The organism is Reyranella soli, assembly GCF_007992495.1.
GTDB classification, from domain to species: domain Bacteria; phylum Pseudomonadota; class Alphaproteobacteria; order Reyranellales; family Reyranellaceae; genus Reyranella; species Reyranella soli.
The window spans coordinates 57,014-111,339 of sequence record NZ_BKAJ01000030.1 but is presented as its reverse complement, the minus strand read 5'-3'; the positions used below and the strand labels follow the sequence as shown (position 1 = coordinate 111,339).

Below are 54,326 nucleotides of genomic sequence, written 5' to 3'. Positions count from 1 at the left end.
GCTCTGCATCGACAACTCGGTGCCGTTCGGCAGCTCGCAGCATCAGAAGATCGTGGTGGTTGACGATGCGTTAGCGTTCTCCGGCGGCCTCGACCTCACCATCCGGCGATGGGACACGACGTCCCATTCGGCCGACAACAGCCATCGCGTCGATCCCTCGGGCCATCCCTACCGGCCGTTCCACGACGTGCAGATGATGGTCGATGGCGCGGCGGCGCAGGCGCTGGCGCAGCTGGCCCGCGAGCGCTGGTGTCGCGCCAATGGCGGCAAGCCGCAGGTCGAGCCGCGTGGCGATCCATGGCCCGAGGCGGTGCGCGCGGACTTCACCGACGTCGAAGTCGGCATCGCCCGCACCCAGCCGCGCTATGACAGCGAGGGCGAGATACGCGAAGCCGAGACGCTGTTCGTCGACTCGATCGACTTGGCCGAGCGCGAGATCTACATCGAAAACCAGTTTCTCAGTTCGGCGCTCATCGCCGATCGGTTGGCCGATCGCCTGCGCGGCCAACCCGAGCTCGAAGTCGTGATCGTGGCGCCGCGCAGCCATGATTCGTGGGTCGAGCGGCATACCATGCGCAACGGCCGCATCCGCTTTTGGCGACGGGTCCGCGCCGCGGGCGGCGAACGCGTGCGCCTGCTCTATCCCGCGGTGGAGCAGGGTGGCCAGGCAACCAACACCATGATCCATTCCAAGGTCATGATGGTCGACGATCGCTTCCTGCGCGTCGGCTCGGCCAACATGAACAACCGCTCCATGGGCGCGGACACCGAATGCGACCTTGCGATCGAGGGCCGCACCGACCGGGAGCGCGCGGCTATCCGGGACATTCGAAACCGGCTGCTGGGTGAGCATTGCGGCGTCAAAGCCGACGATGTGGCAGCGTCCCTGGCGCGGCATGGTTCCCTGGTACGCGCCGCCGACGAACTCAGCGCCAATGGCCATCGTTTGCGCGCGATCGATGATGGCGAGCCCGACGAAGGCGCCCTGTCCGACGTCGTCGAACGCCTCGCCGACCCGCCGCGGCCGATCCGGCCGGCACGATTGGCGCGCCATTTGACGGCTCGCCTGCGACCGCTGCTGGTGGCGCTCGCCTGCGCCCTGGTCATTCTTGGTATCGCGTTGGCATGGCGCTATACGCCGCTCTCCGGGCTTGTGACGAGTGACAATGTGCGTGCGGTCTTGAAGAGCGTGCGCGGCGAGCCCTGGGCGATCCTCGTTGTCGTGACGGTGTTCGTGCTGGCAAGTGCGATCGTCTTTCCGCTCAACCTTCTGATCCTGACGACGGCCGCTGTCTTCGGGCCGTGGCTCGGCATCCTCTATGGCGGCGCCGGCACGGTGAGCAGTGCCCTGGTCATGTTCTTCATCGGCGGCCGGCTCGGCCGCGAGGCGCTCTACCGCATGCTGGGCAAGCGCTGGCGGCACGGCCTCGAGGGGGTGCGCAAGCGCGGCCTGCTGGCCGTGGTGACCTTCCGCCTGCTGCCGATCGCCCCGTTCACTTTTGTCAACCTCGCGGCCGGTGCGAGCGGCATCCGCTTCGTCGATTTCCTGGTCGGCACCGTGATCGGCATGCTGCCGGGCCTGGTGCTGATGTCGGTGATGGGCGATCGCATCGTCCGGATCCTGGCCGACCCCAGCGCCGGCGACATCGCCATCCTGGTCCTGTGCGTCGCCTGCCTGATCGGGCTCGCCGTTGCGGCGCAGGCGTTCCTGGTGCGACGTGGGGGCCGTGTGTGAGCGCGCCCGCTGGCCAGCTGGTCCGCGTCATGACCTGGAACATCCACGGCGCGGTCGGCCGCAATCCGCGCTTCGACCTCGAGCGCGTCGTCGCCCTGGTGCAGCGACATCACCCCGATATCGTCGCCCTGCAGGAGATCGATTCGCGCCGGGCCCGCGAGGGCCATGTCGACGACCCGTTCAAGATCCTGCAGGAGACCCTCGGCAATCACGGCGTCGGCGCCAAAAGCGTGACGACGGCCGACGGCGAGTACGGCCAGGCGCTGATCAGCCGCTGGCCGATGGCCAATACCGAGATCCACGACCTGTCATTCCCCGAGCGCGAGCCGCGGCGGGCCATCTGCAGCGACATCCAGACGCCGGCCGGTCCGTTGCGCGTGATCGCCACGCATCTCGGGCTGAGCTTCCGCGAGCGCCACAGCCAGGCCGTCGCTCTCTTGAAGATGTTGAACAACCTGCGCACGACCACGGTCGCGCTGGGCGACTTCAACGACTGGCTGTGGGCGGGCTCCGTCCGGCGCAGCCTCGGGCGAGTGCTGCCGGGCTATACGCGCCATCGCACCTTTCCGTCGCGCTGCCCGCTGTTCCATCTCGACCGCGTCTACCTCTGGCCACGCGCGGCGCTGGTGGCCAGCCACACCGATCCCGCGGCGCGCGCGATATCGGACCATCTGCCTGTCATTTCCGACATCCGCCTCGATCCATCGTGCTGCCTCAAAGGCGGGCGATAGCGGGCCATGGCTCAAAGAACCGGTAGCGCCAACCTGCCGCTGCATACGGGACGGGTTCCGCCGTGGCTCGCCGAGCGAATGACGCGGCTCGGCACGGTGATCAGCCAGGCGATCGTCCATCACTATGGCCGCGACGAGCTCTTACGCCGGCTGGCGCATCCGTTCTGGTTCCAGTCGTTCGGCGCGGTGATGGGCATGGACTGGCATTCCTCCGGCATCACGACCAGCGTGCTGGGGGCGCTCAAGCGCGGCCTGCAGCCGCTGAGTGGCGAGCTTGGGCTGCATGTCTGCGGCGGCCGCGGCCGCCATTCGCGTCTGACGCCGCAGGAGCTTGTGGCGATCGGCGACCGCGTCGGCCTCGATGGCCAGGCGCTGGCGCGGTCGAGCCGGCTGGTTGCCAAGGTCGACAGTGCTGCCGTCCAGGACGGCTACGATCTCTACTTGCACGGTTTCATCGTAGCTGACGACGGCAAATGGGTGGTTGTGCAGCAGGGCATGAACGGCGCGAACCGCCAGGCGCGGCGCTATCACTGGCTGTCGGAAGGGCTCACCAGCTTTGTCGACCAGCCGCATGCCGCGATCGAGGGCAGAGGCGAGGGCGAGATCGTCAACTTGACCGACCACCGCGCCGAGGCCTCACGCTTGGGCCAGCTCGATCTTCTTCATTCGCTGGGACCGGATGGCATCGCGGGCGAGTTAGCGAAGCTTGCCGAGAGCGAGCGTGAGCCGGTTGTCCAACAGCAGCTCGCCTTGCCCCATCTGGAAATGCCGGGGCATCACGATGTGCGGCCGGCGGACGTGAACCTGCGGCGCCTGCACGGCAACCTCGCGGCCGCCGCCGATCGCGGGCCCAGCGACTTCGCCGAGCTGCTGCTGGTACCGGGCGTCGGTGCGCGCACCGTGCAGGCGCTGGCCATGGTGTCCGAGGTGATCCACGGCGCGCCTTATTGCTTCGCCGATCCCGCACGCTTCTCGCTGGCGCATGGCGGCAAGGATCGCCATCCGTTTCCCGTGCCGATCCGCGTCTATGACGAGACCATCGGCGTCCTGAAGTCGGCGGTGCAGCAGGCCAAGCTCGGCCGCGACGAGGAACTCGGCGCCATCCGGCGGCTGGACGAGCAGGCCCGCCGCCTCGAACGCCGCGCCCGCGGCCCCGGCGTCGAGGAACTGATCGCCAGGGAACGGCGGATGTCGCCAGCGTATGGCGGACGGAGCGTGTTCGGTGAAGAGCGGCCGTCGCCTGACGAGGACCAGGAACGCTCGTAGACTAATTACGCTGTCATCCCGAGCGGAGCGAGGGATCTTTCCTGTCGCTTCAAAGATCCCTCGCTCCGCTCGGGATGACAATCAGCGCAACTCGATCCAGGCCGGGGCGTGGTCGCTGGCGCCGTCGCGGCCGCGTTCGTCGCGGTCGACGCCGCCCTTCTTCAGCCGCCCGGCGAGCGAGGGCGACAGCAGCAGATGGTCGATGCGCAGGCCGGCGTCGCGCTCCCAGCGCCGCCGTTTGTAATCCCAGAAGCTGTACATCGGCTTGTCGGGAAAGAGCGTCCGCAGCGAATCGGTCCAGCCCTGGGCGACCAGCTTGGCGTAAGCCGCCCGCGTCTCGGGCTGCACCAGCGCATCGTCCTTCCAGGAGTTCATGGAATAGATGTCGAAGTCGGTCGGTACGGCATTGTAGTCGCCGGCCAGCACGACCGGCGCGCCGCTCTTCAACAGCTTGCGGGCATGAGCCTGCAGGCGGTGGAACCAGTCGAGCTTGTACTTGAACTTCGGTCCGGGCTGCGGATTGCCGTTGGGCAGATAGAGGCAGCCGACCAGCAGGCCGTCGATCGCCGCCTCGATGTAGCGGCTCTGCGTGTCGCCAGAGTCGCCGGGCAACGCCTTGCGGGTCAGGATCGACGGCTTGCGGCTCAGGATAGCGACGCCGTTCCAGGTCTTCTGGCCGCGCCACAGGGCGTGGTAGCCGGCCTCGCGCAGGGCGGCCTGCGGGAAGGCCTCGTCGGCTGCTTTCAGTTCCTGCAGGCAGACGATGTCCGGCCGCGCGCGCTTCAGCCAGGCGAGCAGGTTCGACAGGCGACGGTTGACATTGTTGATGTTGTAGGTGGCGATCTTCATCGGCGCTAACCTAGCGGTCCGCGAGAGCATAAGGGAGGACGCCGTGCAGCGCGTTGCAACTGGCTATGGCCTGATCGAAGGCCCGGTATGGGATCCCAACCATGGCCTCTATTTCAGCGACGTCATCAACGGCGGCGTGCATCTGCTCGATCGCGCCGGCCAGATCACGCTGGCCGTCCCCAAGCGTCGCGGCATCGGCGGCATGGCATTGCACGACGCGGGCGGCCTGGTCGTCGGTGGCCGCGACATCGCTTGCGTGTCCCTGGCCAACGGCACGACGCGCTCGCTGCTGTCGCTCGACGCCATCCCCGGCGCAACCGGCTTCAACGACCTCACGACCGATGCCGCGGGCCGCATCTATGTCGGCTCGCTGGCCTTCCGCGTGTTCGGCGGCGAGACGCCCAAGCCCGGCCATCTGCATGTCATCGACCTCGATGGCGGCATGCGCACGCTGTCGGACGGCATCCTGCTCACCAACGGCCTCGGCTTCTCGCCGGACGGCAAGCGGCTCTATCACAGCGATGCGCGCGGCCCGCTGGTGCGCATCTACGACGTCGCGCCTGACGGTTCGGTCGGCCCGTGGCGCAAGTTCGCGTCCCTAGGCGAGGCGGGCGTGCCGGATGGACTGAAGGTGGCAAGAGACGGCTCGGTCTGGGTTGCCGATGCCCACGGCGGCCGCGTCGCCGTTTTCAATGCCGACGGCACCCATCGTCAGGACATCGCTGTACCCCTGCCGATGGTCACCAGCCTCTGCTTCGGCGGCGACGACCTCAAGGATCTCTACATCGTCACCGGCTCGCGCGGCGGTCCGCATGAGAACTGCGGCAGCATCTTCCGCCTGCGCGTCGAGGTCGCCGGCCTGGCCCTGCCGGTTGCGCGCGTCTCGCTCGGCGGCGGCTGACGCTAGTCCTTCGGACGTTCGGATTGCAGCTCCAGCGGCTCGTCCGCCTGGATGCGGCGCACCAGGGAGAGCAACTGATCGTTGTCGACGACGGTCGAATAGAGCGGCACGAGCCTGTCGGTAAACGCCTTCTTGTCGACATCGGTCACGATGACGCCACCGGCCGCTTCGACGGTCCGTCGCCCCGCCGCCTCGTAGTCGTCCCACAGCCGGCGCATGAAGGGAACGGACTCCTTCGCGGCGCTGCGGATGATCGCCTGCTCATCGGGTTTCAGCGTGTCCCAAACGCGCTTTGAAAACACCAGGACGGCCGGCGCCATCGAATGGCCGGTCATGCTGAAGTAGGGCGCGACCTGATAATGGCGCTGCGAGACGTAGGACGGCCAGTTGTGTTCCGCGGCGTCGATCAGACCCGACTGCAGGTGGACGTAGACGCGATCGGTCGGCACGGCGACCGGACTTGCGCCGACGGCGCGGAACATGGCGGCCCAGGCGTCGGCCTGCTGCACGCGCACGCGCAGCCCGTACATGTCGGCCGGCGTGCGGATCGGCTTCTTGTTGCTGTACATGTGGCGCGGGCCACCATCGTAGAAGCACAGGCCGATCAGTCCCTGCGCCTCGAGGCTGGCGAGGATCTCCTCACCGATCGGCCCGTCGAGGATGCGCCGCGTGTGTTCCTTCGATTTGAAGAGATAGGGAAGGGCGAGCACCGACGTCAGCGGAGCAATGTTGTTCAATACCCCGAGATTGATCCGCGCCATGTCGAGCTGGCCGTTGCGCACCTGGGCCGCGGTGTAGTTCTCCGAATCGCGGTCGTCGTAACCAAGCACAGTGATGCCGAGCTTGCCGCCGCTGCGCTCGCGCATGACTTTATCGACCTGGACGACGGCTTGGACCGTCGGATAGTCGAAGGGATGGATGTCGGAGGAACGGAATTCCCGGGCATCGGCCGGGGCGGCTGCGCAGACTGCCAGCAACAGGCCCAGTACGCGGGCTGAACGCATGGTCGGCTCCTTGAGGACAACCTGCCCCACAAGCAAAACGCCGAAATCGACCGAAAGTTGCCGTCAGGAACGCGGCGGTATCGAGTAGCGGGCGGCCGGCTTGGGAATGCGGTCCGTGCCGCCGAAACAGACGATTTCGGCCTCGTGGGCCATGTTGCCCTTGCCGTCCGAGCGATAGGTGGTCACGACGCCGTGATAGATGTCGCTTGCCAGGCGGTCGCGAACCGCCTTGGGCGTGACCGGCTGCCCCGCCTTGCGCAACTCGGCGATGATCTGGCCCAGCATGCCCACGGCATCGAACTGGGCGGCGGCGAAAGCGTCCGGCTCGCTCTTGTAGGCAGCACGATAGGCGTCGAGGAAGGCGCGCATCGGTCCCGACGTCGCCGAGATCGGGGACGCCGCCGTCTCTGCACAAACACCCTTCAACTCGGCGGGCTCGAGCAACGCCGCCGTCGCAGGTTGGTGCATGGCGGAGCCCGCCACGATCGGCACGTCGGGCAGCAGCTGGCGCGCCTGGCGCACGGCCAGCACCGTCGAGGCGGCGTGCAGGTGCAACACGATCACGTCGGCGTTGGCGTTCTTGGCGCGCAACAGCGCCGGTGAGAGATCGTTGACCGTGGGCGCGATGCTCTCTTCCAGCACCGGCGGTGCCTTGAGCTCGATCAACGTCTTGGCGAGCTGCTCGCGTCCGGACTGGCCGTAGGCGGTGCTCTGGTAGATCACCGCCGGCCGCTTGGCTGAAAGCGTCTCCACGACGTAGCGCGCATGCGCCACCTTCACCGTGGCGTCGCTGGGGAAGAAGCGGAAGAACCAGGGATTGCCGAGCTCGCCCAGTCGCGCTGTCCCCGAGATCGTGAGCAGCGGCACGCCACGGTCCTGCGCCAGCGGCAGCAGCGCCAGCATCTGCGTGCCGAGGATCGGCCCGACGACGGCGGGCGAGGGCGCGCCGCCCATGACGCGCTCCCAGGCCGTAACAGCGGCCTCGGGTGTCGCCTGCGTGTCGAGCACGTCGGGCTTCAACGTGACGTCCTTGAGCTGGCTCGCCGCCAGCAGCGCGCCGTTCCTCTGGCTGGTGCCTTCGAGCGCGACGAAGCCGGTCAGCGGCACCAGCACGGGCAAGCGCAGGTCCTGCGCCGCCGCGGGTAGTGCGACGTGCGCGGCGAGCGCTGCTACTGCGCTGCGCCGCCAGCCCATGGCGACATCACCTCATTCATGCCGGTCAGCTCTCCGCTCGCGGGGTCGCGCACGATGCACGACGGGTTGGCAAAGCCAAGGGGCGAAACCTGATTGCCAACTTCGACGATCGCCAGCTTGGCCGCAATCGCCTTCTTCACGGCGTCGGGCAGGTCGCGGTTGGCGCGGATTGGCCCCACGCCGGAGACGTCGATGCGCGGCTGGTGGAAGGCCGCTTCGACGTCCATGCCGCGATCGATCAGCATCAGCGACAGCTGCGTCACCGCCGGCACGATGCGCCGGCCGCCCGAGGCGCCGATGCAGAACCACGGCTTGCCGTCCTTGGTCACGACCACCGGGCAGATATTGCACAACGGCCGCTTGCCCGGCGCGATCGAGTTCGGCCGGTTGGGCTCGGGATCGAACCACAGCATGCCGTTGTTCATGGTGATGCCGGTCTTGGGCAGCATCACGCACGAGCCGAACAGCGACATCAAGGTCTGGGTCAGCGCCACCATGTTGCCTTCCGAATCGGCGGCACAGAAATGGGTGGTGCAGGTGTTGGTGGGCTTGTCGCCCATGGTCTTCAGCCGCTCCTCGTAGGCCTTGTGCATGCCCTCGGCGATGGCGACGAAGAAATCGGCATCGGGCGCACCCTTGCCCTTGGTCTTCGCGCCGGCGAGCTCGATGGTGCGGCGAAGCGTCGGTCCTGCGGTGAGGCCACCCGCGACGTTGATGACGGCATCGCCATGCTGGAACGACAGCGGCTCGACGATGCGCGCCTCGTAGGAGGCGAGATCGTCATAGGAGATGGCGGATCCGCCGGCCTGCAGGTCGGCCGCGATGTCACGGGCCAGGTTGCCTTCGTAGTATTCGCGCGGGCCGCCGTCGGACAGCCGTTGATAGGTCTCGCCGAGATTGCCGAGCTTGAGGTAGCGGACGTTGGCCTGCCAATCGAGCGTCGGCACGCGGCCATTGTCGGGCAGGTAATTGGCCTTCGACGCGGGGAACTTCGACAGGTGCTCCGCGCCGTTGGCCAGCATGACCTGCATGTACCAGTCGAGCTCCATGCCGCGCTTGGCGAGCGCGGTACCCGGCGCCATCACGTCCTGCCATTTCAGGCTGCCGAAGCGCTCCAGCGCCTTGGCCAACCCGGCGACCATGCCGGGCACGGCGATCGAGTGGTAGCCGACCTCGTTCCTCTGCTCGAGGATGTCGGGCCAGGCGAAGGGATTGGCGGGGCCGGGGCCGACGATCTTGTAGTTCGAGGGATCGAGCTTCTTGGCCGAGATCGGCCCGTAGTCGATCGTCCAGGCGCGCTGCTCCTTGGCGCTCCAGATCGTCATGAAGCCGACACCGCCGATGCCGCTCATCCACGGCTCCAGCGCGCCGATCGCCATGCCGGTGGCGACGGCGGCGTCGATCGCATTGCCGCCCTTGCGCAGGATCTCTGCGCCGACCTCAGCGGCCCTGCAGTTCTGCGCGACGACGACGCCCTTGCCGCGCACCGCCTGCTTGGTGACTTTCCATTGACTTGTCAGAGACTCACTCATCAACACTCCCCATACCCATTGCCGTCATCCCGACCGGAGCCTCGCGTAGCGAAGCGAAGTGGAGGGACCTTTCTTCCTGCGACGACCAAAAGGTCCCTCGACTACGCCACCCTACGGGTGGCTTCGCTCGGGATGAAGGCCTGATTTAGCCACAAACCCTGTTACACTGCAGGGCGGACGGGCCGAGAAAGAACGCGGGCGTGGCGGAACTCAACCAGATCGACCTGCGGACGCTCCTGACGGGCAACAAGCGTGCATGGGATGGCTTCGTCACCGCGGCCGCGCCTCTGATCAATACCGTTGTGCGCCGCACGCTCGCTTCATACCGGCTGAGCGAAGAGGATGTCATGGATGCCGCTCAGGATGTGTTCGTACGTCTCTGTGCCAATGACTATCGGCTGTTGAAAACCTACGATCCGGCGCGCGCCGGCCTGTCGACTTGGCTCGCCGTGGTCTCCCGGTCGGCCGCCGTGGATCACGCCCGCCGGCGGCGGCAGGCCACCACGCCGCTGGACGACGTTCCCGAGGCCAACCTGGGGGTCGAAGATCGCCATGTGGAAAAACTCAAGATTCCTCAAGGGCTTCTGACCGATCGCCAGATGCTGGTGCTGAAATGCCTTTATGACGAGGAGAAGGACGTGTCGGAAGTTGCGCAACTTCTGAAGATCGATGCCCAAACCGTTCGCAGCACACACCATAAGGCGTTGCTGCGGTTGCGGGCACATTTTCAGAAGGAATCCCAATAGAATCGCCATTTGCAGGGGATGCCGGGCGGGTTTCTGACGTAATCTGCAGCAGGAGAGCACGATGAGTACCGAACGTCCTACCCAGAGCGACAGGGAGCTGTGGCGGAGCCTTGTCACGGATCGCCCCGCAACGGGTCTCGTGTCGGACCTCGATTTCGCCGCTTGGCTGGAAGGCCGCCTGTCCGAGGCGGATGCCGCGCGCATCGAGGCTGCCGTGGCGACCGACCCGGAGATGCGCCGCGCCGCCTTGGAACTGTCGGAAGTGTTGAGCATGCCGTTGCCGGCGGCGCCGGAGCGCCTCGAGGTGCGGGCCAAGGCATTGGTCGGCTTCGAGGTCGAGCGGCGCGCGCCGCGCGTCGGCTTTTTCGACTGGCTGTTCGCCAAGGACCGGCGCTTCGCCTTGCCGCGCCTAGCGACGCTGACTGCCGCGGTGATCGTCGCCATCTCCGGCTTCATGCTGGGCGGCGGCCTCGGCGAATCGATGGCCCAGGAACGCTACACAACCACGCAGAGCGACACGTCGAACGACCTGACCGAATTCCTGGTCTCGGACGGCATCTGACATGCCGCGCCTGATCACGGTGGCACTGGCCCTTTCACTGCTGCTGAATGGGTTCTTCGTCGCGGGCTTCGTGTTCCGCGGCTGGATCGCTCCCGTGACGTTCGAACAGCGCATGCCGCCTCCACCGCCCGGTCCGCGCCCCGGCGTGCTCGAGATGGTGGCGAACGACGTCAGCCTGGACGGCAGCCAGCGCGAGGCGATGCGCGGCGTCTTCGAGCAGCACACTCAGGCCCGTCGCGACCGGTTCCGGGAAATCCAGAAGACGCGCGAGCAGATCATCAACGAATACAAGCGCACGCCAATCGATCCGGAGAAACTTGCTCCGTTGATCGATCGTCTGACCGACCTGCGCGCCGATCAGCAGAAAGAGACCGTGCGCGCCCTGGCCCAGCTCGAGGCCAAGCTGACACCCGAACAACGCCAGCGCCTGCATCAGGTCCTGGTCGACCGCCTGTCGGGCCCGCCGCCGATGCAGCGCCAGCCGGGGCAGCCGCCGCCGCGTCCCTCGCAGTAGGAGAAATCGCCATGGTCGCGCCAATTGGTCGGCGAGGATTTGTGGTCGGTACAGCGGCATTGTCCGCCGGCCTGTGGCCGCTGCGGCCGGGCCATGCCGCCGCGACGATGGATTTCGACGAGGCGCGGCATCTCCTATCGCGTACCACTTTCGGCGCGACGCCGGCGGAGATCCGAGCGCTGGAATCCCAGGACTATGTCGCCACCGTCGATCGCCTGCTCGCCGGCGTGCGCCGCGACGCCGTCACGTCGCCGCCGGGCTGGCTGCACGAAGGGCCTGCCGAGCTGCAACGGCAAGTGCAGGTCGCGCGGGCCGAGGCTGCCGAGGCAAAGGGGAAGGTCGGTGTCGACGGCAAGCCATTGCAGCCCGAGCGGCCCTTGCAGGAGCAGAGCCGCGAGCTGCGCAACTGGTGGATCGAGGAGATGCTGGCCACCGACCAGCCGCTCACCGAACGCATGGTGCTGTTCTGGCACAACCACTTCACCTCGTCGTTGATGAAGGTGCGGTTCCCGCCATCGCTGTTCCGCCAGAACGCATTGTTCCGCCGTGAGGCGCTGGGCAACTTCGCCACGCTCCTGAAGGAAGTGGCGCGCGATCCTGCCATGCTGATCTATCTTGACGGCATGCGCAGCGTGGCGCGCCAGCCCAACGAGAACTTCGCCCGCGAGCTTCTGGAGCTCTTCACTCTGGGCGAGGGCCACTACAGCGAGGCCGACATCAAGGCCGCCGCGCGCGCCTTCACCGGCTGGACGGTCGACCGCCAGACCGGCCACTTCAAGACGCGCGACAACGAGCATGACGGCGGCGAGAAGACCTTTCTGGGCCAGACCGGGCGCTTCGACGGCGATGCCATCATCGCCATCCTGCTGAATCACCCGCGCACCGCCGAGACCATCGTCGAGAAGCTGTGGCGCGAGTTCGTGTCGCTGAAGCCCGATCCCGCCGAGGTCAAGAAGCTCGCCGCCGGGTTCCGCGCCAACTACGAGCTGAAGCCGCTGATGCGCGCGATCCTGCTGTCGGCCCAGTTCCGCGATCCCGCCAACCGCGGCGCGCTGATCAAGTCGCCGGTCGAGCTGATCGTGGGCACGGTCCACCTGCTTGGCCTGCCGGTGCCGGAGAAGACCCAGCTGGTGCGCATGATGATCGGGCTCGGCCAGATGCCGTTCGATCCGCCCAACGTCAAAGGCTGGCCGGGCGGCGAGAGCTGGATCAGCACCTACACGCTGCTGCTACGTCAGCAATTCCTGCGCCGCATCGTCGAGGCGACGACGGTGGCCTCGATGGAAGGGGCGATGATGTCGAGCCCGCGCAATCGGCGCATCGAGCGCCGCGAGCAGCTGCCGATGCGGTCGGACGAGGGCACCATGCAGATGGCGGAGCCGCGGCCGATCGAGGGACGCAGCCTGCGCTATGCCGGCGACGAAGCAAAGCTGGGGCCGACGCTTGCCGGCGTCGACTCCGCGACCTTGCTGCGAACGCTGCTGCCGCGCGCGCCGATCGACACGGTCGATCCTTCGCACACGCCGGGCGCCACGGTGGCATCGGCGCTGCTCGACACCGCCTACCAGCTGAAGTGAGGTTGCCATGGGCCGCATCCTCCTGCTGATCGAACTGAAGGGCGGCAATGACGGGCTGAACACCGTCATTCCCTATGCCGATCCCAAGTATCGCGAGTTTCGTCCAGGCATCGGCGTGGCGCGCGATCATACGATCCAGCTCGACGAGAAGGTCGGGCTGCACAACAAGCTCGAACCCTTGATGGAATCGTGGAAGGCGGGCGACCTCGCGATCGTGCAGGGCGTCGGCTATCCCTATCCCAACCGTTCGCACTTCCGCTCGATCGAGATCTGGGACACGGCGTCAGCCTCGAACCAGACCCTGAGCGAGGGCTGGATCGCCCAGGCCTTCAGGGGCGCGACGCCGCCCAAGGGCGTGGGCGTCGACAGCATCGTCGTCGACACCAATGCGCTGCCCAGCACCGGGCCCGAGCTGCGCACCATCGTCATGCAGGACGCCGAGAACTTCCTGCGCCAGGCGCATGCGCTCCGGGACACCGGCGGCATGAAGGACGGCGGCAATCCGGCGCTGCGCCATCTGCTGGCGGTGCGCCAGGAGATCAACGCGGCGGCCAAGGGCCTGGCCGACAAGCTGCGCGATGCTGCGGCGCCCAAGGAGGCCTATCCGCAGGAGGTGCTGCTCGGCCGCCAGCTCGACCTCGCCACGCGCATCGTCACGGCGCGCGTGCCCGTGGTGGCGATCAAGGCGGCGCTGGGCGGCTTCGACACCCATGCCAACCAGGTGCAGCCGCACGAGCGGCTGCTGGGCTTCCTCGCCAGCAACCTGGCGACGCTGCGCAAGAACCTGATTGCCGCCAACCTGTGGAACGATGTGGTGGTGATGACCTACTCGGAGTTCGGACGCCGGGTGCGCCAGAACGCCAGCGCCGGCACCGACCATGGCACGGCGGCGCCCCTGTTCGTGATGGGGGGCGGCGTGAAGGGCGGCCTGCACGGCGCCTATCCATCGCTCGGCGATCTCACCGACGGCGACCTAAGACACACCGTCGACTTCCGCAGCGTCTTCGCGACCATGGCGCAAGGTTGCTGGGGCCAGCAGCGCGACTTCGGGCTGCGGCAGCCGCAGCGACTGAGTCTTCTTTAAGCCACGCAGATCGGGCGGCGATTTATGGGCGTCCTCTAAAACTGCCGTCGCGGTTGTAGCTATCGATCATCTGGTTGTAGTCGCGTAGGAGCCGCGCGGGAGAGCCTTCGACCATCCAGGCGCCTGCGCCACCCATCATCATCTGGTCGCCGGAGCTGTAGGGTACCTTGTCGCGGATGCGGCGCATCAGCTGCTTGGAGGTGACGAGGAAGGATTTCGCATTGCTCATCAACGAAGAGCTGATCTTGCCGCTGCCGTCGCCGGAGAACTCTTCGGCTCCCTTGACGAGATCTTCAAATTCGCTGACCGCCTTCGTGATCGTTGCGACGTCACGCGTCTCGGAAGTCTCGACGCGCAGCACGCGCTTGGCGTGGATCATCAGCGCCTGGACATAATAGGCGGCCTTGCGGCCTTCCTTCTGCTCGATCTCGGCGAGTTGCTCGGCCGCGCGACGGTCGTTGATCGCTTCGACGCCGTTGCGTAGCGCCGTGTCGGCGGCCGCGAACGCATCCCACGCAGCGATCAGACGTGGATGCATGGCCTTGCCCTTGGCCATCCCGTCGTCCTTGTAATCCTGCCGCTCGTAGTAGTCGTCTGCCTCCTTGAGCAGTGGTTCGAGCTTGCTTACAGCGTCCGCGTAGGCTGAGGCCGCGGCTTCGAGGCCGGCGTCGCGCGGCTCGAGTGTGTTGGCCTTCTCGACGGCTTTCCGGCAGCCGGATGTGTCGTAGATCGTGTAAGTGCCGTAGATGATCCGCTCCTTGCCGGTCGGGCCGGTCTTGCCGACCCATTCGAAATAGCGCCGGCGCGAGTCGTAGGAGCGCTCCGAGAGGCGGTTGATGCAACCGACGTAGGCGTTGATCTTTTCCGTCAGCGATGGCGTCTGGGCGGCGGCTTGATCCTCGAACGCAGGGAGGAAGAGGAGCGCCGCTACCGCGGCAAGAGTGAACGACCGAGCCGGTTTCATGACAAGGTGCCTCCCAAGAAGGCCGTTTCATGCTCCATCCGCATGTGCAGGCGGACCCGCCGCAAATCTACCGATGCGAGCAATCAACTCATGCATAATCGGTAGATAAAACGTGGTCTGTGGCGAACGTCACATTGTCCTGATGCGACGTCGCTTGCTTCCATCGGTTGCCGCGATGGCGCGAGCTAAGCCCGCCCCATCAGCTCGTCGCGCACTGAGCCGCGTTCGGCTTCGATGCGGATGGACCAGATCAGGAGCGCTGCCGCGATCTTGATGGCCACCGGAAGGGCGATATAGACGAAGACCAGCGCCGTGCTGCCGTACTGGCCGCGGCTTGGATTGAAGCCGAGAAGCGCCGCCACAGGCAGCGAGCCCGCCGCGCCAATCGCGGTGGCGAGCTTGGTCGAGAGCGCCCACAGGCCGAAGTAGGCGCCCGTGTCGCCCTGCGTGTCCTTGCCCTCCGGCGAGTTGATGATGTCGGCCAGCACCGACGGCGGCAGGCCGTAGTCGGCGCCGATGCCGAGCCCGGTGATGACGGCGATGGGCAGGAACCACGCAAAATCGCCGGCGCCCAGGAAGACCGCGAGCGACATGGCGATCACGGTCATCACCATGGCAAAGAACCAGGCCACGGTCTTGGTGTAGCGGCGCGACAGCAGCAGCCACATCGGCACGCTCAAGGCGGCAGCGCCAAAGTAGACCAGCAGGATGATGCCGGCCTGCGTCTTGTTCCCTTTGAGCACGTGCTCGACATAGAACAGCATCACCGACACGGCGACGCCCAGCGCCGAGCCGTTGATGATGAAGACCAGCAGCAGGCGCCGGAACAGCCGGTTCTTCATCGGCGCGAAGAACGGCACCAGCGTCTTGAGCGAGGTGCTGTGCTCCATGTTGCGCGTCGGCCGCGCCAGCGAGGGCGCCAGGCTCACCAGCCAGTCGCGGAAATAGCGGACGTGGATCTCCGGATGCTCGCGCACGACCGGCGGATGCACCGAGGCCGGCGACCAGAGCAGAGTCGGCAGGGCGAAGGCCAGCGCCACCGGAATGAAGATCAGGCCCATGTAGACGTAGCCGGCATGGTCGCCGAACTTGGCCGTGAAGATGGTGGGCAGCACGACGGCCAGCGTCATGCCCATCAGGCCGAAGACCTCGCGGCCGACCGTGATGCGGGTGCGCTCGTTGTAGTCGTCGCTGAGCTCCGCACCGTGCGCGTGATAGCTGATCGACACGCCGGCGTAGCCGAGATGGACGATGAACAGCGCCACGAACAGCCAGAGCGCGAGCAGCGTCGGCTGCACGAACAGTGGCTCCGGCGGGTGGAACAGCATGTAGAAGCCGCCGATCATCAGCGGCAGCATCAGCGCCACGAAGGTGAGCCGGCCGCGCGGGCCCCTGTGGGTGAACTTGTCGCTGATCAGGCCGATGACGGGATCCTGGATGGCGTCGATGACGCGCGCGGCGATGAAGATCAGGCCCATGATGCCGAGCGGCACCTTGAGGACCTCGCCGTAGAAGTGGCTGACATTCAGCACCACCGGCAGGGCCGCCATGTTCAGCGGCAGCTGGTTGGTGGAGTAGGCGATCAGACGCCCGAATGTCAGCCGAACGGACGCGGCGGCCGATCCGGTCCTGGTCATAGGCGCATGCACGCGAATATAGCCTTCCTGGTTCGCGCCGCTTTCAGCGCCTTGCTTGATGACAGTTATATATGTCGGAAGTGGGCCTGCAATACGTCCGTGCGCCCGGTCGAGAAGCCGGCCGCGCAATAGGCGAGATAGTACCGCCACATGCGGCGAAACCGGTCATCGAAGCCCATTTTCGCCACCTGGTCGGCGACCCGGTCGAAGCGGCCCAACCAGGTCTCCAGGGTACGCGCATAGTCCCGGCCGAAACTGTAGAGTTCGGCGACCTTCAGGCCGGCCTGGCGACACTGCTCGCGCAGGCTGGTGGGCGATAGCAGCATGCCGCCCGGGAAGACGTAGGTCTGTATGAAATCCGGATGGCGGCGGTAGCTGTCGAAGAAGTCGTCGGCGATGACGATCGCCTGCACCAGGATCGACCCGCCCGGCACGACATGGCGCTTGAGGGCGGCAAAGTAGTCGGGCCAGTAGCGCTCGCCCACCGCCTCGATCATCTCGATCGACACGATGTGGTCGTAGCTGCCTTCCATGTCGCGATAGTCGCAGAAGCGCAGGTCGACCCGGTCGCTGAGGCCGGCGCGCTCCAGCCGCTCGCGGGCATAGTCGAGCTGCTGCTGGGAGATCGTCACGCCGGTGACGCGCATGCCGCGGCGCGCGGCCGTCTCGGCGAAGCCGCCCCAGCCGCAGCCGATCTCCAGGATGCTGTCGCCCTGCTTGGCGCCGATCTGCTCGAGGATGCGCTCGTACTTGGCGGTCTGTGCAGCCTCGAGCGGCTGGCCGTTCGTGCCTTCGTACAGGGCGGACGAGTAGGTCATCGTGGGGTCGAGCCACAGCCGATAGAAGTCGTTGCCGAGGTCGTAGTGGGCGTGGATGTTCTTGCGCGAGCCCTTGCGCGAGTTGCGGCGCTGCCAGTGGAGGAACTTGAGCGCCAGGTCGTGCAGGACATTTGTATGGGCCATACGGCCCAGCGACTTCTCGTTCTCCGCCAGGAGCGCGATCAGGCCGGGCAGATCGGGCGAATCGCAGAAGCCTTCCATGTAGGCCTCGGCGAAGCCGATATCGCCGTCGAGCACGACGCGGCGGAAGAACAGCCAATCCCTGACGTGCAATTCGGCGTGGGGCGTGGCGCCTTCGCTGCCGAAGCGGTGCGTCGTGCCATCTGGGAGATGGAGGGTGAGCCGCCCGACCGAGAGGCGTTCGAGGGCTTTCAGAACAAATCGGGAGGCGATCGTCATGCAGTCTCAGCGCGTCACCAGCTCCGCTGGTGGAGCGGGCTTGCGGTGAAATCTCGCCCGCTTGCAGATCAGATGCAAGGCCTGCCAGTGGATTCGGACGATGACCGCCAGGGTCATGGTCGGATTGCCGAGGAAGCGCCGCAACACGCTGGCGTCGGTCAGGGCCTCCCGCCGGCCCCCCACGGAGGTCGCCAGCATCAGGCCCTGGGCGTCGTGGTAATTCACGTCGACATGGGCCCGCCCGTCGTCCAGCCGGAAACGGAAGCGGTAGCCGCCCTCGACCGGCAGGAAGGGCGAGACGTGGAAGGCTTTACGACCCTCCAGCCAGGCGTCGGGCTCGATCGGGCGCTGGTCGTCATGATGGACCAAGTAGCAGTGGCTCTCGCCGAAGGTGTTGTTGACCTCGCACAGCACGGCGCGCAGCGACCCCGAGCGGTCGCGGCAGAACCAGAAGCTCACCGGATTGAAGACGTAGCCCAGCATGCGCGGCAGGGTCATCAGCACGACCTCGCCGTCGCAGATCCCGTCCAGGCCGTGTCCGGCCAGGATGCGCCTGAGCCAAGCCCCGAGGTCCGAATCGTCGCGCGCGCCATGGTCGGCGCGGCGGAACGACACCAGGCCGCGCCGGTCGAGCCGTAGCCACCGTCCGGCCGCGCTCTCAAGGGCACCGAGGCCGAGGCAGAGATAGGCGACGCGGTAGCGGAAGGCATTGTCGCGCGGCCGCAGCCGGCGATGCACCACGGTGGCGTCGACGATGGTATGGACGGGTGTGGGGGAGGGGCCGCTCACGGCACGACCGGCACGGGGAAGGGACCGATCGGCGGCGCATCGGCCACCACACGCGGCGGATCGCCGATGCGGCGATGCTCGTCGGGCCTGCGCCAGGGTCGGCGCACGCCCAGCTGCTCGGCGACGTCGAGGCCGGCCGACAGCGCGTCCTCGTGGAAGCCGTAGCCGCAGTAGCTGCCGCAGAAGAAGGTGTCGCGCATGCCCTGGATGGCATGCAGGGTACGCTGGGCGCGGATCGCGGCGGCGTCGTACATCGGATGCTCGAAGGTGAAGCGCTGCAGCGCGCCTGCCGGCGTGCGGCCGGGATTGACCGACACGAACAGCGGTGTGCTGTCGGGGAGGGCCTGCAGGCGGTTCATCCAGTAGGTCACGCTCACCGGGCTGTCGCGATCCTCGCTGTCGGCCACGTAGTTCCAGCTCGACCATGTCGAACGGCGGCGCGGCATCAATGTTGCGTCGGCATGCAGCCAGACCTCGTTCGAGGAATAGGCGAAGCGGCCGAGCAGGTCGCGCTCGCGCGCGTCGGCGTCGGTCAGCAGGGCCAGCGCCTGGTCGGCATGGCAGGCGAGGATCGCCTTGTCGAAGCGGTCCCAGTGGCCGGCGGCGTCGCGGACATGCACCCCGTCGTGGCCGCGGCGGATTGCGCCGGCCGGCGTGGCGAGCCGCGCGCGCTGGCGCAGCGGCGCCACGATGCGCTCGACGTAGGAGCGGCTGCCACCCTGCACCGTGCGCCAGGCGAGCTGCGGGCCGACGGTGAGCAGGCCGTGATTGTTGAAGAAGCGCACGAAGGTCTGTGCCGGATAGTCGAGCATGCGGCCGAGCGGCGTCGACCAGATGCAGGCCGCCATCGGCACCAGGTAGCGGTCGCGGAAGGCGGCGCCGAGCCCGGCATCGTCGACGAAGTCGCCGATCGTGAAGTCGAGGTCCTCGCACTTGTCGAGCAGGCGCGGCGCCAGGCGATTGAAGCGCAGGATGTCGTGCGTCATGCGCAGGAAGGAGGGTCGCACCATGTTGCGCCGCTGCGCCAGGAAGCCGGCGAAGGTGCTGCCGTACTCGAAGCGCCCGCCGTCGAGGCTGACCGCGAACGACATGTCCGACGGCTTGGTCGGCACGCCGAGATGGTCGAACAGGGCGACGAGGTTGGGATAGTTGCGCTCGTTGAAGACGATGAAGCCGACATCGACCGGCTGGCTGCGGCCCGCCCCCGGCGCGTCGACCGTGCAGGCATGGCCGCCGAACCGGCTCTCGCGCTCGTAGATCACGACATCGTGCTGGCGGCTCAACAGCCACGCCGCGCCGAGACCTGCAACGCCGGCGCCGATGACGGCAACTTTCATCCTCTGACCCCGCTACCGGATACCGCCTAGGTACGCCGGTGAGGCCAGATCGGATCATGGGAGCGCGGGCCTCTGGCCCACTCTTAGCGGAGCGCGGACCTCCAGGTCCGCATCATGATCATGAGCGGGCCGGAGGCCCGCGCTCCCGTTAAGACCTCGGGCAGTTGGGGACGGGGCGCATCTCCAGGCTCTGCAGGTCGGCGGTCACCGTGACCAGGCCGGTCTCGATGGTCAGCCGGTCGAGCACGCCGTTGTCGAACACCAGGGCGCCGACGCTGAACAAGGGCCGCGTATCCTGCTGGCGACCGCGGGTGAAAGTCATGAAGACCGGCCAGGACCTACCGGTTGGCGCCGTCGCTGGCTTGTCGACCGACCGGCCGGCGCGCAGCTGGTCGCGCGGCTGCTCGGTGACCTCGATCAGGAAGGCATCGCCCATCACCTCGGCGTCGAACATCAGCGCGGGGAAGTTGGCGGCATTGGCCTGCAATCTCTCGATCATGTGATCGATGGCGGCAACCGGCATCAGGGTGGGCGGCGGCAGCACGAACTGGTTGGGCGGAGCGCCGGGCTGGATGACCTCGGCCTTGAGCTCGCCGCCCTGGCGCTGCACCCGGCCCTTGAACTCGCGCTCGCTGCCGTTCTGGACCTGGATGGTGCTGAAGCGGAAGGCGTTGCCGCCCTTGGGCTCCTGGCGGTCGAGCTTGGAGGCGAGACTCATCTTCCACGAGGCCGTGAGGGCGATCTCGGTCTTGATGTCGCGTTTGAGATGCCAGCCGGTGCAATCCAGCGAAAGATCGTGGATGGCCGTGCCGATGCGCGGCGCGTTGGGCGTCATGCCGAGGCGCAACGCATACTCGGCGCGGTGCGGCTGGACCTGCGCCAAAGCGAGGCCAGGCGCGAGCACGGCCCCTGCAAGAACGAAACCCACCAGACGACGCATCGCACCACCTTGCGCATCGCCCGCCATCGGGTCAATCGTGCGCGCCATGAGTTTGCGCGACATCGTGGCGGTATTCCGGCGGTCACCTCATCCATGATGCCTTTCGAGTTCGACTGCGCCGGGGAGAAACTGCAGGCATTGCCGGCAGGCGCCCTGCACTGGCCGGCGCGGCGGCTGCTGGCGGTGGCCGACCTGCATCTGGAGAAGGGCTCGTCCTACGCCGTCAATGCGCGCAAGCTCCTGCCGCGCCACGACACGCGCCAGACGCTGGCGATGCTGACCGCCCTGATCGACGTGCTGCAGCCGGAGACCGTCGTCTGCCTGGGCGATTCCTTCCACGACCGCACGGCAAGCGAGCGGCTAACCGAGGTCGACCGCCGCATGATCGAGGGGCTGGCGCGCCGCGCGCGGTTCGTCTGGATTGCCGGCAACCACGATCCGGCGCCGCCGCCCGCCGGTTGGGGCGAGGTCGCCGAGGAGATCGACGACGGGCCGCTGATTTTTCGTCACGAGGCTCGCTTTGGCCCGGCGCGCGGCGAGGTCTCGGGTCATTTCCATCCCGTGGCGGCGCTCACCGTGCGCGGCCGCGGCATGCGGCGGCGCTGCTTCCTGACCGACGGCGATCGTCTGATCCTGCCGGCCTTCGGCACCTATGCAGGCGGACTGAACGCCCTCGATCCGGCGATCGCCCAGCTCTTCCCTGACGATTACGACGCGCTGGTGGTCGGCCGCGATGCGGTGCGGCGCCTGTCGTGGCGACAGCTCAGGCCGGATTGGTCGCTGGCCTGGGAGCGCGACGCAGACTCGCGCTGACCCCTCGAATGATGGCATCGTCGACGACAATGTAGAAAAGCGAAGGGGAGACTGTCGTGTACGTGATGCGCTTGGTCATTTGCACCCTGTTGACGTTCGGCATGCTGCCGCTGGCGACGCCTGCGTCAGCGGTCGACCCGACCCTGTCGGTCATCAAGAAGCGGGGCAAGCTTCTGTGCGGCGTCAATGGCCAGCTCCCGGGCTTCTCGGCGCAAAACGCCCAGAAGGCGTGGACCGGCTTCGAGGTCGACTACTGTCGTGCCATCGCCGCCGCCAGCCTGGGTGACGCCACGAAAGTCGAGTTCGTGCCCCTGACCACGTCCAACCGCTTCGACGCCCTGCGCAACGGCCACATCGACGTGCTGGTGCGTAACACGACGATCAGCCTCGATCGAACGGTGGGCACGGGCGTGCGCCCGGCGGCGGTGATCTTCATCGACGCCCAGCGCGTCGTTGTCCCCAAGTCGACGAATGTTGCGTCGGTCTCCAACCTCGACAAGCAGACGGTTTGCACGCTGCGCGACACGCCCTACGAAGCGCGCCTGCAGGAGTGGATGAGCGACCGGAAGCTCACGGTGACGGCGCGGCTGTTCGACACTCAGGACGCCCTCTACCGCGCGCTGTTCGACGGGCAATGCCCGGCCGTGACACAGGACGTGTCTGCTCTTTCGCCGACCATCCTCGCCAGCGGCCGCGCCGCCGAGTACGCCGTGCTGCCCGACATCGTTGCCAAGGATCCGCTCGGGCTGCATGTCCGGGCCGGCGACGATCAATGGCTGGACATCGTGCGCTGGACGCACAATGCGTTGCTCGAAGCGGAGGAGCAGGGCATCACGCAGGCCAACGTGGCCAACCTTCGCGACAACGGCGCGCCTGTCGAACGGCGGCTGCTCGGGGGGATTCCGGGTTTCGGCAAGAAGCTGGGGCTGGAAGAACGCTGGGCGTTCGACGCCATCCGTGCCGTCGGCAACTATGGCGAGATCTACGACCGCAACATCGGCAGCCAGTCGCCGCTCAAGTTCTCGCGCGGCGTCAATGCACTGTGGAACGCGGGTGGCGTCTTCTATCCGCTGTCGTTCTACTGACCTGGGCGAGTCGACGGGCGCAGGCACGACAGGACAGCGACCGTCACGGCGAAGACGACCAGCACGGCGAGGCTGCTCTCGATGGCGTCGAGCAGCGCGCGGCCGTCGAACAGAACGTCGAGGCTGTCGCGCCCGCCGCGTTGCTCGAGCCGCCAGGCCATCATCGAGGAGGCGGCCGATTCCCGCCACTAGCGCGGCAGTTCGTACTTCAGTGTCACCTCGCCCAGGCCCTCGATCTTGCCGACAGCGGTGCTGCCCGGCGGCACGAACTGGCAGGCGACCATGCTGCCGGTCGAGACGATCATGCCCTTCTTCAAGGTCTTGCCGTGCTCGCCGAGCTTGTTGGCGAGCCAGGCCAGCGCATTGTAGCAATGGCCCAGCACGTCGCCCGAGTTGCCGGTGCGCACGACCTTGCCGTCGAAGGCGATCGAGCCGTTCAGGTTGCCGATGTCGAGGTTCTTCCAGTTCTTGTTGGGCTTGGCGAGCAGCGAGCCGCCGTTCCAGCCGACATCCATCACCAGCCAGGTCAGGCTGAGGCGGCTGTAGTCGGCGCCGCGATCCTCGATCAATTCGAAGCCGGCACGCGCCTCGCCGATATAGGGTTCGATCGACTCCTTGTCGTACGGCTTGTCCTTGGGCCGCGGCACGTCGGCGTTGACGGTGAGGATGACCTCGAGCTCGACTCCAAGCCTTGCCCACTGGTCGGCGCGCACCGAGGCCTTGTGCTCGAACACGCGCTTCCTGCGGATCGGCCCGTAGGCGGGGCCGCGTATGCCGGTCTGCTCCCAGATCTGCGGCGAGGTCAGCGCGATCTTGTAGCCGACCAGCGGTCCCTGCTTGGGCACCAGCTTCTTCAGGAGCGCATCCTGCACCTTGTAGGCGGTGCGCTCGTCCTCGATCGCGAACTGCTCGGGCCACCAGCCGACGACGGCGCGCGACCGATGGACCTGATGCAGCCAGTTCGCGGCCTTGGCGATGCTGAACGCCATGATTTCCTCCCCTTGCGTGTGATCCTGTGGTTCGCATAGTGCCATCATGGCGGGGAAATCGGTGCAACATTTCGGGCCAAGCCTCGGACCCGTGCGGGCCGGCGCATTGGTCGGCGTCGTGCTGGCGGGCGGCGAGGGCCGGCGCATGGGGCCGGGCGTGCTGAAGCCGCTCAGACCACTGGGCGGCCGGCCCATGGTGGCGCATGTCGTGGAGCGATTGCGGCCGCAGGTCATGGACCTCGTCGTCGTCGCCAACGATCCGCTTCCCGGTGTGCGCTCGCTCAAGGTGCCGGTGATCCCCGATCCGCCCGACGTGCGGCGTGCCGCGGCGCGCGAGGGTCGGCGGCTCGGCCCGCTCGCCGGCGTGCTGGCCGGCATGGAATGGGCGCTGAAGCATCATCCGCATGCCGGCTGGATCCTGACCGCGCCGGCCGACACGCCGTTCCTGCCGCTCGATCTCACGGTGCGCCTGTGCGGCCTCATGCATGTGCCCGAGCCCGACGTGCTGATGGTGCGCCACGGCAGGCGTCGTGAGCATGCACTGGCTGTGTGGTCGGTGAAGCTCGCCGGCGATCTCAGGCGGGCGCTGCTGGAGGAGGGACTGCGGCGCGTCGATGCCTTCGCCGAGCGTTACGTGCTGGAGGAACTCGTCTGGCCGGGCGGCAGTGCGCCGTTCCTCAACGTCAACACACCGGCGGACCTTAGCGTCGCAGCCGATCAGCTGAGGAAGAGGGGGCGGGCTCCAGCTCGACCACGTTCCCGTCGATGACGAGCTTGCCTGCATTCTCGAAATTGACGGTGATGCGATGGCCGATCATCGACTGGACCTGCCCCAGGCCCCAGTCGGGCCGCCCCGGGTGACGCACGAAGTCGCCGGGCGAGAGCAGCGCATTGCCAGGCTTGTCGAACAAGCTTTAGTGACTCCCTCGTGAGGTATATGACCCCCATCTTCACCCAAGGAGGATACCGATGACCACCACCCGCTTCGCCATTGCCTCGGCCCTGGCTGCCGCCCTGGTGCTGCCGGCCGCCACGCAGGCGCAGGGCAACATGGAGAAGTGCTACGGCGTCGCCAAGGCCGGCAAGAACGACTGCCAGACCGCGAAGTCGTCCTGCGCCGGCACCTCGAAGACGGATTCCCAGACCGATGCCTGGATCTCGGTGCCGAAGGGCGTGTGCGACAAGCTGGTCGGCGGCAAGACGACCGCCGGCTGATTGCCGTGCAGCCGGTGGCGGGGCAGCTGATCGTGGGGCAGCCGGTCGCGGGCATCGGATTGCGCGCGCCGCATCTTGCGGAGATCGTGCGCGAACGGCCGGCGACCGGCTTCCTTGAAATCCACGCCGAGAATTATCTCGCCGGATCGCCGGCGCTGCAGGCCTTGGAAAGCCTGCGTTCCGACTACGCGCTTTCCATCCATGCCGTCGGCCTGTCGCTGGGATCGGTCGAGGGCCTCGACGAGGCGCATCTGGCGCGCGTCGCCGCCCTGGTGAAGCGCGTCGAGCCGGCGCTGGTGTCGGATCATCTTTCGTGGAGCAGCGTCGACGGCCGCTACTTCAACGACCTGTTGCCGCTGCCCTACACTGAAGAGTCGCTGGCCGTGGTCGTGCGCAACGTGCAGCACGTGCAGGAAGCGCTCGGCCGTACGATCTCGGTCGAGAATCCCTCCTGCTATCTCGCCTTCGCGCAGTCGACGATCAGCGAACCGGAATTTCTGGCCGAGCTGTCGCGGCGCAGCGGCTGCGGGCTGTTGCTCGACGTCAACAACATCGCCGTGACGGCGCACAATCTCGGCCTGGTCGCGAACGACTGGCTCGATCTGCCCGGTGAGGCGATCACCCAGTATCACCTGGCCGGCCATGCCGCGAACGACGCCGACGGCGAGCGGATCCTGATCGACGATCACGGCAGCCGCGTCAGCGACGGCGTGTGGTCGCTGTTCGCCGAGGTCGTCGAGCGCTTCGGTCGGCGGCCGACGCTGGTCGAATGGGACACCGACTTGCCGGCCTTGCCGGTGTTGCTGGAGGAGGCGGCGCGCGCCGCATCGGTCGGAGGCCGCGGTGCCGCTCGCGCTGCGTGATCTTCAGAGGGCCTTCGCCGCCCATCTCGCCGGCGACGACCAGCCCGCCTTGGCCGCGGAGGTTCGTCCCGGCGCCGCACGGCTAGGTATTCATCGCCACCATGTCCTCGACAGCCTTGCCTCGGCCCTGGCGGCGACCTTTCCCACGGTGCAGGCGGTGGTCGGCGCCGACTATTTCCGTGGCCTGGCGCGCGCCTTCATCGGCGGCTCATTGCCTGTGCAGCCGGTGCTCGCCGAGTACGGCGCGGACTTCCCGGCCTTCGTCGCCGGTCACGACGTCAGCCGCGGTCTGCCGTACCTGGCCGATGTCGCTCGCCTCGATTGGGCGTTGAACCTCGCCTTCCACGCCCCCGCCGGTGACCGGTTGGTGGCGGCGGACCTGGCCACCGTTCCGGCCGATCGGCTGCCGGCGTTGCGGCTGGCGCTGGCGCCGGGCACGGCCCTGGTCGGCTCGCCCTATCCCCTGGACCGCATTTGGAGGGCTTCACAACCGGGCGCGCCGGCCGACCCGGTCGATCTGGCAAGCGGTGGCGTCCACCTGCTGGTGCTGCGCCGGCCGGACGATGCCGTGTTCGTGGCCCTGTCGGCCGGGGAGGCTGCCTTCGCCCGCGGTATCGCCGAGGGCTTGTCTCTGGAAGATGCGGCGGGACGGGGCGCTTCCGGCTTTGACCTCAGCGCCGCCTTCGCCCGGCTGCTGGGTTTGGGCGTTCTTGCTGCAGTGCAATAGGATTGCCATTTTGGCACCATAATTGCGCGCGGTTCGTGAGGATTTGCCGCGTGGGGTTTTGCTGCACTGCACGACAAGTCGTGGTTAGCAACAGCGAACCATGTTGCGGTGTCATCGACCATCCCTATACTCCGCGCGCCTCAAGAGCCGCCTTCCCCCCGAGGCGGACGTTGTAGTCGCTGCGAGTGGAGTTGCCGACGATGTCGATCACGTTGCCGCAGAATTATCGACCGACTGAACGCGAAAGCTTCATGAACCCGATGCAGCAGGAATACTTCCGTCAGAAGCTGCTGAAGTGGAAGAACGAGCTCATCGAGGAATCCAACCAGACATTGCAGAACATGCAGGAGGAGAGCCTGGCGCAGCCCGATCTTGCCGATCGCGCCACCGCCGAGACCGACCGCTCCCTCGAGCTGCGCACCCGCGACCGCTTCCGCAAGCTGATCTCCAAGATCGACAGCGCGATGAAGTCGATCGACGAAGGCACCTACGGCTATTGCGAGGAGACCGGCGAGCCGATCTCGCTGAAGCGCCTGGAAGCCCGTCCGATCGCCACCCTGTCGGTCGAGGCGCAGGAGCGCCATGAGCGCCTCGAGCGCACCCGCCGCGACGAAGGCGCGGACTGAAGTCCTACGCCTTCAACAGCGCGTCGATGTGCTGGAGAAGGTTGAGCGGCCGATAAGGTTTGTCGAGCACAAGGATGCCGTCGGCCTCCGGCGCGACGGCCGCCGCGAGCAACACCTTCGTTTCCGGATGATGCGCCGTGATCCAGTGCGCCAGCTCGAGGCCGCGCTTGGCGCCGCCGACGTTCACGTCGAGCAGGACCAGCGCAATCCGCCGATCGGCCTGCAGGGCCCGGCGGGCTTCGGCTTCGTTGAACGCCTCGACGACATCGTAACCCAGCCGCGCAGGTCGGCTGATGTCTCCATGCGCAGCAGGAAGTCGTCCTGCACGATCATGATGCGGCTTGGTGTGGTCGAGTCGTTGGCCGCGGTCATCCGCGCTCCATCGAAGGCGTTGGAGCGCCACGCCGTTGATTTTCTGCCATGCGACATCACTACGCCTACTGATTCTCCCCATCGGAGGGGATGGAACAAAGCACCCGGCCGAGCCGTTAGCCGGGCCATGACACGGGCCACGAGACTACGAACGCCGGAACCTCCCACTTTGTTGCTCGTTCACGGGGATATCCTCGTGCGCAGCGCGCTCGCCGCCTATCTGCGCGAGTGCGGCTACGACGTCGTCGAAGCTGGCACGACCGAGGAGGCTACGCAGGCGCTTCGCCTGGACATGAAGTTCGACCTCGCCTTCCTCGATGTCGAGGGAGACGACGGCGCGGGCTTCCAGTTGGCCCAGACCATACGCAAGCACCGCCCCGAGGTGCGGGTCGTGCTGGCCGCCGGCGTGCCGCGCGCGGCGGCCGAAGCCGGCGATCTCTGCGAGCACGGACCGACGCGGCGCAAGCCGTACGATCATCGGACTCTGGAAAGACACATCCGCCGATTGCTCGCGCGGTGACGGTTACATGGGCGGCCTGATGCCGACGACGCCGGTCTTATTCGTGTACTGGGTGTCATAGTTGGACTGCGACAGGTACCAGGCGACGTAGGTCTTGAAGGTGGCCTTGTCCTTGAGCACGATGTGGAAGTAGTTCGGATCGAACAGGTGGTAGCGGTTGTCCCTGCCGTGCCGAAGCGCGATGGCGTGCGCCCCGCCGGGACCGCTCAGGTACACGCCGTAGCACCCATATGCCTGCGCCATGATGGACCAGAGGAAATCGGCGGTGGGCTTGGTCGCGCGCGACGCACGCAGCCCGTCCGAAAGAGTGCAGTTGAAGGGCGCCATCGCCACCTTCCACCAACCCGTCCAGTCGGCGCTCTTGCTCGCGTCGGACAGGTTCTGCGCCTGCGTCGACTGCCACGGCGGGTTATCGCAGGTCTTGTCGGCGGCAACCGGAAAGTGGGTTCCCTGGTATTGCATTGCCGTCCACTGCGCGCAGAGACCGATGCAGTAACCGTCGAAGGCCGAGCCCCACGGGCCTGGCTGTGTCAACACCGCGGTCTGGGCTTGGTCGATTGCGAAGACGAGGTGACCTTTCGCCTTGGCGTCGTTCTGGACTGCATCCCAATTCATGGTCGCTTTCCACTGATGCGCTAGGCTCTCTAATGCGCAGATGGTATGCAGATCGTCTGTGCGGAATCCCACCGATGTCGGCAGGAGGCGGCGCTATCACCTGCGTTGAGATTTCGTACGAGCCTTGAGCTCGACTACGAACGAGGGTGATCCATGACACTCTTCAAGCGTAGCAACGACATAGAAGTCAGCATCAGTCCGGAGTTCGACAAGGAGTATGATGCCGGAGAAACGCCCGTCCGATCTGGCATCTATCGATGCCGCGGGTGCGGATGTGAAGCAGTAGCCGACGCCTCAAAACCACTTCCGTTGGACAAACACCCAAGGCACATGCCGGCTCAAGGTCCAATTCGATGGCGACTGGCTGTCGCTGCACAGCAGGACCCCCACTAGCGGCCTGACGGCTACTCGGCCGCCGCCCTGAGCGATGCCGTGTGCGCTTCGTCGATGCTGCGTCCGTCCTGGCTGATCGCCACCGCATAGTCGCGCTCGGCAGCGGCCGCGCTCACCACGCCGTCGCGTACGTCGCGCAGCACGCGGGCCGGATCGCGGGTCCGCGGGTCGCCGAAGCCGCCGCCGCCCGGCGACAGCGCGCGATAGGTGCCGGGGCCGTGGCGCTGCACGCCGTACTTGGGCGCGTTGACCTTGCCGCCGTCGGCCAGGGTGAGGGTGACCTCGCCGCCCACGCCGGCGCGACCGCCCGCCGCGCCGAAGCTCGAGGGAGCGCCGACGCCTTCGCCGCGGAAGGCGTAGTCGGCCGGGGTGAAGATCTCGACCTCGTAGTCGCAGCCGGCGCCGCCGCGGAAGCGGCCGGGGCCGGCGCTGTCGCAGCGCAACTCCTGGCGATGGAAACGCACCGGATAGAGCTGCTCGTAGGTTTCAAGGTTGGGCAGGGTGAGGCCGCCCAGGGTGATGAGATGGCCGATCAGGTGGAAGCCGTCGCGGCCCTCGACGCCGCCACCGGCCGGCGCGCCGGCCCACTGGTACATGACGTAACGGCTGCCGTCGTCCTTGACGCCGGCGGTGACGGCATGGACCGCCTTCGACCAGCCGGCCGAGGCCCGTTCGGGCAGCGCCTGGTCGAGGGCCTTCCACAGCGCATGGATGATCTCGTGGGCGATGAACACCGTGTTCATGGTCATCGGCGCTGGCGGCCGCGCATTGACCATGGTGCCTTCGGGCAGGCGGATTTCTACGCCACGGAAGGCGCCTTCGTTCTTGGGCAGGTCGGGCTCGAAGAACGACGACAGCGCCATGAACACCGCCGACGTCGAGTTGGCGATGGAGCTGTTCTTGAAGCCCTTGAGCTGCGGCGAGGTGCCGGCGAAGTCGACGATCAGGCCGTCGTCCTTCACCGTCAGCGTCACGGCGACCTTGCCGTCGATCGGTTCGAAGCAGTCGTTGTCGACCGCCTCCTCAGCGCGCCATACACCCTTGGCCAACCGGGCGATGCAGCCGCGGAAGCGGCGGTCGGCATGGGCCAATACGCCTTCGAAGAAGTCGGGCGCGCGCTCGACGCCCAACTCCTCGACCAGAGCAGCCAGCCGTTCGGCGCCGATGCGCGTCGAGCCGATCATGGCGCGCAGGTCGCCGTCCTGCGCCTCGGGCAGCCGCGTGTTGAGCATCAGGAGCCGCCACAGGTCGTCGCGCATGCGGCCGCGCTCGATCAGCTTCAGCACGGGCAGCCGAATGCCCTCGTGGAAGATCTCGGTGGCGGCCGAGTTGTAGGTGCCGGCAGCACCGCCGCCGATGTCGGCCTGGTGGGCGCGGTTGCAGGCGAAGGCGATCAGCTTGCCCGCGACGAACACCGGCCGCGCGATCACCCAGTCCGGCAGATGGTTGCCGCCGGCGGTGTAGGGGTCGTTCAGCAGGAAGACGTCCTCGGGTTCGATCGCATCCTTGAAGTCGCGCAGGATGGCGCGGACGGCGAAGCCGCCGCCGCCGGTATGGATCGGGATGCCGTCGGCCTGGCTGATCAGGGTGCCGCGCGAATCGGCCAGGAAGCAGGAGAAGTCGTGGCTCTGGCTGAAGATCGGCGAGCGCGCCGTGCGCGTCATCACCCAGCCCATCTGGTGCGAGATGTGGTCCAGCCGGTTCTGCACCAGCGCCAAGGTGACGGGATCGAGTTCGGTCATGCGATGGCTCCGACATGGACCAGGAAGTCGTCGCGCTGGTCGACTTCCAGTCGATCACGCGGCCCGACGAAGGCGGTAGTGGTGCGCTCCTCGATCAGCAACGGGCCGTCGAGCGTGCAGCCCGGCCGCAGTTCAGCACCGTCGTAGATCGGTACGTCGTGCCAGCCGTGCGCCGGGTCGATCCAGACCTTGCGCTGTTCGCGCGGCTTGGGCGCGGCGGCCTGCGGCGAGCGGGCGATCGGCGGCGTCCAGTCCAAAACGCCGCGGGCGATGACGCGCAGCGCGGTGATCGAGAGCCGCCCACCAGGCTGGATGTGCCCGAACAGGCGCTGATGCTCCGCCTCGAAGGTGCGGCGCGAAGCGGCCGCGTCGAAGGTGGCGCCCAAGGCGACGCGCACTGGCCATTGCTGGCCGTCGTAGCGCAGGTCGACTTCGCGCGAGAGCACGGCCGTGCCGTTGGCGAAGCCTTCGCGGCCAAGCGCCTCGCGGGCGCGCGTCTCGAGTTCGGAAAATCCCGCTTCGAGCTCGGCCTGGTCGACCGTGTCGAGATCGGCCAGGAAGACGTGCATGTAATCCTGGCGCACGTCCGATTGCAGCATGCCCATGGCGCAGAACGCGCCCGCCGCGCGCGGCAGCAATGCGCGCTTGGCACCGAGGGCGCGGGCGACGGCAGCGCCGTGCATCGGTCCCGCGCCGCCCGCCGCTACCAGCGTGAAGGTCGCGGGATCGTGGCCGCGCTCGATGCTGAGCCGCTCGACCGCGTGCAGCAGGTTCTGCTCCAGCAGCCGGATCACGCCGGACGCGGCATCCTCGACCGAAAGCCCGAGCGGCTTGGCGAGCTTGGTCTCGACTGCCTGGCGCGCCAGCCTGCCGTCGAGCGTGACGCCGCCGGCCAAGGGGCCGGGACGCAGTCGGCCCAGCACGAGCTGGGCATCGGTGACGGTCGGGTTCTCGCCGCCCAATCCGTAGGCGGCAGGACCGGGCCGTGCCCCGGCGCCCTGCGGGCCGACATGCAGCAGTCCCGCGTCGTCGACCCAGGCGATGGCGCCGCCGCCCGCGCCGACGGTGTGGATCTCCACCGAAGGCGTGGTCAGGTGGTAGCCGTCGATCACCAGCTCGTCGGCCACCGGCACCTCGCCCTTGGCCATCACCATGACGTCGCAACTGGTGCCGCCGATCTCCATCGAGATCAGGTTGGCCGCTTCGCCCGGTGCGGCGCAGCCCTTTAGCGCGCCGACGCCGGCAGCGGGGCCGGACAGCACCAGCATGACGGGCCGGCTCGCGACCTGGTCGACCGACACCGCGCCGCCGTTGCTCTGCAGCAGCAGCAGCGAGCGCGGCAGGCCGAGCTGGCGCAGTTGCTGGTCGAGCGCCTTGAGGTAGCTCGTGACCTTGGGGGCAATGTAGGCGTTGACCACGGCGGTCGAGCTGCGCTCGTACTCGCCCATGGTCGGCATGACCTCGCTGGACAGCGAGATCCATTGGCCAGCCCAGCTCTTGGATAGGCGCGCGCCGGCCGCGCGTTCGTGCCCGCCGTCGAGGAACGAGTTGAACAGGCAGACGGCGACCGATTCGACGCCTTCGTCGGTGAACATCTTGGCCGCCGCGTCGACGTCTTCCGAGACGAGTGGCGCGAGTTCATGGCCGTCGGCGCCGATGCGCCCGCGCACCGGCAGGCGCAGGTAGCGCGGCGCCAGCACGGGCGGGAAGGGCGCGCGGTGGTCCCACTGGTTCTCGCGGATGCCCCGGCGGATCTCGAGCGAATCGCGGAAGCCCGCGCTGGTCAGCAGGCCGACCTTTGCGCCCTTCTTCTCGAGAATGGTGTTGGTAGCGACGGTCGAGCCGTGCACGAACAGCGCGCAGTCGCGCAGCAGGGCGGAAAGCGGCAGGTCGAGCTGCTGGGCGGCGAGCCGCAGCACGCCCAAGACGCCTTCGCTGGGATCGGCCGGCACGGACGGCGACTTGAAGATGCGCACGGCGCCCGTGGCATCGCGCAGCACCATGTCGGTGAAGGTGCCGCCAACATCGACGCCGATGCGCCATGGGGCGGCCAGGGAGGGAAGGGATGAGGTCATTGGACCGCCAAGCTTAGCGGCCCGTCCTGTACGGCTCCTAGCGGTTTCCGAAGGTTGTTTCGCTAGCGCGTCTTGCCGGACCGCGAGCCTCTGGCTCGCTCATGGCTCATGTGCGCGCAGGATGCGCGCGGTCCGGAAGATTATGAGCGGGCCTGGAGGCCCGCGGTCCGGCAAGAATGCTCAATGCACCGTCGGCTCTTCAAGCCGTGAGAGCTTCTTCTTGTCGTTGTCCGAGCCGCGCTCGTCGATCATGGCCTTGGTGCGCTTGTGCAGACCCATGTACTCCTGCTCGATCATCTTGCAGTCGGAAATCTCGCGCTCGCTGGCGCCCGGTGCCTTGGCGGCCTTGGCCGCGCTTGCGAGCCTGGTGGCCTTCTCTTCGAGTTCCTTCAGCATGCTTTCGCATTCGGTCATCGCTGCCTCCATGGCGGTGCGGCACGGAGACAACGCACGGTGTGCGAAACGGTTTCGCCGCTTCAGCTCTTGATCATCACCTCGATCAGGCTGGGGCCGTCGGTCTTGGCCAACGCCTTGTCGAGCGCATCGTCGAAGCCTGTCGCCGTATCGACGCGCTCGGCGGCGACGCCGAAGCCGCGGGCGATGGCGGCGATGTCCATCGGGGGGTCGTTGAAGTCCATGCCGATCGGGGTGTCGTTGCCGTGGAACAGTTTTAGGCGGTTCTTGAGGATCTGGTAGCCGGCATTGTTGGCGATGATGAACACCACCGGCAGCTTCTGGTTCGCGGCACTCCACAGCGCCGTGATCGAGTACATGGCGCTGCCGTCGCCGATCACCGCCACGACGCGGCGCGCCGGATGGGCGATCTGCACGCCGATCGCGGCGGCGATGCCCCAGCCGATGCCGCCGCTGACATTGCCGAAGTAGCTGTTGCGATCGCGGAAGGGGAAATAGTTGAACAGCGTCGTCGTGCTGGTGAGCCCTTCTTCGACCAGGATGGCGTCCTTGGGCATCTTGTCGACGAGCCGCATCATCGCCCATTCGGCGTGCAACGGCTTCTCGCTGGCAGGCTGGGTGAGCTTGGCCTTGCGCGCGGCGCGCTGGGCGCTCCAGTTGCGGGTCGCGATCTCGGCGAGTGACGCCTTGGCCTTGTCGGCAAGGGCCGCACCGCCGAGCTTCTTGAGGAGCGGCACAAGCGCCTTCAGCGTCTCCTTCACATCGGCGCGCAAGGCGATCTCGGCTGGGAAGTTCTTGCCCATCTCCCAGTCGCGCAGGCCCACCATCGCCACCGCCGTGGTCTCGGGCAGCGGCTCGGTCTCGCTCCACACCGACATTTTCAGGACATCGGCGCCGACGCAGAACATCAGGTCGTAGTCGCTCAGGACGCGGCGCACGTACTTCTGGTCGCGATTGAGCGCGCCGAGATAGGCCGCATGCTCCGACGGGAAATGCGCGCCCCACGCCACGGTCTGCTGCAGCACCGGCGCCCCCAGCGTTTCGGCGAGCGCTGTCGCCTCAGCGAAGGCGTCGGACGTTGCGATTTCGTGGCCGGCCAGGATCACCGGCTTCTTGGCGCTGAGCAGACGCTTCGCCAGATGCTCGAGCGCGGCATCGCTTGGCCGCACGGCGGTGTCGACGCGTGTTGCCGACGCCATGTCGATGGCCGCTTCGTTGTTCAAAATGTCGCCGGGGAGCGAGATGAACACCGGCCCGGTCGGCGCGGTGGTCGCGACCTTGGCGGCGCGGCGCAGGATGCGCGGCAGGTCTTCGATGCGACTGACCTCGGTCGCCCATTTGACGACCGGCTGGGCGATCGGCACCAGCGGGGCATAGAGCAGCGGCTCGGTGAGGCCGTGGCCTTGCTCCTGCTGGCCGGCCGTGACGATCATCGGCGTGCCCGACATCAGCGAGGTGTAGATCGAGCCGATGGCGTTGCCGAGGCCGGGCGCGACATGGACGTTGCACGACACCAGCTTGCCCGAGGCGCGGGCGTAGCCGTCGGCCATGCAGATGATGACAGCTTCCTGGAGGCCCAGCACATAGCCCATCTCGGGCGCCGAGGAGAGCGCATGCATGATCGGCAGCTCGGTCGTGCCGGGATTGCCGAACATCTTGGTGACGCCTTCGTCGCTCAGCACGCGAAGAAAGGCGTCGCGGCCGGTGATGGTGTTGGATACGCGTGCGTCAGGCATCGATTCCTCCCAGGGCGGCGCCAAGGTAGCGCGGGCGGGCGCGGCATGAAATGAGTCTGCGCCGCGCTGCGAAAGCCAGTGTTCTCTGTCATCCTGAGCGTAGCGAAGGATCTCATGCCCTTGGCAAGCGGCGATGAGGTCCTTCGCTACGCTCAGGACGACAGGATTTCCTTTGACTGGACAAGACACTACAGAAACTCTTCGAGACAAAGTCGCACGGCTCGCCTGCTGGACGGAACCCGTCGAGCTGGCGCCATTGAAGGGCGGGCTTACCAACATCTCGTTCATCGTCACTCATCGCGGCGAGAAGTTCGTCGCGCGCTGCGGCGAGGACATCCCGGTCCATCACGTGTTCCGTGACCGCGAGCGAGCGGCGTCGATAGCGGCCTTCGAGGCGGGCCTGTCGCCCGAGATCATCCATGCCGAGACGGGGATTACCGTCTTGCGCTTCATCGATGGTCGCACCTTCGCCGAGGCCGACCTGCGTGCCAATGTCGGCCGCCTGGCGGCGCTCCTGAAGGATTGCCACACCAAGGTCGGTCGCCACGTGCGCGGACCGGCCAATATCTTCTGGGTGTTCCACGTCATTCGGGACTATGTCCGCTTGATCGATGCCGACCAGCGCTACCTTGCCGTCGCCGACCGTCTCGAGCAGATGCAGGTGCCCTTGCCGATCGTGTTCGGCCATCACGACCTCCTGCCGGGCAACCTGATGGACGACGGCAAGCGCCTCTGGTTGATCGATTGGGAATATGGCGCCTTTGGCACGGCAATGTTCGATCTCGCCAACCTGTCGGCGAACGGTTCGTACGAGCCGGCTGACGACGATGCGTTGCTCACTGCCTATTTTGCGGGCAAGGCCGACGACGCCTTGCGCCGTTCGTTTGCCGCCATGAAGGCAGCCAGCGCGCTGCGCGAGGCGCTGTGGGCGATGGTGTCCGACGTCCATCTGAAGACGCCGGGCGTCGACTACAAGGCGCACGCCGGGGACTATCTCGCGCGGTTCGAGAAACTGATGCCTGCCTGAGCAGCGGCCCGCTCCTTGCATGACCTCCACCAATCAGGGAGCTCATGCCATGAAGAAACGTCTATCCCTTGCTGCATTGGCCGTCGTCTCGGCGCTGTCGCTCGCTCCCGCCTCGGCGCAGGAGAAGGTGCTGCGCATCGGCATGACGGCGTCGGACATCCCGACCACCACGGGCATGCCCAACAACGGCTTCGAGGGCATGCGCTTCCTGGGCTTCCCGATCTTCGAGGGCCTGATCCTGTTCGATCTCACCAAGACCGACCAGCTCGCGACCCTGCGGCCGGGACTGGCCGAGAAGTGGGAGCAGGCGCCCGACGACAAGAAGACCTGGATCTTCCATCTGCGCAAAGGCGTGAAGTTCCACGACGGCACCGACTTCAACGCCGACGCCGTGATCTGGAACCTCGAGCGCATCTTCAACAAGGACAGCGCACAGTTCGAGGCGGGCGCTGTCGGCATCATGCGCTCGCGCGTGCCGATCCTCGCCTCGTACAAGAAGATCGACGATTCCACCGTGTCGATGACGACATCGATCGTGGCGTCGTACTTCCCGTGGATGGTGCCTTACATCCTAAATGCTTCGCCCGCGTCATGGGAGAAAGGCGGGAAGGACTGGGCCAAGGTGGCGATGCTGCCGCCGGCCGGCACCGGGCCGTTCCGCATCACCGGCGTGGTGCCGCGCCAGTCGGTGACCCTGGCGCGCAACGATGCCTACTGGGACCCGGCCAAGAAGGCCAAGGTCGACCAGATCGTGCTGCTACCCATCCCCGAGCCCAACACGCGGCTCGCCGCCCTGCGCTCGGGCCGTGTCGACTGGATCGAGGTGCCGCCGCCCGACGGCATCCCCTCGCTGAAGCAGGCGGGCTTCGTCATCTCGACGGGTTCGTATCCGCACGTCTGGCCGTGGTTCTACAACATGGCGGCCAAGAACAGCCCGCTGGCCGACGTGCGCGTGCGCCAGGCGCTGAACTACTGCATCGACCGCAGCGCCATCGTCACCTTGCTGAATGGCACGGCCGAGCCGTCGGTCGGCTGGCTGAAGCCCAACGACCCGGCCTTCGGCAAGCCCGAGAACCGCTACACGTTCGATCCGGCCAAGGGCAAGAAGCTGCTGGCCGAGGCCGGCTTCACTGACAAGAAGCCGTTGTCCTTCAAGGTCATGATCTCGACCTCGGGTTCAGGCCAGATGCTGCCGCTGCCGATGAACGAGGCGCTGCAGGAGAACCTGAAGCAGGCCTGCGGCGTCGACGTGCAGGTCGAGGCGGTCGAATGGCAGGTGCTGTTGAACGCCGCGCGCGCCGTGCCCGACGATCCGTCGCTGAAGGGCGCCATGGCGCTCAATGTCAGCTCGCCGTCGAGCGATGTCGGCATGATGTTCCGCTACTTCGCCTACGCCAACTCCTCGCCGACGGGCTCGAACTGGGAGCAGTGGAAGGACGACAAGTTCGAGGACGTGATGAAGACCCTGTCGGAAGCGACCGACGAGGCGACCATCCAGAAGTACTTCGCGATGGCGCACGAGCGGCTGGTCGACAACCCGCCCTGGCTCTTCATCGTCCACGACCTCAACCCGCGCGCCTTCAGCAAGAAGGTGAAAGGGTTCGTCTCACCGCAATCGTGGTTCGTCGATCTGACGCTGGTCGATCTGCAGTAAAGGTCCCTCCCTTCGGCTTCGCTCAGGGCAGGCGCTACGCTCGGGATGACAGTGTGCTGTGTGATCAGCGCACCCCTGTCACCCCGAGGGCGAAGCCCGAGGGACCTTTAAGGCGACAGCGAAGGCCTCTATCCTCCGGTCAAAGATCAAGATTTGGAGGATGTGCTCATGGACGGCTCGACGACGGCACGCGTCGACTACGGCTCCGAGGAAGCGGCGATGAAGGCCTATCTCGCCGACGGCGAGCGCCGCGCGGCGACGCTGGGCAATCGCGGGCCGATCCGCTTCACCGCTTCGGGCGAGCTGCATCCCGACATCCTCGACGCCTATTGGCGCTGCGGCTTCTACGTCTTCGAAGGCGTGCTCAGGCCCGAGGAACTGGCCGACCTCGAGGGCGATTTTCGCAACATCCTCGACCGCCTGCCGGTCGAGCGCGGCGCGGCGGTCGACGCCAAGGGCCGGCCGGCGCTGGCGGCGGACTGCAAGGGGCCGAACCTGCTGTGGTCCAAGCCGCTCGGCGATCCGTTCGGCGGCACCGAACTCGCCAACGGCCGCCATCCGGTGAAGATGTACGAGCCGCAGGCCGCCGCCGACGCGCCCAAGGAAGTCGTCTACCTCATCCTGGGCTCGCTGCAGTTCTCCGAGGCGGCGCTGCGCATCTACGGTCATCCCGACCTTCTCGCCGTCGCCGCCGCGATCAACGGGCCGGACTTCACGCCGTTCAACGAGGCGCTGTTCATCAAGGAGCCGGGCCGCGGCGCCTCGGTGGCCTGGCATCAGGACGGTGTCACGCACTGGAACAGCGCCGACTGGGACCAGGGCATCCACGGCTTCAACTTCATGGGCCAGCTCTACGGCTGCACCGCGGCCAACGGCGTGTGGGTCGTGCCGGGCTCGCACAAGCAGGGCAAGGTCGACATCAGGAAGCTGGTGGCCGAGGCCGGCAGCGAACGCCTGCCCGACGCCGTGCCCATCATTGCCCAGCCGGGCGACGTTGCCATCACCAACCGCCAGGCGCTGCACGGCTCCTTCGCCAACACCAGCAAGGACTGGCGCGTCACGGTGAACATGGGCTTCCACCGGCGCCGGTCGGTGCTGGGGGTGAAGGGCGGCGGCGTGCACAACAAGGAAGCCGTCTATGACGCGGCCCGCATCCGCGAGCGGGCCCGGCTGATCGGCTACGGCATCGATGCCCGGCGGCAGCGCTTCCCGGACGAGACGCCTTACGTCTACCGGCCGCACGCCGATGAAGGGCTCGCCTATCGGTGGGACGCCACGGCCAGGGCCGACATCAAGGACTACAACCTGCTCGACCTCAGCATCTGACCCCCCTCAGCGGGCGCAGAGCTTCGGCAGCCGGGCCAGGATCTCGATCGAGCAGGTCTCGGCCGGGAAGAGCGCCCACACGGCAATCAGGACGACGACGATGAAAAGGGCGGGCCGCAGCAGCTGCAGCATCGCCGGCAGGACCGACCGCAGCGCCAGCCAGGCGACCAGCAGGCCCACGACCACGGCAAGCACGCGGTACTGCATGCTCCACGACTGCCAGGCGCTGAAATCAGCCCGGTTGGCCAGTTCCTTGAGATAATCCACGATCAGCCCACCCGCGACACAGACGACACAATTTCGCCAAAGCGCAACATGGCGGTGATACGGCCGAGAGGTAAACCAACGGCCGTCACTTCAAGCAGGCGCGGCCTGCCGCTGACGTGGCTTGGTCCGCCATGGACGTCGAAGCTTGATCCGAAAGGGGAAGCAGTCATGCTGAACACTAATCGCCGTACGACACTGAAGTTCCTGGGTGGCGCCGCCCTCGCGGCGACGACCCTGCCGCTGCCGGTGGCAGCCCAGGGCGAAGATCTGGTGGTGCCGAACACCTACCAGAACTTCAAGCGCGGCACGATCCACAGCCTCCATCCGGAGCGCCGCATCTTCAATATCGTGTGGGAAGACCTCGGCCGCGTGAAGATGCGCGCTGCGGACCTCGTCACCAACTATCCGTCGCTCAAGGTCGGCAACATCGTCGACACCCAGTGGTACGACTACCTGGACTTCATGATCGCCCCGAAGACGGCGCAGAACGACGCCCAGGCCAAGGCGATGCTGGCCAAGGGCGCGCGCCTGCAGGGCATCCCGGGCATGCAGGAGCCGATCAAGCTGTGGCGCATGGACGGCATGGTCACCAAGGTCGACGGCGCCACGATCTTCCTGATCAACGCTTCGGGCGGCAAGCCCGACGAGCCGGCGCCGGACAGCGGCGAGGTCATCCAGCTGCCGACGGCGCAGACCGCGAATGGCCAGGCTGCCGCGAAGTCGGTCAAGGTCGGCGACCAGGTCATCACCGTGTGGAGCCAGCAGACGGCGATCAAGGCGACCGTCATCCGCTAGCACCATACGAATCGATCGTCGTCGGCGCCCCGGGACCTCGCGGTCCCGGGGCGTCGCGTTTTCAATCGCGGAACGGATCCGTCATCAGGATCGTGTCTTCGCGCTCCGGGCTGGTGCTGAGCAGCGCCACCGGGCAGCCGACGAGCTCCTCGACGCGGCGCACGTACTTGATGCAGGTCGCCGGCAACTCGGCGAAGGAGCGCGCACCCTTGGTGCTTTCGTTCCAGCCGTCGAAAGTCTCCCATACCGGCTTGAGCTTGGCCTGCGCGCCCATGGTGAAGGGGAAGCGTTCGATCGTCTTGCCGTCGAGCTCGTAGCCGACGCAGACCTTGATCTCGCTCAAACCGTCCAGCACGTCGAGCTTGGTGAGCGCGATGCCGTCGATCCCGTTCAGCTTCACCGCCTGGCGCACCATGATGGCATCGAACCAGCCGCAGCGCCGGCGCCGGCCGGTGTTGGTGCCGAACTCGTTGCCGCGATCGCCCAGGAGCTGGCCGATCTCGTCCTTGAGCTCGGTCGGGAAGGGGCCATCGCCGACGCGCGTGGTGTAGGCCTTGGCGATGCCCAGCACGTAGCCCACCGCACCGTTGCCGAGGCCACTGCCGATCATCGCCTGCGCCGCCACGGTGTTGGACGAGGTGACGAACGGATAGGTGCCGTGGTCGATGTCGAGCATGGTGGCCTGTGCACCCTCGAACAGGATGCGCTTGCCCGCGGCTCGAAGCCCGTCCAGCCGCTCCCACACGTCTTCGGCGAAGGGCAGGATCTTGGGGGCAAGCTCGAGCAGGTCGGCGGTGAGCTTGCCGGCATCGATCAGCGGCTTGCCGAGGCCTGTGCGCAGCGGATTGTGATGGGCCAGCAGCGTGTTGACCTTGAGCGCCAGCATATCGGGCTCGGCCAGGTCGCCGACGCGGATGGCGCGGCGGCCGACCTTGTCCTCGTAGGCGGGTCCGATGCCGCGCCGCGTCGTGCCGATCTTGATGGTGCCCGGCACGTCCTCGCGCCAGCCGTCGAGGTCGCGGTGCAGCGGCAGGATCAGCACGGCGTGATTGGCGATCTTCAACGTCTCGGGCGTCACCGAGACGCCCTGGCCCGACACCTTCTTCACTTCCTCGAGGAAGTGCCAGGGATCGACCACCACGCCGTTGCCGATGATGGAAAGCTTGCCCTTGCGCACCACGCCGGACGGCAGCAGGGCGAGCTTGTAGGTCTCGTTGCCGATCACCAGCGTATGGCCGGCATTATGGCCGCCCTGGAAACGCACCACGACCTCGGCGCGCTCGCTCAGCCAGTCGACGATCTTGCCCTTGCCCTCGTCGCCCCACTGGGCGCCGATCACTGCCACGTTGGCCATTGCCTGTTCCCGAAATCCGACGTCCAAACACGAAAAACGCCTCCCCGGGGTCGGTGCCGGAGAGGCGTAAGTTTGGATAGCACGGGAAGGGAGGAGTGCGAAGGGAAACTTCGCCCGCGCTGTGACTGGCTTAGACCTGTCTTTTCAATCGCTCTGTGCTTTTTGCCACAGAGCGGGAATGCCGCATGAGGTCTTCTTCCCATGTTGCCGCACCTAGGCGGCAGCATGGGGGTAGGGAATGACTGACAAGCCAAGGAAGCGCCGCCTTTCGGCGAAGCAGAAGTCGTCAACGCTGTTCCACTTCTGGCACAACCTTCAGGACATTAAGGGCGAAGCCGAGCAGATGAAGGACGGCGAGCTCGTCCTGCTGGTCGGCATGATGGAACTGCTGGTCGAGGAGCGGATCGCCCTGCTGGGCGGTGGCCGCTCCGCGATGGTGGTCGCGGCCGACACGGCCCACGCGCACTAACTCAGATCTTGTCGGAGCGCGGACCTTGGGGGTCCGCCCTCCGGCAGGACACGCAGTCTCAGAGCGGCACGGCCTCTTTGTCGATCAGCGCGTGGCTGCACAGCAGGCGCTTGGCTTCGGCGCGCGGGTCGTCTGCCGCGATGACGCCGCGCACCACGGCATAGCCCTTGGTCTGCCATGGCCCGGCATCGCGCCATGGCGTGCCCGGCGGCAGGAACAGCCGCGGCCGCGCGGCCGGCGCCTCTGACGCCTGCAGCACCGCGTCCATGTAGAGCGTGAAGCCGGTGGCGGGCTCGCTGACGCCGTCCTCCGGGTAGCCCGCCGAATAGCGACCGCCGCGGGCGAGCTCGTGGCGGCCCCTGAGCGCGAACACCGAAAACGACACGCCGGTCTGGTATTCGAGGCCGCGATACTCGACGGGATCGAGGGTGAGCGGCAGGTCCTCGTCGGCGGCGTGGATCAGCTTCACGACCTCGCTGAGCCGGGCTGCCTCTGCCGCTGCGGCCGCCGGCAGCTTGAGGCTCGTCAACCCGGCGATGCCGCGCTCGGCGGGCCCGGCTGCGCGCAGCAGGCCGGTGAACACGTCGATGGCCCTCTTGGCGTCGCCCAGCGCCTTGGCGATGCCGCCTTCGTCCTTGCGGTCGAGAGCACGACGCACGCGACGCAGCGTGTCGGCGGGCAGCTTCAGGCCGGCGCCGACGGCCGCCACCAAGGTCGGCAGGTTGAGATCAACCGAGAGTTCGGCCACGCCAATGGCGCGCAGCGCATCGACCGCCAGCAGCACCGCCTCGGCATCGGCCTCCGCCGAATCGACGCCGATCAGCTCGGTGCCGACCTGGGCGAACTGCCGTTCGGGCTTGAGCGCGCCGCCGCGCACGCGGATGACGTTGCCGCCGTAGGACAGGCGCAACGGCCGCGGCTCGTGTTTCAGCCGCGTGACGGCGATGCGGGCGACCTGCACGGTCATGTCCGGCCGCACGCCCATCATGCGCTGCGACACCGGATCCATCAGCCGGAAGGTCTGCGGCGCCAGCGCCGCGCCCGGCCCGCCCAGCAGCGATTCCTCGAACTCGACCAGCGGCGGCTTGACGCGCTCGTAGCCGAAGGCGGCGAAGCGCTCGATGGCGATGTCGATGGCGCGGGCCTCGCGGGCGGCGTCGGGCGGCAGCAGATCGGCGAGGCCGGCCGGCAGGAGGCCGCGATGGTCGTTGTCGTTGGAAGTCATGGGGAGGTGCTTTTAGCCTATCGGCCTCCGGACAGTCAGGTGGCTCTGGCCGATTTCTAGGGAATCTGGGGCGAAAATCGCTCGCAGCTGGGCGGGGAAAATTATGAAAAAACAGCCCTCTCGTTCGTCATAGGGGTGAGGGTTCAGGCGCCTCGCTCGTCATAGGAGTTAGGGGCGACGGGTCGGTCTGGCCCCTTTTGGACACTTCAGGACCGAAACGGGCGAACAGCGAGCATCAGGGGAGCTGATCGAGTTGCAGCGTATTTTGCAGCGGCCGGGCGCCAGAAAGGCGATCTCGGTGATCGTGCGTCTGATAGCGGCCATTGGCGGCGGCTATGCCGCGTCCGCCGGCTTGGCTGCCCTGGCTGCGCGCGTCCTGCCGGTGGCGGCGGCGATGCCTCCGAGCGAGGCCGTCGTTCTGGCATCGATGCTGGCCTTCCTCGTCTATCTCGGCCTGCTGATCTGGGGATTTGCCGAGCCGAGCCTGGTTCGCCTTTGTCTCATCCTCACCGCCGTTGGGGTCGTTTCCTGGGGCGGAGCCTTTGGCCTCGTGCGCCTGGCGAGCGGGGGCTGACGTGGAGCAGGGCTTCCGCGCCTCCATGAACTGGCTGCATACCTGGGCCGGCGTCGTGCTCGGCGGGTTGCTGTTCGCAATCTTCTGGATGGGCACCCTTGCGGTGTTCGATCGCGAGATCGACCGCTGGATGGCGCCGATGATCCGGCTGCCGGCGGCGGAGAAGCCGTTCTCGCTCGAATCGCTGCGCCCGCTGTACGAGACGGCGGCGGCCGCCAAGTCTCCGTTTTTCAGTGTCGGGCTGCCGACCGATCGTGACGCGGCGATCCGCGTCCTGTGGAGCGACCAGTCCGGTCAGACGCATCGCTTCATCGATCCCAACACCGGCGCAGTGCTGCCCGACCCCGGCACGCTCGCCGGCACGCGCTTCATCTTTCCGTTTCATTACATGCTGCATATCCGCGCCGAGAACATCGGCTACTGGCTGGTCGGACTGGCCGCCATGGCGATGATGGCGCTGTGTGTCTCCGGCGTGATCATCCATCGCAAGATCTTCACCGACTTCTTCACCTTCCGTCCCGACAGGAAGCCGCGCCGCCTGGTCCTCGACCTGCACAACGTCACCGGCGTACTCGGATGGCCGTTCCATTTCCTGATCACCCTGTCGGGGCTGGTCATCTTCTGGTCGACCTATTTCCCCAGCGCCTGGCAGCTCACCTACAACGGCGACCGGTTGGCGTTCTTCGCCGACGCTTACGGCAACGTCGTCCCCAAGGGCCGGTCGGGCGAATCGGGCGGCATGGCCTCGTTCGACGCCATGGCTTCCGAAGCGCGGCGTGTGTGGGAGGGCTCGGCGCTGCGCTATGTTTTCGTCCGCAATCCCGGCGATGCAAAGTCGATCGTGCAGATCGGCCGACTCGACGAGGGGATCGTCAGCAGCACCTACGACGCGGCCTATTTCGACGGGCCGACCGGCGCGCTGATCAGCTACAAGAGCGGCACGGCGCCTGTCATGAGCGTGCAGCGCTTCCTGGCAGGCTTTCACTTCATCCAGTTCCGCCACTGGAGCCTGCGCTGGATCTATTTCGGCCTGGGACTGACAGGCTGCGTTCTGATCGCGACCGGCTACCTGTTCTGGCTGGAATCGCGCCGCAAGAAACACGCGCAGCTCGGGCTGAAGGGCGTACGCATCGTCGAGGGACTGGCCGTCGGTTCGGTGACCGGCATGCTGATCGCCACAGCCGCGTTCTTCGTCGCCAATCGTCTGCTGCCGCTCGGCGCCGAGGCATTCGGTCTGGATCGCGCGGCGTTGGAGGTCTGGACCTTCTACCTCGTCTGGCTGGCGACCTTCGCCCACGCCTGGGCGCGGCCGCAGCGCGCCTGGATGGAGCAGTGCTGGACCGTTGCCGCACTGGCCTGCGCTGCGGCGCTGCTGAACTGGATCACGACCGGCGATCATCTGGTGCGCAGCCTGTCGTACCGCCATCTCTGGCCGATCGCCGGCATGGACATCCTCCTGCTGGCAGGCTCGGCGATCGCCGCCGTTTCGGCACTGCGCCTCAGCCGGCCGTCGCGGGTCGCACGGGTGCGTCATGCCTGACGCGCTGCTGCTGCTCGGCATTTTTGCCGGCGCCTATCTCGGCTTTGCCGCCCTGGCCATGAGCCAGGACCGCCACTGGCATCATCTCGGTGGCGCCCGGCATTGCCCGCGCCGCGCCTGCATGGCGCTGCGTTGCGCCGGCTGGGCACTCCTGCTTGCCTCATTGGTGCTGGCGCTCATGCGCGATGGCGCGGGCTTCGGCTCGTTGCTCTGGGCCACGGTCATCACCGTCGGTGCTCTCTCTGTCGTCGCCACCCTGTCGTGGCGGGCGCACTGGCTGCGTCCGGCGGCACGTCTCCTTCAACATCTCGGCTGAGGTCGGATTTTCATGCGTCTTGTTCTTGTGATCTTCCTGCTTCTGTTATCGCCGGTGCAGGCCTTCGCCCAGGCCAACGGCTCGAGCGTGGAGACGCCCGCCGCGACGGCGGCGGTGCCGGCCGCCGCGCCGCCACCGGAGGCGGTGGCCCAGCCTTCGCCGGCCGCGCCGTCGTCCGGTGCTGCGCCGGTAAGCCCGTCCATCCTGCCCAAGGACCTGTCCGTGTGGGGCATGTTCGCGGCTGCGGACTGGCTGGTGCAGGCGGTGATGGCGGGACTGGCCGTCGCTTCCGTGATCACCTGGACGGTGTTCGTCGCCAAGAGCCTCGAACTCGCGATGGCATTCCGACGCCAGGGCGCTGTCCTGCTGGCGGTCGATGGCGCGGCGTCGCTCGATGACGCCCCCGCCAGCCCGCTGGTGGCGGCAGCGCAGGCCGAGCGCAGGCTGTCGGCCGATGCGGTGGGCGACCGCGAGGGCCTGAAGGAACGCGTCGCCTCGCGGCTCGAGCGGCTCGAATCGGCGGCCGGCCGCAGCATGCTGAAGGGGACGGGCGTGCTCGCGACCATCGGCGCGACGGCACCGTTCGTCGGCCTGTTCGGCACGGTGTGGGGCATCATGAATTCGTTCATCGGCATCTCGCGCTCGCAGACCACCAACCTTGCGGTCGTGGCGCCGGGCATCGCCGAGGCGCTGCTGGCCACTGCGCTCGGCCTGGCCGCGGCCATTCCGGCCGTCGTGATCTACAACCATTTCTCCCGCCGCATCGCCGCCTACCGGGCGCTGGTCGGCGACACCTCGGCCGCCGTGCTGCGGCTGGTTTCACGGGACATCGGCAAATGTCGGTAAAGCTCGACCACGGCGACGACGAGCTCGCCGAGAACCATGAGATCAACGTCACGCCGTTCATCGACGTGATGCTGGTGCTGCTGATCATCTTCATGGTGGCCGCACCGCTTGCCACCGTCGACGTGCCGGTCGAGTTGCCGACGTCGACGGCCGAGCGCCAGACCAAGCCGGAGACGCCGCTCTATCTCACGCTGAAGAGCGACCTGTCGTTCGTGCTCAAGGACAAGCCGGTGACGCGCGGCGATCTTGCCAAGGCGCTCGACGAGGCGACCGGCGGCAAGAAGGACGAGCGCGTGTTCCTGCGCGCCGACAAGAGCGTGCCCTATGGCGAGCTGATGCAGGGCATGAACCTGCTGCGCTCGGCGGGCTACCTCAAGGTCGCACTGGTCGGGTTGGAGCAATGAAGGACTGGGTCCGCTGGTCCGGCAGCTTCGTCGTCGTGCTGGGGCTGCATGCCGGCGCGGTCGGGCTGGCGCTCGGTTGGACCCATGCCGAGGCGCCGTACTCGCCGCCGCCCGCCGCCGTGATGCTGGAGATGGCGCCGCTGCCCGCGGCACCGCAGGCGACGCCGACCGAGGCGCCGCCGGCGCCGGAGCTCAGCGAAGCGGTGCCCGAGCCGCAGGAGCCGCCGCCGGTCGACCTCAAGCCGCCCAAGATCGAGGTCGAGGTGGCCGAGCCGCCGCCGCCGGTCGAGATCCCCAAGGCCGAGGTCGTGCTGCCCGCACCCGAACCGCCGCCGCCGCTCGACCTGAAGCCGCCGGAGAAGCCCAAGCCCGTCGAAAAGCCCAAGCCGCCGCAGCCCAAGCCCAAAGCCGTCGCGGCCGCGCCGCAGGCGGCGCCCGACCAGACCGAGCGCGCCGCCGCGCCGGCGCCGGGCGCCACGCCCGAGCCGCCGTCGGCCTCGCTGCCGACCTGGAAGGGCCTGCTGCTGCGCCATCTCGAGCGCCACAAGCGCTATCCCGGCGAGGCGCAGCGCGCGCGCCAGGAGGGCGTGACCTATGTGCGCTTCACCATGAGCCGCGACGGCCGCGTGCTCGCAGCGCGCATCGAGCGCGCCTCGGGCGTGGTCTCGCTCGACCAGGAGGGGCTCGAGCTGCTGCAGCGGGCGCAGCCGTTGCCGCCTCTGCCGTCGGACCAGCCGGGCGAAAGCCTCGAGCTGCTGGTGCCCATCCAGTTCTATCTCAAGCGGTGAGCATGACGTCGCTCGAAGCGCTCTGCGTGCAGCGCGGCCTGCGGCTCACCGAGCATCGGCGCATCGTCCTGGAGGTGCTGGAGGCGGCGGACGATCACCCGTGCGTGCGCGAGATCCATCGCCGCGCCGCCGACGGCCATCGCATCGGCATCGCCACCGTCTATCGCACGCTCAACACCCTGGTCGAGGCGGGGCTGGTGAAGCGCCAGGCGTTTCCGGACGGCAAGGCGCACTACGAGCGCGCCGGGCGGCCTTCGCATCCGCATCTGATCGACGTGGCGACCGGCACGATCGTCGAGATCGACGATGTCGGCCTGGAGTCGCTGCTCGAGCAGGAGGCGCGAAAGCTTGGCTACAACCTTGTCGACTACAGCCTGAAGCTGTTTGCCCGATCGCGCTAATGATCGCAATTGAGAATAAGTCGCATTTGACCTAGACTGCCGATCGGTCCGACCGGTCGGATGGGGGATGATGCGCGAATCGAAGCTGCTGCAGGCGTACCGCGAGCACGAATGGGAGCTGCTGCGCTTCCTCGCGCGTCGTCTCGGTTCGGCGCATCTTGCGTCCGACATCGCCCACGACCTCTATTTGAAGCTGCTGGGTGCGGCCGACCATCCCGATATCCGAGACCGCAAGGCCTACCTGTTCAGCATGGCCGCCAACCTCGCCACCGATCATCTGCGCGTCGAGGGTCGGCGAGGGCAGATACTGGCGGAGCAGGCCGGCTCGGTCTGGCGGCAGACCGACGAGCTCACGCCCGAGCGCTACATCATGGCGCGGGCCGAACTCAATCACCTTCAAAAGGTGATCGCCGGGCTGACGGAGCGCAGCCGACAGGTGTTCCATCTCAGCCGCTATGAGGGCAAATCGCAGGCGGAAATCGCCGCCATCCTCGGGCTCGGCGCGACCACCGTCTACAAGGACCTGAAGCTCGTCATGGATACGCTGCTGAAAGCGCGACGGCGTTTCCGGCTGGCCGCCGACGAAGTCGGGGAGCACGAGAAGTAGGCGGCTCACTCGTCTATAGGACGAGGACTACCCCGCAAAGTTGCCCGTGACCCAGCCGTTGTGACCCAGCCAGGCGACCGAGACCAGATCCCCGACGATATCAGCGACGCCGCGCAGGACTGGTTCCTGCGACTGGGCGCGCCTGGCGCGTCGGCCGCGGATCGCGAACGCTTTCGTGCCTGGTGCGAAGCCGACCCACGCCACGCAGCGGCCTATGACGAGGTGCGGGCGATGTGGTCGCAGATCGACGATCTCGAACCCGCCTTTGCGCCGCGCGGCCGGCCGCAGCCGGCGCCGTCAACGGTCTCGCATCGTCGCGGCCTGTCCATGCGCTGGCGCTGGGGCTCGGCAATCGCAGGCCTTGTCGCCGCTTGTGTGCTGATCTTCGTCTTCGCGCCGGCGATGATGCGCCTGCCGACGCGCCTGCTGGCCGACCACAGCACCGCGATCGGGCAGCAGCAGACCGTCGCCTTGCCGGATGGATCAATCGCCTACCTGAACACGGACACGGCGATCGACGTGTCATTCTCCGAACGACGGCGCGTCGTAAAGCTCCTGCACGGCGAAGCGTTGTTCGAGGTGAGCAAGGACGCGGCACGGCCGTTCGACGTGCTGGCGCTCGACGGCAAGGCGACGGCAGTCGGCACCGCCTACGCCGTCGGTATCGCCGATGAGCGGGCGACCGTGACGGTCACCGAAGGCATCGTGCGGGTGACGTCGCCCGACGGCTCGTTCGACGGACCATCGACGCTGACGGCAGGCCAGCAGGTGAGCTATCGGCGGGGTGAGGCGCCCCAGGCGGTACGCACGCTCGACGCTGACGCCGCGACGTCGTGGCGGCAGGGCGCCATCGCCATCCGGAATCTCCCGCTCGCCGATGCCCTGGCGGAGATCGGCCGTTACCACCCGGGACGGATCGTGCTCCTGGGCGATGGCACGCGACAAGCGCCCGTCACCGCACGTCTGTCGCTGACCGACATCGATGGCGGCATCGACGCCTTGGCCGCCACACACGGCCTCACCGTCACGCGCATCACCGACTTCCTGTTGATCGTACGCTGACAAAAACAGCGGGATCGGCACCGATCGTACGCGCCTTGCTCGGTCTAATGATGGAGGCGGTTGTATCCGGCGCTCCGTGGGGACAACGAGTGGGAAGAGCGTCATGCGTACACGGCGGATTGTCGGTTCGGTCCTGGCTGGGTTGGCGCTTCTCGTGCAGGAGCCCGGCCATGCGCAGGAGCAGCAACACGTCATCGCGCAGGCCGACCGGCCGCGCGGCTTCGCCATTCCGTCACAACCTCTGCCGTCGGCGCTCGAGCGCTTCGCCGACCAAGCCGGCATTTCCTTCGCCTATCGCACGGGAGATCTCTCGACACTCAATTCGCCCGGGGTCAGCGGCACGCTGACGCCGCGTGAGGCGTTGACCCGCCTGCTTGCGGGAACAGGCGTCACCTTCACATTCACCGGCGCCAATACGATCACCCTGGCGAAGGCTGTCGATGCCGGCTCGGGCGCTTTGCAGCTCGACCCGGTGCAGGTGCAGGGATATCCCGTGCCGCCGCAGGCCATGATCGACAACCTGCCGCCGCCTTATGCCGGCGGTCAGGTCGCGACAGGCGGCCAGCTCGGCGTCCTCGGCAACCGCGATGTCATGGACACGCCGTTCAACCAGATGAGCTACACGGCGAAGAAGGCGCAGGACCAGCAGGCGCGGTCGGTCAAGGACGTGCTGATCGACGACCCGTCCGTTCGCGGCGTGTGGGGTCCCAGCAACGGCTCGCGCGACGACCTCACCATACGTGGCTTCAGGGTGAACAGCGGCGATTACATGTTCGGCGGTCTCTACGGCATCCTGCCGCGCATCACCGTCCCGGCGGAGTTGCCCGAGCGGGTCGAAGTCCTCAAGGGGCCGAGCGCCATGCTGAACGGCATGGCGCCGAACGGTTCGATCGGCGGCACCGTGAACCTCGTGCCAAAGCGGGCGCCCGACGAGCCGCTGACGCAGCTCACGGCAAGCTACGTTTCCGCGGCGCAGTTCGGCGCGCACGCGGATGTCGGCCGACGCTTCGGCGCGGACAAGCAGTTCGGCTTGCGCTTCAACGGCGTCTATCGCGGTGGGCAGACGGCCATTGCGAACAACACCGACGAACTGGCGCTGGCATCGCTGGGTCTCGACTTTCGCGGCGAGCGCGTGCGCGTGTCGGGCGACTTCGGTTACCAGTATCAATATGTCGGCGGGCTGGTTGGCATGCCGATCGTGGCGACGGGCGTGCCCATTCCCGGCGTACCCACGCTCAGCAACAACTTCGGCCAGCCGTGGGGGTTCAACCAGCGCGACGAGTGGTTCGGAGTCGTGCGCGGCGAGATCGACGTCGTCGAAGGCGTCACGGCCTACGCCGCATTCGGCATCATCGACAGCCGCGCCCGGTATCTGACCGGCGGCTTCCCCACGATCGTCAACGTCAACGGCAACACCACGCAGACGCCGAACGTCGAGAACAACTACTACGACGCCTGGACGAGCGAAGTCGGCTTGCGTGCCCTGGCCGACACCGGCCCGATCAATCACGAGTTCGCGCTGAGCGCGACGACGTTCCAGCAGGCCCAGGGCTTCGGCTCGGTCACCGGCACCGCGTTCGCGTCCAACATCTACAATCCGACCTTCGTCGCGCGCCCGAACCTCGGCGATCCTGCCGCGCGGAAAAGCAGCACCGGGACGCTGTCCGGCATCGTCTTCGCCGATACGCTGTCGGCGGCGGCGAAGCGCATCCAATTGACGGTGGGCGGCCGCTTTCAAGGCATCGAGGCCGCCAACTTCAACACCACGACCGGTGCGCAGACCTCCAACTACTCGCAAAGCGCGTTCAGCCCGTCCGCGGCCCTGGTGTTCAAGCCCTGGAGCAATGTCTCGCTCTACGGCAACTTCATCCAGGGACTGCAGCAGGGCGCGATCGTCGGTAACGCCTTCGCCAATGCCGGGCAGATACTGCCGCCCTACAAGTCGACCCAGTTCGAGGTCGGCGTGAAGGTCGATTGGGGCAAGTTCGGCACGACCATGAGCGCCTTCCAGATCACGCAGCCGAGCACCATCGTCAACACCACCACGAACATCCTCTCGGCCAACGGCGAGCAGCGCAACCAGGGCCTCGAGCTCAACCTGTTCGGAGAGCCGACCCAGGGCGTGCGCCTGCTGGGCGGCATCATGCTGATCAATGCCGTGCTCGCGAAGACGGCGGGCGGCCTGACCGACGGCTGGGTGGCGCCCGGTGTGCCGGGCGTGCAGCTCAATCTCGGCGGCGAATGGGACACGCCGTTCGTGCGGCACCTGACCCTGAACAGCCGGGTGATCTACACGGGCTCGCAATACGTCGACACGACCTGGCCGCGCCGCACCATTCCCGACTGGGCGCGCATCGACGTCGGCGCACGCTATGTCGTCGAAAGCGCCGGGAGCCCGACCGGCCAGCCCCTGGTCTTCCGCTTCAACGTCGACAACCTGCTCAACACGAACTACTGGGCCACGGTCACGAACAGCTACCTGGTCCAGGGCACGCCGCGTACCTTCCGGCTGTCGATGACGGCTGACTTTTAGTCTTCGGACCGCGCGTATCCTGCGCGCTCATGAATTATGAGGGGCGGTCGCGGAAACGAAGCTCATCCGAGCGGCAAGGAATCTCGTTAGCGTCGGCGGCGCAGTCGGCCCAAATAAATCGGCGCTTCGCTTGAGGGTGCAGGGAATAGATTTTTCCTTGTGTGCTTCAACCGGAGCAGATCTTGCCAAGACGCTGCGGACGATCCTTGTGGCGATTGAATCGGCCCCCACATCATGCGACGCAGCTTGCACGGACGTGAGGAAGCGATGCCAGACTCTCCGATCACAGATACGGCGGATTTCGAGGTCGGTTCGATCGTCGCCGGGCTGCGACAGTCGCGCGACGTGCTGCACAACGTCCGCTACCGCGGGCCGGTGCGGCCGCCACCGTCGCGTGAGGCCATCGTCGAGATGCTGGCCCAGTTCACCATGGCGCTGTTTCCCGCCCACTACGGCAAGCTCGGCAACGGCCACGACCCGGTGACGCCCGACATGATCGACGACTTCGTCGCCGGCGCGTTGAAGCGGGCGCTGCCGGCCCTGTACGAGCATCTGCGCGGCACGCTGCCGTTCGCCGCCGAAGGCGTGCCGTCGGACGAGGCGACGTCGCGCGAGGCCCGCGCCATGACCGCCGCGCTCGCCGGCGCGCTGCCGGAGATTCGCGGCCTGCTGGTGAGCGACCTGCGCGCTGCCTATGCCGGCGATCCGGCGGCGACCGGATTTTCCGAGGTCCTGCTGGTCTATCCGGGGATGACCGCGATCATCCACCATCGGCTGGCGCATGTGCTGTACAAGTTGGGCGCGCGGTTCCTCGCGCGCTACATCAGCGAGATTGCGCATTCGCTCACCGGCATCGACATCCATCCCGGTGCGCAGATCGGCGGCAGCTTCTTCATCGATCACGGCACTGGCGTCGTTGTCGGCGAGACCGCCGTGATCGGCGAGCGTGTGCGGCTCTACCAGCACGTGACTCTGGGCGCGCGCAGCTTCCCGGCCGACGATACCGGGGCGCTGATCAAGGGCCGGCTGCGCCATCCCATCGTCGAGGACGACGTCGTCGTCTATGCCGGCGCCACCATCCTCGGCCGCATCACCGTGGGACGCGGCTCGACGATCGGCGGCGGCGTGTGGCTGACGCATGGCGTGCCGCCCAACAGCTACATCACCCAGGCGCAGGCGCGCAGCAATGAGCCCGATCGTCAGGGCTGATCCCATCGGAACGCGGACCTCCAAGGAAGACTAGAGCGTCACCGCTCGGAATGACGGGAAAACGGGTCAAATGCGATAGCCCTGGAGACCCGGCGGGTGTCGTCTTGGCCTCGGCTCCGGTATCGTTTATTGCTCCGGCATGACCCTCGCCAACCGCCCGGCGCTGTCCGTGGTGGCCCCTTGCTACAACGAACAGGACGCTCTGCCTGAATTCCTGCGCCGCGTCGGCGCGGTGCTGGATAGCGTCGGCGGGACCAGCGAGATAGTGCTTGTCGACGACGGCTCGTACGACCGTACCTGGCAGGTCATGACCGAGGCGGCCGGCCGCGACCCGCGTGTCGTCGCCGTCCGGCTGATGCGCAACCATGGTCATCAGCTCGCGCTCACGGCCGGCCTCACCGTGTGCCGCGGCGAGCGCATCCTGATCATTGACGCCGATCTGCAGGACCCGCCTGAGCTGCTGCCCGACATGATCGCGCTGATGGACGGTGTTGATGGGAAGGGGGGCGCCGACGTGGTCTACGGCCAGCGCCGACAGCGCGATGGCGAGACTCTGTTCAAGCGCGCCACGGCCGCCGCCTTCTATCGCCTGATCGGCCGCATGACCGACGTCGAGATCCCGCTCGATGCCGGCGACTTCCGCCTGATCACGCGCCACGTGCTCGATCTCTTGACCGCGATGCCCGAGCGCCACCGCTTCGTGCGCGGCATGGTCGCCTGGATCGGTGGCAAGCAGGTGCCGCTGCCCTACGATCGCAAGGCGCGGGTGGCGGGCGAGAGCAAGTATCCCTTGTCCAAGATGCTGCGCTTCGCCGCCGACGCCATCACCGCCTTCTCGATCGTGCCGCTGATGGCCTCGATGACCATCGGCTGGGTGATGGCCGCGGTCGGCTTCGCCTTCTTCGTCTATTCCATCGTCGGCTGGGCGTTCGGCCACACGCTGCCCGGCTGGACGTCGCTTATGGCCGCCGTCGGCCTTTTGGGCGGCATGCAGTTCCTGATGCTGGGCATCATCGGCGCGTACCTCGGCCGGCTCTACGACCAGAGCAAGGGCCGGCCGCTGTTCATGATCCGCGACATCGTCGGCGGTCCGAAGTGAGTCCGGCGGAGTTCGATCGCCACGCCGGGACCTATGACGGCGGTC

At 67.1% G+C, this 54,326-nt stretch carries 57 protein-coding genes (2 of these 57 running past the window's edge); 35 read left to right on the top strand and 22 right to left on the bottom strand.

Features of this window, described 5'->3' with window-relative positions; genetic code table 11:
* The 3 genes in view from RSO01_RS07850 to RSO01_RS07840 are tightly spaced (at most 6 nt apart) and all read left to right on the top strand, a layout consistent with a single transcriptional unit that may run on beyond the window.
* Nucleotides 1-1,735, top strand: the 3' portion of a protein-coding gene (locus RSO01_RS07850; protein WP_147147890.1) for a VTT domain-containing protein. 356 nt of this gene lie to the left of the window's left edge; only the last 1,735 of its 2,091 coding nucleotides appear in the window; the start codon falls outside the window, past its left edge; its stop codon occupies nt 1,733-1,735.
* Entirely contained in the window at nt 1,732-2,466 is a 735-nt protein-coding gene (locus RSO01_RS07845) for an endonuclease/exonuclease/phosphatase family protein (protein ID WP_246158181.1), read from the top strand. The genes RSO01_RS07850 and RSO01_RS07845 overlap by 4 nt, the downstream gene beginning before the upstream one ends.
* A gap of 6 nt (nt 2,467-2,472) precedes the next feature.
* Entirely contained in the window at nt 2,473-3,732 is a 1,260-nt protein-coding gene (locus RSO01_RS07840; protein ID WP_147147888.1) for a DUF763 domain-containing protein, read from the top strand.
* An 81-nt stretch (nt 3,733-3,813) separates the two neighbouring features.
* Here RSO01_RS07840 and xth read toward each other — a convergent pair whose 3' ends face one another.
* Entirely contained in the window at nt 3,814-4,581 is a 768-nt protein-coding gene (xth, locus tag RSO01_RS07835; RefSeq protein ID WP_147147886.1) for an exodeoxyribonuclease III, read from the bottom strand.
* A gap of 43 nt (nt 4,582-4,624) precedes the next feature.
* Between xth and RSO01_RS07830 the strand changes: the two genes are divergently transcribed.
* Nucleotides 4,625-5,482: an SMP-30/gluconolactonase/LRE family protein gene (locus RSO01_RS07830; RefSeq protein ID WP_170302916.1), complete on the top strand. Its 858-nt coding sequence runs from the start codon at nt 4,625-4,627 to the stop codon at nt 5,480-5,482.
* Between the two features lie 2 nt (nt 5,483-5,484).
* Here the strand turns inward: RSO01_RS07830 and RSO01_RS07825 are convergent, their stop codons facing one another.
* From RSO01_RS07825 to RSO01_RS07815, 3 genes are all read right to left on the bottom strand, one after another.
* Nucleotides 5,485-6,486, bottom strand: a complete 1,002-nt coding sequence (locus RSO01_RS07825) for a TRAP transporter substrate-binding protein (RefSeq protein ID WP_147147883.1) — start codon at nt 6,484-6,486, stop codon at nt 5,485-5,487.
* Nucleotides 6,487-6,549: 63 nt separating this feature from the next.
* Nucleotides 6,550-7,680 carry an ABC transporter substrate-binding protein gene (locus RSO01_RS07820; protein ID WP_147147881.1) on the bottom strand — a complete coding sequence of 377 codons (1,131 nt, stop codon included), beginning with the start codon at nt 7,678-7,680 and terminating at the stop codon, nt 6,550-6,552.
* Nucleotides 7,656-9,212: a gamma-glutamyltransferase family protein gene (locus RSO01_RS07815; RefSeq protein WP_147147879.1), complete on the bottom strand. Its 1,557-nt coding sequence runs from the start codon at nt 9,210-9,212 to the stop codon at nt 7,656-7,658. The genes RSO01_RS07820 and RSO01_RS07815 overlap by 25 nt, the downstream gene beginning before the upstream one ends.
* Before the next feature lie 200 nt (nt 9,213-9,412).
* On the opposite strand from RSO01_RS07815, the gene RSO01_RS07810 reads away from it, so the two are divergent.
* The 5 genes from RSO01_RS07810 (at nt 9,413) to RSO01_RS07790 (ending at nt 13,695) form a co-directional block, all read left to right on the top strand.
* Nucleotides 9,413-9,958: an RNA polymerase sigma factor gene (locus tag RSO01_RS07810; RefSeq protein WP_170302915.1), complete on the top strand. Its 546-nt coding sequence runs from the start codon at nt 9,413-9,415 to the stop codon at nt 9,956-9,958.
* Between the two features lie 61 nt (nt 9,959-10,019).
* A complete protein-coding gene (locus RSO01_RS07805) occupies nt 10,020-10,520 on the top strand; it encodes an anti-sigma factor (RefSeq protein WP_147147875.1) in 501 nt (166 codons plus the stop codon).
* 1 nt (nt 10,521) lies between these two features.
* Nucleotides 10,522-11,034 carry a periplasmic heavy metal sensor gene (locus RSO01_RS07800; RefSeq protein WP_147147873.1) on the top strand — a complete coding sequence of 171 codons (513 nt, stop codon included), beginning with the start codon at nt 10,522-10,524 and terminating at the stop codon, nt 11,032-11,034.
* Between the two features lie 11 nt (nt 11,035-11,045).
* Nucleotides 11,046-12,611, top strand: coding sequence for a DUF1800 domain-containing protein (locus RSO01_RS07795; RefSeq protein WP_147147870.1), 1,566 nt, complete (start codon nt 11,046-11,048; stop codon nt 12,609-12,611).
* A gap of 7 nt (nt 12,612-12,618) precedes the next feature.
* Nucleotides 12,619-13,695: a DUF1501 domain-containing protein gene (locus tag RSO01_RS07790; RefSeq protein ID WP_147147868.1), complete on the top strand. Its 1,077-nt coding sequence runs from the start codon at nt 12,619-12,621 to the stop codon at nt 13,693-13,695.
* Nucleotides 13,696-13,717: 22 nt separating this feature from the next.
* Here the strand turns inward: RSO01_RS07790 and RSO01_RS07785 are convergent, their stop codons facing one another.
* The 6 genes from RSO01_RS07785 to RSO01_RS07760 all read right to left on the bottom strand — a co-directional run bounded on the left by RSO01_RS07785 (nt 13,718) and on the right by RSO01_RS07760 (nt 20,663).
* Nucleotides 13,718-14,659, bottom strand: a complete 942-nt coding sequence (locus tag RSO01_RS07785) for a YiiG family protein (RefSeq protein ID WP_147147866.1) — start codon at nt 14,657-14,659, stop codon at nt 13,718-13,720.
* Between the two features lie 185 nt (nt 14,660-14,844).
* Nucleotides 14,845-16,296: an MFS transporter gene (locus RSO01_RS07780; RefSeq protein WP_147147864.1), complete on the bottom strand. Its 1,452-nt coding sequence runs from the start codon at nt 16,294-16,296 to the stop codon at nt 14,845-14,847.
* 65 nt (nt 16,297-16,361) lie between these two features.
* Complete coding sequence (locus RSO01_RS07775) at nt 16,362-17,534, bottom strand: SAM-dependent methyltransferase (protein WP_147147862.1); 1,173 nt, start codon at nt 17,532-17,534, stop codon at nt 16,362-16,364.
* A 6-nt stretch (nt 17,535-17,540) separates the two neighbouring features.
* Nucleotides 17,541-18,323 (bottom strand): DUF1365 domain-containing protein, encoded by a 783-nt coding sequence (locus tag RSO01_RS07770; RefSeq protein WP_147147860.1) that lies wholly within the window; start codon nt 18,321-18,323, stop codon nt 17,541-17,543.
* Nucleotides 18,320-19,660: an NAD(P)/FAD-dependent oxidoreductase gene (locus RSO01_RS07765; RefSeq protein ID WP_147147858.1), complete on the bottom strand. Its 1,341-nt coding sequence runs from the start codon at nt 19,658-19,660 to the stop codon at nt 18,320-18,322. Before RSO01_RS07765 ends, RSO01_RS07770 begins: the two co-directional genes overlap by 4 nt.
* 148 nt (nt 19,661-19,808) lie before the next feature.
* Entirely contained in the window at nt 19,809-20,663 is an 855-nt protein-coding gene (locus RSO01_RS07760) for an EipB family protein (RefSeq protein WP_147147857.1), read from the bottom strand.
* Nucleotides 20,664-20,693: 30 nt separating this feature from the next.
* On the opposite strand from RSO01_RS07760, the gene pdeM reads away from it, so the two are divergent.
* A complete protein-coding gene (gene pdeM / locus RSO01_RS07755) occupies nt 20,694-21,413 on the top strand; it encodes a ligase-associated DNA damage response endonuclease PdeM (RefSeq protein WP_147147855.1) in 720 nt (239 codons plus the stop codon).
* A 65-nt stretch (nt 21,414-21,478) separates the two neighbouring features.
* Nucleotides 21,479-22,498, top strand: coding sequence for an amino acid ABC transporter substrate-binding protein (locus RSO01_RS07750; protein ID WP_147147853.1), 1,020 nt, complete (start codon nt 21,479-21,481; stop codon nt 22,496-22,498).
* On the opposite strand, the gene RSO01_RS47140 is transcribed toward RSO01_RS07750, so the two are convergent.
* Nucleotides 22,492-22,662, bottom strand: a complete 171-nt coding sequence (locus tag RSO01_RS47140; protein ID WP_170302914.1) for a hypothetical protein — start codon at nt 22,660-22,662, stop codon at nt 22,492-22,494. The genes RSO01_RS07750 and RSO01_RS47140 overlap by 7 nt on opposite strands.
* A 24-nt stretch (nt 22,663-22,686) precedes the next feature.
* Complete coding sequence (locus RSO01_RS07745; RefSeq protein WP_147147851.1) at nt 22,687-23,487, bottom strand: 2-keto-4-pentenoate hydratase; 801 nt, start codon at nt 23,485-23,487, stop codon at nt 22,687-22,689.
* Nucleotides 23,488-23,533: 46 nt separating this feature from the next.
* Between RSO01_RS07745 and mobA the strand changes: the two genes are divergently transcribed.
* Nucleotides 23,534-24,256, top strand: a complete 723-nt coding sequence (gene mobA, locus RSO01_RS07740) for a molybdenum cofactor guanylyltransferase (protein ID WP_147147849.1) — start codon at nt 23,534-23,536, stop codon at nt 24,254-24,256.
* On the opposite strand, the gene RSO01_RS07735 is transcribed toward mobA, so the two are convergent.
* Nucleotides 24,189-24,353, bottom strand: coding sequence for a DUF3553 domain-containing protein (locus tag RSO01_RS07735; RefSeq protein ID WP_246158196.1), 165 nt, complete (start codon nt 24,351-24,353; stop codon nt 24,189-24,191). The genes mobA and RSO01_RS07735 overlap by 68 nt on opposite strands.
* 103 nt (nt 24,354-24,456) lie before the next feature.
* On the opposite strand from RSO01_RS07735, the gene RSO01_RS07730 reads away from it, so the two are divergent.
* From RSO01_RS07730 to dksA, 4 genes are all read left to right on the top strand, one after another.
* Nucleotides 24,457-24,702 carry a BufA1 family periplasmic bufferin-type metallophore gene (locus RSO01_RS07730; protein ID WP_147147847.1) on the top strand — a complete coding sequence of 82 codons (246 nt, stop codon included), beginning with the start codon at nt 24,457-24,459 and terminating at the stop codon, nt 24,700-24,702.
* Nucleotides 24,703-24,716: 14 nt separating this feature from the next.
* Nucleotides 24,717-25,565 (top strand): MNIO family bufferin maturase, encoded by an 849-nt coding sequence (bufB, locus tag RSO01_RS07725; protein WP_218037274.1) that lies wholly within the window; start codon nt 24,717-24,719, stop codon nt 25,563-25,565.
* Entirely contained in the window at nt 25,546-26,292 is a 747-nt protein-coding gene (locus RSO01_RS07720; protein WP_147147845.1) for an HvfC/BufC N-terminal domain-containing protein, read from the top strand. The genes bufB and RSO01_RS07720 overlap by 20 nt, the downstream gene beginning before the upstream one ends.
* A gap of 200 nt (nt 26,293-26,492) precedes the next feature.
* Complete coding sequence (gene dksA, locus RSO01_RS07715) at nt 26,493-26,918, top strand: RNA polymerase-binding protein DksA (protein WP_092831161.1); 426 nt, start codon at nt 26,493-26,495, stop codon at nt 26,916-26,918.
* A gap of 4 nt (nt 26,919-26,922) precedes the next feature.
* Here dksA and RSO01_RS07710 read toward each other — a convergent pair whose 3' ends face one another.
* A complete protein-coding gene (locus RSO01_RS07710; protein ID WP_147147843.1) occupies nt 26,923-27,372 on the bottom strand; it encodes a response regulator transcription factor in 450 nt (149 codons plus the stop codon).
* On the opposite strand from RSO01_RS07710, the gene RSO01_RS47135 reads away from it, so the two are divergent.
* Nucleotides 27,253-27,810, top strand: a complete 558-nt coding sequence (locus RSO01_RS47135) for a response regulator (protein ID WP_308933085.1) — start codon at nt 27,253-27,255, stop codon at nt 27,808-27,810. The two genes, RSO01_RS07710 and RSO01_RS47135, sit on opposite strands and share 120 nt — an antisense overlap.
* 3 nt (nt 27,811-27,813) lie before the next feature.
* Here RSO01_RS47135 and RSO01_RS07700 read toward each other — a convergent pair whose 3' ends face one another.
* The 5 genes from RSO01_RS07700 to RSO01_RS07680 all read right to left on the bottom strand — a co-directional run bounded on the left by RSO01_RS07700 (nt 27,814) and on the right by RSO01_RS07680 (nt 34,785).
* Complete coding sequence (locus RSO01_RS07700; protein ID WP_147147840.1) at nt 27,814-28,425, bottom strand: YopT-type cysteine protease domain-containing protein; 612 nt, start codon at nt 28,423-28,425, stop codon at nt 27,814-27,816.
* Nucleotides 28,426-28,829: 404 nt separating this feature from the next.
* Entirely contained in the window at nt 28,830-30,560 is a 1,731-nt protein-coding gene (locus RSO01_RS07695; protein WP_147147838.1) for a hydantoinase B/oxoprolinase family protein, read from the bottom strand.
* On the bottom strand, nt 30,557-32,635 hold the full coding sequence (locus RSO01_RS07690; RefSeq protein ID WP_147147836.1) for a hydantoinase/oxoprolinase family protein: 2,079 nt from the start codon (nt 32,633-32,635) through the stop codon (nt 30,557-30,559). The genes RSO01_RS07695 and RSO01_RS07690 overlap by 4 nt, the downstream gene beginning before the upstream one ends.
* A gap of 180 nt (nt 32,636-32,815) precedes the next feature.
* Nucleotides 32,816-33,049, bottom strand: a complete 234-nt coding sequence (locus RSO01_RS07685) for a hypothetical protein (RefSeq protein ID WP_147147834.1) — start codon at nt 33,047-33,049, stop codon at nt 32,816-32,818.
* A 62-nt stretch (nt 33,050-33,111) separates the two neighbouring features.
* Entirely contained in the window at nt 33,112-34,785 is a 1,674-nt protein-coding gene (locus tag RSO01_RS07680) for a thiamine pyrophosphate-binding protein (RefSeq protein ID WP_147147832.1), read from the bottom strand.
* 256 nt (nt 34,786-35,041) lie between these two features.
* Here RSO01_RS07680 and RSO01_RS07675 point away from each other — a divergent pair, with 256 nt between their 5' ends.
* From RSO01_RS07675 to RSO01_RS07665, 3 genes are all read left to right on the top strand, one after another.
* The gene (locus RSO01_RS07675) at nt 35,042-35,812 is read left to right on the top strand and encodes a choline kinase family protein (RefSeq protein WP_246158178.1); all 771 of its coding nucleotides are present in this window, start codon (nt 35,042-35,044) and stop codon (nt 35,810-35,812) included.
* Between the two features lie 49 nt (nt 35,813-35,861).
* Nucleotides 35,862-37,466, top strand: a complete 1,605-nt coding sequence (locus tag RSO01_RS07670) for an ABC transporter substrate-binding protein (RefSeq protein WP_246158175.1) — start codon at nt 35,862-35,864, stop codon at nt 37,464-37,466.
* Between the two features lie 168 nt (nt 37,467-37,634).
* Complete coding sequence (locus RSO01_RS07665; protein WP_147147826.1) at nt 37,635-38,792, top strand: phytanoyl-CoA dioxygenase family protein; 1,158 nt, start codon at nt 37,635-37,637, stop codon at nt 38,790-38,792.
* Between the two features lie 6 nt (nt 38,793-38,798).
* Here the strand turns inward: RSO01_RS07665 and RSO01_RS07660 are convergent, their stop codons facing one another.
* Entirely contained in the window at nt 38,799-39,059 is a 261-nt protein-coding gene (locus tag RSO01_RS07660; RefSeq protein WP_147147825.1) for a hypothetical protein, read from the bottom strand.
* Between the two features lie 168 nt (nt 39,060-39,227).
* On the opposite strand from RSO01_RS07660, the gene RSO01_RS07655 reads away from it, so the two are divergent.
* On the top strand, nt 39,228-39,854 hold the full coding sequence (locus RSO01_RS07655; protein WP_147147823.1) for a hypothetical protein: 627 nt from the start codon (nt 39,228-39,230) through the stop codon (nt 39,852-39,854).
* A 61-nt stretch (nt 39,855-39,915) separates the two neighbouring features.
* Here RSO01_RS07655 and RSO01_RS07650 read toward each other — a convergent pair whose 3' ends face one another.
* Nucleotides 39,916-41,208: an adenylosuccinate synthase gene (locus RSO01_RS07650; RefSeq protein WP_147147821.1), complete on the bottom strand. Its 1,293-nt coding sequence runs from the start codon at nt 41,206-41,208 to the stop codon at nt 39,916-39,918.
* A gap of 238 nt (nt 41,209-41,446) precedes the next feature.
* Here RSO01_RS07650 and RSO01_RS07645 point away from each other — a divergent pair, with 238 nt between their 5' ends.
* A complete protein-coding gene (locus RSO01_RS07645) occupies nt 41,447-41,677 on the top strand; it encodes a hypothetical protein (RefSeq protein ID WP_147147819.1) in 231 nt (76 codons plus the stop codon).
* A 58-nt stretch (nt 41,678-41,735) separates the two neighbouring features.
* Here RSO01_RS07645 and RSO01_RS07640 read toward each other — a convergent pair whose 3' ends face one another.
* On the bottom strand, nt 41,736-42,902 hold the full coding sequence (locus RSO01_RS07640) for an ATP phosphoribosyltransferase regulatory subunit (RefSeq protein ID WP_147147818.1): 1,167 nt from the start codon (nt 42,900-42,902) through the stop codon (nt 41,736-41,738).
* A gap of 298 nt (nt 42,903-43,200) precedes the next feature.
* Here RSO01_RS07640 and RSO01_RS07635 point away from each other — a divergent pair, with 298 nt between their 5' ends.
* The 13 genes from RSO01_RS07635 to RSO01_RS07575 form a co-directional block, all read left to right on the top strand.
* Nucleotides 43,201-43,476, top strand: coding sequence for a hypothetical protein (locus RSO01_RS07635; protein ID WP_174825923.1), 276 nt, complete (start codon nt 43,201-43,203; stop codon nt 43,474-43,476).
* Between the two features lies 1 nt (nt 43,477).
* The gene (locus RSO01_RS07630) at nt 43,478-45,016 is read left to right on the top strand and encodes a PepSY-associated TM helix domain-containing protein (RefSeq protein WP_218037273.1); all 1,539 of its coding nucleotides are present in this window, start codon (nt 43,478-43,480) and stop codon (nt 45,014-45,016) included.
* Nucleotides 45,009-45,332, top strand: coding sequence for a DUF3325 domain-containing protein (locus tag RSO01_RS07625; RefSeq protein ID WP_147147816.1), 324 nt, complete (start codon nt 45,009-45,011; stop codon nt 45,330-45,332). Before RSO01_RS07630 ends, RSO01_RS07625 begins: the two co-directional genes overlap by 8 nt.
* Before the next feature lie 12 nt (nt 45,333-45,344).
* Nucleotides 45,345-46,178: a tonB-system energizer ExbB gene (gene exbB / locus RSO01_RS07620; RefSeq protein ID WP_147147814.1), complete on the top strand. Its 834-nt coding sequence runs from the start codon at nt 45,345-45,347 to the stop codon at nt 46,176-46,178.
* A complete protein-coding gene (exbD, locus tag RSO01_RS07615) occupies nt 46,169-46,582 on the top strand; it encodes a TonB system transport protein ExbD (protein WP_147147812.1) in 414 nt (137 codons plus the stop codon). The genes exbB and exbD overlap by 10 nt, the downstream gene beginning before the upstream one ends.
* Nucleotides 46,579-47,370 (top strand): energy transducer TonB family protein, encoded by a 792-nt coding sequence (locus RSO01_RS07610; RefSeq protein ID WP_147147810.1) that lies wholly within the window; start codon nt 46,579-46,581, stop codon nt 47,368-47,370. Before exbD ends, RSO01_RS07610 begins: the two co-directional genes overlap by 4 nt.
* Before the next feature lie 2 nt (nt 47,371-47,372).
* Nucleotides 47,373-47,771: a Fur family transcriptional regulator gene (locus RSO01_RS07605; RefSeq protein WP_147147808.1), complete on the top strand. Its 399-nt coding sequence runs from the start codon at nt 47,373-47,375 to the stop codon at nt 47,769-47,771.
* 67 nt (nt 47,772-47,838) lie between these two features.
* Nucleotides 47,839-48,378 carry an RNA polymerase sigma factor gene (locus RSO01_RS07600; RefSeq protein WP_147147805.1) on the top strand — a complete coding sequence of 180 codons (540 nt, stop codon included), beginning with the start codon at nt 47,839-47,841 and terminating at the stop codon, nt 48,376-48,378.
* Between the two features lie 60 nt (nt 48,379-48,438).
* Nucleotides 48,439-49,440, top strand: coding sequence for a FecR family protein (locus tag RSO01_RS07595; RefSeq protein WP_147147803.1), 1,002 nt, complete (start codon nt 48,439-48,441; stop codon nt 49,438-49,440).
* 103 nt (nt 49,441-49,543) lie between these two features.
* Nucleotides 49,544-51,973 carry a TonB-dependent receptor gene (locus RSO01_RS07590; protein WP_147147801.1) on the top strand — a complete coding sequence of 810 codons (2,430 nt, stop codon included), beginning with the start codon at nt 49,544-49,546 and terminating at the stop codon, nt 51,971-51,973.
* A 267-nt stretch (nt 51,974-52,240) separates the two neighbouring features.
* Entirely contained in the window at nt 52,241-53,182 is a 942-nt protein-coding gene (epsC, locus tag RSO01_RS07585; protein ID WP_174825922.1) for a serine O-acetyltransferase EpsC, read from the top strand.
* Between the two features lie 139 nt (nt 53,183-53,321).
* Entirely contained in the window at nt 53,322-54,281 is a 960-nt protein-coding gene (locus RSO01_RS07580) for a glycosyltransferase family 2 protein (protein ID WP_147147798.1), read from the top strand.
* On the top strand, nt 54,278-54,326 hold the start of the coding sequence (locus tag RSO01_RS07575; protein ID WP_147147796.1) for a class I SAM-dependent methyltransferase. 665 nt of this gene lie beyond the right edge of the window; the window shows 49 of its 714 coding nt (coding positions 1-49); its start codon is at nt 54,278-54,280; its stop codon lies off the right edge, out of view. The genes RSO01_RS07580 and RSO01_RS07575 overlap by 4 nt, the downstream gene beginning before the upstream one ends.

What these genes read in the sequence shown, in the direction of transcription:
- RSO01_RS07840 (WP_147147888.1), top strand. Translation starts at nt 2,473, where the DNA reads ATGGCTCAAAGAACCGGTAGCGCCAACCTGCCGCTGCATACGGGACGG.
- xth (WP_147147886.1), bottom strand. Translation starts at nt 4,581, where the DNA reads ATGAAGATCGCCACCTACAACATCAACAATGTCAACCGTCGCCTGTCG.
- RSO01_RS07825 (WP_147147883.1), bottom strand. Translation starts at nt 6,486, where the DNA reads ATGCGTTCAGCCCGCGTACTGGGCCTGTTGCTGGCAGTCTGCGCAGCC.
- RSO01_RS07820 (WP_147147881.1), bottom strand. Translation starts at nt 7,680, where the DNA reads ATGGGCTGGCGGCGCAGCGCAGTAGCAGCGCTCGCCGCGCACGTCGCA.
- RSO01_RS07815 (WP_147147879.1), bottom strand. Translation starts at nt 9,212, where the DNA reads ATGAGTGAGTCTCTGACAAGTCAATGGAAAGTCACCAAGCAGGCGGTG.
- RSO01_RS07805 (WP_147147875.1), top strand. Translation starts at nt 10,020, where the DNA reads ATGAGTACCGAACGTCCTACCCAGAGCGACAGGGAGCTGTGGCGGAGC.
- RSO01_RS07800 (WP_147147873.1), top strand. Translation starts at nt 10,522, where the DNA reads ATGCCGCGCCTGATCACGGTGGCACTGGCCCTTTCACTGCTGCTGAAT.
- RSO01_RS07795 (WP_147147870.1), top strand. Translation starts at nt 11,046, where the DNA reads ATGGTCGCGCCAATTGGTCGGCGAGGATTTGTGGTCGGTACAGCGGCA.
- RSO01_RS07790 (WP_147147868.1), top strand. Translation starts at nt 12,619, where the DNA reads ATGGGCCGCATCCTCCTGCTGATCGAACTGAAGGGCGGCAATGACGGG.
- RSO01_RS07785 (WP_147147866.1), bottom strand. Translation starts at nt 14,659, where the DNA reads ATGAAACCGGCTCGGTCGTTCACTCTTGCCGCGGTAGCGGCGCTCCTC.
- RSO01_RS07780 (WP_147147864.1), bottom strand. Translation starts at nt 16,296, where the DNA reads ATGACCAGGACCGGATCGGCCGCCGCGTCCGTTCGGCTGACATTCGGG.
- RSO01_RS07775 (WP_147147862.1), bottom strand. Translation starts at nt 17,534, where the DNA reads ATGACGATCGCCTCCCGATTTGTTCTGAAAGCCCTCGAACGCCTCTCG.
- RSO01_RS07765 (WP_147147858.1), bottom strand. Translation starts at nt 19,660, where the DNA reads ATGAAAGTTGCCGTCATCGGCGCCGGCGTTGCAGGTCTCGGCGCGGCG.
- RSO01_RS07760 (WP_147147857.1), bottom strand. Translation starts at nt 20,663, where the DNA reads ATGTCGCGCAAACTCATGGCGCGCACGATTGACCCGATGGCGGGCGAT.
- pdeM (WP_147147855.1), top strand. Translation starts at nt 20,694, where the DNA reads ATGATGCCTTTCGAGTTCGACTGCGCCGGGGAGAAACTGCAGGCATTG.
- RSO01_RS07750 (WP_147147853.1), top strand. Translation starts at nt 21,479, where the DNA reads ATGCGCTTGGTCATTTGCACCCTGTTGACGTTCGGCATGCTGCCGCTG.
- RSO01_RS47140 (WP_170302914.1), bottom strand. Translation starts at nt 22,662, where the DNA reads ATGATGGCCTGGCGGCTCGAGCAACGCGGCGGGCGCGACAGCCTCGAC.
- RSO01_RS07745 (WP_147147851.1), bottom strand. Translation starts at nt 23,487, where the DNA reads ATGGCGTTCAGCATCGCCAAGGCCGCGAACTGGCTGCATCAGGTCCAT.
- mobA (WP_147147849.1), top strand. Translation starts at nt 23,534, where the DNA reads ATGGCGGGGAAATCGGTGCAACATTTCGGGCCAAGCCTCGGACCCGTG.
- RSO01_RS07730 (WP_147147847.1), top strand. Translation starts at nt 24,457, where the DNA reads ATGACCACCACCCGCTTCGCCATTGCCTCGGCCCTGGCTGCCGCCCTG.
- dksA (WP_092831161.1), top strand. Translation starts at nt 26,493, where the DNA reads ATGTCGATCACGTTGCCGCAGAATTATCGACCGACTGAACGCGAAAGC.
- RSO01_RS47135 (WP_308933085.1), top strand. Translation starts at nt 27,253, where the DNA reads ATGCGGCTTGGTGTGGTCGAGTCGTTGGCCGCGGTCATCCGCGCTCCA.
- RSO01_RS07710 (WP_147147843.1), bottom strand. Translation starts at nt 27,372, where the DNA reads ATGGGGAGAATCAGTAGGCGTAGTGATGTCGCATGGCAGAAAATCAAC.
- RSO01_RS07700 (WP_147147840.1), bottom strand. Translation starts at nt 28,425, where the DNA reads ATGAATTGGGATGCAGTCCAGAACGACGCCAAGGCGAAAGGTCACCTC.
- RSO01_RS07695 (WP_147147838.1), bottom strand. Translation starts at nt 30,560, where the DNA reads ATGACCGAACTCGATCCCGTCACCTTGGCGCTGGTGCAGAACCGGCTG.
- RSO01_RS07690 (WP_147147836.1), bottom strand. Translation starts at nt 32,635, where the DNA reads ATGACCTCATCCCTTCCCTCCCTGGCCGCCCCATGGCGCATCGGCGTC.
- RSO01_RS07685 (WP_147147834.1), bottom strand. Translation starts at nt 33,049, where the DNA reads ATGACCGAATGCGAAAGCATGCTGAAGGAACTCGAAGAGAAGGCCACC.
- RSO01_RS07680 (WP_147147832.1), bottom strand. Translation starts at nt 34,785, where the DNA reads ATGCCTGACGCACGCGTATCCAACACCATCACCGGCCGCGACGCCTTT.
- RSO01_RS07670 (WP_246158175.1), top strand. Translation starts at nt 35,862, where the DNA reads ATGAAGAAACGTCTATCCCTTGCTGCATTGGCCGTCGTCTCGGCGCTG.
- RSO01_RS07665 (WP_147147826.1), top strand. Translation starts at nt 37,635, where the DNA reads ATGGACGGCTCGACGACGGCACGCGTCGACTACGGCTCCGAGGAAGCG.
- RSO01_RS07655 (WP_147147823.1), top strand. Translation starts at nt 39,228, where the DNA reads ATGCTGAACACTAATCGCCGTACGACACTGAAGTTCCTGGGTGGCGCC.
- RSO01_RS07650 (WP_147147821.1), bottom strand. Translation starts at nt 41,208, where the DNA reads ATGGCCAACGTGGCAGTGATCGGCGCCCAGTGGGGCGACGAGGGCAAG.
- RSO01_RS07645 (WP_147147819.1), top strand. Translation starts at nt 41,447, where the DNA reads ATGACTGACAAGCCAAGGAAGCGCCGCCTTTCGGCGAAGCAGAAGTCG.
- RSO01_RS07640 (WP_147147818.1), bottom strand. Translation starts at nt 42,902, where the DNA reads ATGACTTCCAACGACAACGACCATCGCGGCCTCCTGCCGGCCGGCCTC.
- RSO01_RS07625 (WP_147147816.1), top strand. Translation starts at nt 45,009, where the DNA reads ATGCCTGACGCGCTGCTGCTGCTCGGCATTTTTGCCGGCGCCTATCTC.
- exbB (WP_147147814.1), top strand. Translation starts at nt 45,345, where the DNA reads ATGCGTCTTGTTCTTGTGATCTTCCTGCTTCTGTTATCGCCGGTGCAG.
- exbD (WP_147147812.1), top strand. Translation starts at nt 46,169, where the DNA reads ATGTCGGTAAAGCTCGACCACGGCGACGACGAGCTCGCCGAGAACCAT.
- RSO01_RS07610 (WP_147147810.1), top strand. Translation starts at nt 46,579, where the DNA reads ATGAAGGACTGGGTCCGCTGGTCCGGCAGCTTCGTCGTCGTGCTGGGG.
- RSO01_RS07605 (WP_147147808.1), top strand. Translation starts at nt 47,373, where the DNA reads ATGACGTCGCTCGAAGCGCTCTGCGTGCAGCGCGGCCTGCGGCTCACC.
- RSO01_RS07600 (WP_147147805.1), top strand. Translation starts at nt 47,839, where the DNA reads ATGATGCGCGAATCGAAGCTGCTGCAGGCGTACCGCGAGCACGAATGG.
- RSO01_RS07590 (WP_147147801.1), top strand. Translation starts at nt 49,544, where the DNA reads ATGCGTACACGGCGGATTGTCGGTTCGGTCCTGGCTGGGTTGGCGCTT.
- epsC (WP_174825922.1), top strand. Translation starts at nt 52,241, where the DNA reads ATGCCAGACTCTCCGATCACAGATACGGCGGATTTCGAGGTCGGTTCG.
- RSO01_RS07580 (WP_147147798.1), top strand. Translation starts at nt 53,322, where the DNA reads ATGACCCTCGCCAACCGCCCGGCGCTGTCCGTGGTGGCCCCTTGCTAC.